General features: G+C 69.7%; 58 protein-coding genes, 1 tRNA gene and 2 pseudogenes (2 of these 61 running past the window's edge). 28 read left to right on the plus strand and 33 right to left on the minus strand.

The window, feature by feature from the left end; genetic code table 11:
• Positions 1-716: the 5' portion of a histone-like nucleoid-structuring protein Lsr2 gene (locus ORV05_RS36430; RefSeq protein ID WP_268757323.1), read on the minus strand. The gene continues 232 nt to the left of window position 1, outside the view; the window shows 716 of its 948 coding nt (coding positions 1-716); its start codon is at positions 714-716; its stop codon lies off the left edge, out of view.
• Between the two features lie 82 nt (positions 717-798).
• Here ORV05_RS36430 and ORV05_RS05245 point away from each other — a divergent pair.
• Positions 799-1984, plus strand: a pseudogene (locus tag ORV05_RS05245) (dihydrolipoyl dehydrogenase family protein).
• Between the two features lie 9 nt (positions 1985-1993).
• Here the strand turns inward: ORV05_RS05245 and ORV05_RS05250 are convergent.
• Positions 1994-3379 (minus strand): hypothetical protein, encoded by a 1386-nt coding sequence (locus ORV05_RS05250; RefSeq protein ID WP_268757324.1) that lies wholly within the window; start codon positions 3377-3379, stop codon positions 1994-1996.
• A gap of 183 nt (positions 3380-3562) precedes the next feature.
• Between ORV05_RS05250 and ORV05_RS05255 the strand changes: the two genes are divergently transcribed.
• From ORV05_RS05255 to ORV05_RS05265, 3 genes are all read left to right on the plus strand, one after another.
• Positions 3563-5032: a S8 family serine peptidase gene (locus ORV05_RS05255; protein ID WP_268757325.1), complete on the plus strand. Its 1470-nt coding sequence runs from the start codon at positions 3563-3565 to the stop codon at positions 5030-5032.
• Between the two features lie 192 nt (positions 5033-5224).
• Positions 5225-5728 (plus strand): DUF3145 domain-containing protein, encoded by a 504-nt coding sequence (locus tag ORV05_RS05260; RefSeq protein ID WP_144593248.1) that lies wholly within the window; start codon positions 5225-5227, stop codon positions 5726-5728.
• 87 nt (positions 5729-5815) lie between these two features.
• Entirely contained in the window at positions 5816-6412 is a 597-nt protein-coding gene (locus ORV05_RS05265; RefSeq protein WP_268757326.1) for a hypothetical protein, read from the plus strand.
• Positions 6413-6543: 131 nt separating this feature from the next.
• Here ORV05_RS05265 and ORV05_RS05270 read toward each other — a convergent pair whose 3' ends face one another.
• From ORV05_RS05270 to ORV05_RS05290, 5 genes are all read right to left on the minus strand, one after another.
• Positions 6544-7791 carry a beta-ketoacyl-[acyl-carrier-protein] synthase family protein gene (locus ORV05_RS05270; protein ID WP_268757327.1) on the minus strand — a complete coding sequence of 416 codons (1248 nt, stop codon included), beginning with the start codon at positions 7789-7791 and terminating at the stop codon, positions 6544-6546.
• A gap of 42 nt (positions 7792-7833) precedes the next feature.
• Positions 7834-8079 (minus strand): acyl carrier protein, encoded by a 246-nt coding sequence (locus ORV05_RS05275; protein ID WP_144592139.1) that lies wholly within the window; start codon positions 8077-8079, stop codon positions 7834-7836.
• 68 nt (positions 8080-8147) lie between these two features.
• Entirely contained in the window at positions 8148-9125 is a 978-nt protein-coding gene (locus ORV05_RS05280; RefSeq protein WP_268757328.1) for a beta-ketoacyl-ACP synthase III, read from the minus strand.
• The gene (locus tag ORV05_RS05285; protein WP_326938119.1) at positions 9122-9994 is read right to left on the minus strand and encodes an ACP S-malonyltransferase; all 873 of its coding nucleotides are present in this window, start codon (positions 9992-9994) and stop codon (positions 9122-9124) included. Before ORV05_RS05285 ends, ORV05_RS05280 begins: the two co-directional genes overlap by 4 nt.
• 215 nt (positions 9995-10209) lie before the next feature.
• Positions 10210-11424, minus strand: coding sequence for a PucR family transcriptional regulator (locus ORV05_RS05290; RefSeq protein ID WP_268757330.1), 1215 nt, complete (start codon positions 11422-11424; stop codon positions 10210-10212).
• 386 nt (positions 11425-11810) lie between these two features.
• Here ORV05_RS05290 and ORV05_RS05295 point away from each other — a divergent pair, with 386 nt between their 5' ends.
• Entirely contained in the window at positions 11811-12446 is a 636-nt protein-coding gene (locus ORV05_RS05295) for a nicotinamide mononucleotide transporter family protein (RefSeq protein WP_268757331.1), read from the plus strand.
• Positions 12447-12495: 49 nt separating this feature from the next.
• Here ORV05_RS05295 and ORV05_RS05300 read toward each other — a convergent pair whose 3' ends face one another.
• Positions 12496-13707 (minus strand): alpha-hydroxy acid oxidase, encoded by a 1212-nt coding sequence (locus tag ORV05_RS05300; protein WP_268759707.1) that lies wholly within the window; start codon positions 13705-13707, stop codon positions 12496-12498.
• Between the two features lie 117 nt (positions 13708-13824).
• Positions 13825-16635, minus strand: a complete 2811-nt coding sequence (gene aceE, locus ORV05_RS05305; protein WP_268757332.1) for a pyruvate dehydrogenase (acetyl-transferring), homodimeric type — start codon at positions 16633-16635, stop codon at positions 13825-13827.
• A gap of 393 nt (positions 16636-17028) precedes the next feature.
• On the opposite strand from aceE, the gene ORV05_RS05310 reads away from it, so the two are divergent.
• The 3 genes from ORV05_RS05310 (at position 17029) to ORV05_RS05320 (ending at position 18091) form a co-directional block, all read left to right on the plus strand.
• Positions 17029-17457, plus strand: a complete 429-nt coding sequence (locus ORV05_RS05310; protein WP_144591124.1) for a DUF3052 domain-containing protein — start codon at positions 17029-17031, stop codon at positions 17455-17457.
• Between the two features lie 61 nt (positions 17458-17518).
• Positions 17519-17983 carry a peroxiredoxin gene (locus ORV05_RS05315; RefSeq protein WP_144591125.1) on the plus strand — a complete coding sequence of 155 codons (465 nt, stop codon included), beginning with the start codon at positions 17519-17521 and terminating at the stop codon, positions 17981-17983.
• A gap of 36 nt (positions 17984-18019) precedes the next feature.
• Positions 18020-18091, plus strand: a tRNA-Val gene (locus tag ORV05_RS05320).
• 120 nt (positions 18092-18211) lie between these two features.
• On the opposite strand, the gene ORV05_RS05325 is transcribed toward ORV05_RS05320, so the two are convergent.
• Together ORV05_RS05325 and ORV05_RS05330 are read right to left on the minus strand one after the other, a co-directional pair.
• Complete coding sequence (locus ORV05_RS05325; protein ID WP_268757333.1) at positions 18212-19375, minus strand: tyrosine-type recombinase/integrase; 1164 nt, start codon at positions 19373-19375, stop codon at positions 18212-18214.
• Positions 19338-19967, minus strand: coding sequence for a helix-turn-helix domain-containing protein (locus ORV05_RS05330; protein ID WP_268757334.1), 630 nt, complete (start codon positions 19965-19967; stop codon positions 19338-19340). The genes ORV05_RS05325 and ORV05_RS05330 overlap by 38 nt, the downstream gene beginning before the upstream one ends.
• A 130-nt stretch (positions 19968-20097) precedes the next feature.
• Here ORV05_RS05330 and ORV05_RS05335 point away from each other — a divergent pair, with 130 nt between their 5' ends.
• From ORV05_RS05335 to ORV05_RS05385, 11 genes are all read left to right on the plus strand, one after another.
• Positions 20098-20319, plus strand: coding sequence for a helix-turn-helix transcriptional regulator (locus tag ORV05_RS05335; RefSeq protein WP_268757335.1), 222 nt, complete (start codon positions 20098-20100; stop codon positions 20317-20319).
• Positions 20320-20381: 62 nt separating this feature from the next.
• Complete coding sequence (locus ORV05_RS05340; RefSeq protein ID WP_268757336.1) at positions 20382-20609, plus strand: hypothetical protein; 228 nt, start codon at positions 20382-20384, stop codon at positions 20607-20609.
• Entirely contained in the window at positions 20606-20950 is a 345-nt protein-coding gene (locus ORV05_RS05345; RefSeq protein WP_268757337.1) for a hypothetical protein, read from the plus strand. The genes ORV05_RS05340 and ORV05_RS05345 overlap by 4 nt, the downstream gene beginning before the upstream one ends.
• Entirely contained in the window at positions 20947-21114 is a 168-nt protein-coding gene (locus ORV05_RS05350; RefSeq protein WP_268757338.1) for a DUF6011 domain-containing protein, read from the plus strand. The genes ORV05_RS05345 and ORV05_RS05350 overlap by 4 nt, the downstream gene beginning before the upstream one ends.
• Positions 21111-22424 (plus strand): hypothetical protein, encoded by a 1314-nt coding sequence (locus ORV05_RS05355; RefSeq protein ID WP_268757339.1) that lies wholly within the window; start codon positions 21111-21113, stop codon positions 22422-22424. Before ORV05_RS05350 ends, ORV05_RS05355 begins: the two co-directional genes overlap by 4 nt.
• A gap of 169 nt (positions 22425-22593) precedes the next feature.
• Positions 22594-23076 carry a hypothetical protein gene (locus ORV05_RS05360; RefSeq protein WP_268757340.1) on the plus strand — a complete coding sequence of 161 codons (483 nt, stop codon included), beginning with the start codon at positions 22594-22596 and terminating at the stop codon, positions 23074-23076.
• Positions 23077-23185: 109 nt separating this feature from the next.
• Positions 23186-23437: a hypothetical protein gene (locus ORV05_RS05365; protein ID WP_268757341.1), complete on the plus strand. Its 252-nt coding sequence runs from the start codon at positions 23186-23188 to the stop codon at positions 23435-23437.
• Complete coding sequence (locus tag ORV05_RS05370; protein ID WP_268757342.1) at positions 23434-23877, plus strand: helix-turn-helix domain-containing protein; 444 nt, start codon at positions 23434-23436, stop codon at positions 23875-23877. The genes ORV05_RS05365 and ORV05_RS05370 overlap by 4 nt, the downstream gene beginning before the upstream one ends.
• A gap of 11 nt (positions 23878-23888) precedes the next feature.
• Entirely contained in the window at positions 23889-24614 is a 726-nt protein-coding gene (locus tag ORV05_RS05375) for a hypothetical protein (RefSeq protein WP_268757343.1), read from the plus strand.
• On the plus strand, positions 24611-25318 hold the full coding sequence (locus ORV05_RS05380) for a hypothetical protein (protein WP_268757344.1): 708 nt from the start codon (positions 24611-24613) through the stop codon (positions 25316-25318). The genes ORV05_RS05375 and ORV05_RS05380 overlap by 4 nt, the downstream gene beginning before the upstream one ends.
• A 13-nt stretch (positions 25319-25331) precedes the next feature.
• Entirely contained in the window at positions 25332-25676 is a 345-nt protein-coding gene (locus ORV05_RS05385) for a hypothetical protein (protein WP_268757345.1), read from the plus strand.
• A 113-nt stretch (positions 25677-25789) separates the two neighbouring features.
• On the opposite strand, the gene ORV05_RS05390 is transcribed toward ORV05_RS05385, so the two are convergent.
• Complete coding sequence (locus tag ORV05_RS05390; protein ID WP_268757346.1) at positions 25790-26029, minus strand: hypothetical protein; 240 nt, start codon at positions 26027-26029, stop codon at positions 25790-25792.
• Between the two features lie 122 nt (positions 26030-26151).
• Here ORV05_RS05390 and ORV05_RS05395 point away from each other — a divergent pair, with 122 nt between their 5' ends.
• A complete protein-coding gene (locus ORV05_RS05395; RefSeq protein WP_268754681.1) occupies positions 26152-26403 on the plus strand; it encodes a GntR family transcriptional regulator in 252 nt (83 codons plus the stop codon).
• A gap of 55 nt (positions 26404-26458) precedes the next feature.
• On the opposite strand, the gene ORV05_RS05400 is transcribed toward ORV05_RS05395, so the two are convergent.
• From ORV05_RS05400 to ORV05_RS05460, 13 genes are all read right to left on the minus strand, one after another.
• Complete coding sequence (locus ORV05_RS05400) at positions 26459-26737, minus strand: hypothetical protein (protein ID WP_268757347.1); 279 nt, start codon at positions 26735-26737, stop codon at positions 26459-26461.
• Positions 26738-26994: 257 nt separating this feature from the next.
• Complete coding sequence (locus ORV05_RS05405) at positions 26995-27183, minus strand: hypothetical protein (protein WP_268757348.1); 189 nt, start codon at positions 27181-27183, stop codon at positions 26995-26997.
• A gap of 373 nt (positions 27184-27556) precedes the next feature.
• A complete protein-coding gene (locus tag ORV05_RS05410; RefSeq protein ID WP_268757349.1) occupies positions 27557-29797 on the minus strand; it encodes an ATP-binding protein in 2241 nt (746 codons plus the stop codon).
• Positions 29794-30642 (minus strand): hypothetical protein, encoded by an 849-nt coding sequence (locus tag ORV05_RS05415; RefSeq protein ID WP_268757350.1) that lies wholly within the window; start codon positions 30640-30642, stop codon positions 29794-29796. The genes ORV05_RS05410 and ORV05_RS05415 overlap by 4 nt, the downstream gene beginning before the upstream one ends.
• The gene (locus ORV05_RS05420) at positions 30639-31016 is read right to left on the minus strand and encodes a hypothetical protein (RefSeq protein ID WP_268757351.1); all 378 of its coding nucleotides are present in this window, start codon (positions 31014-31016) and stop codon (positions 30639-30641) included. Before ORV05_RS05420 ends, ORV05_RS05415 begins: the two co-directional genes overlap by 4 nt.
• The gene (locus ORV05_RS05425) at positions 31013-31282 is read right to left on the minus strand and encodes a hypothetical protein (protein WP_268757352.1); all 270 of its coding nucleotides are present in this window, start codon (positions 31280-31282) and stop codon (positions 31013-31015) included. Before ORV05_RS05425 ends, ORV05_RS05420 begins: the two co-directional genes overlap by 4 nt.
• A complete protein-coding gene (locus ORV05_RS05430) occupies positions 31269-31499 on the minus strand; it encodes a hypothetical protein (protein ID WP_268757353.1) in 231 nt (76 codons plus the stop codon). The genes ORV05_RS05425 and ORV05_RS05430 overlap by 14 nt, the downstream gene beginning before the upstream one ends.
• Positions 31496-31717 carry a hypothetical protein gene (locus ORV05_RS05435; RefSeq protein WP_268757354.1) on the minus strand — a complete coding sequence of 74 codons (222 nt, stop codon included), beginning with the start codon at positions 31715-31717 and terminating at the stop codon, positions 31496-31498. Before ORV05_RS05435 ends, ORV05_RS05430 begins: the two co-directional genes overlap by 4 nt.
• Positions 31714-32121 carry a DUF6907 domain-containing protein gene (locus ORV05_RS05440; protein WP_268757355.1) on the minus strand — a complete coding sequence of 136 codons (408 nt, stop codon included), beginning with the start codon at positions 32119-32121 and terminating at the stop codon, positions 31714-31716. The genes ORV05_RS05435 and ORV05_RS05440 overlap by 4 nt, the downstream gene beginning before the upstream one ends.
• A gap of 709 nt (positions 32122-32830) precedes the next feature.
• A complete protein-coding gene (locus tag ORV05_RS05445; protein ID WP_268757356.1) occupies positions 32831-33238 on the minus strand; it encodes a hypothetical protein in 408 nt (135 codons plus the stop codon).
• Positions 33239-33414: 176 nt separating this feature from the next.
• Positions 33415-34581, minus strand: a complete 1167-nt coding sequence (locus ORV05_RS05450) for an aminotransferase class V-fold PLP-dependent enzyme (protein ID WP_268757357.1) — start codon at positions 34579-34581, stop codon at positions 33415-33417.
• 88 nt (positions 34582-34669) lie between these two features.
• Entirely contained in the window at positions 34670-35434 is a 765-nt protein-coding gene (locus tag ORV05_RS05455; RefSeq protein WP_268757358.1) for an SDR family oxidoreductase, read from the minus strand.
• A gap of 75 nt (positions 35435-35509) precedes the next feature.
• Positions 35510-36082, minus strand: coding sequence for a TetR/AcrR family transcriptional regulator (locus ORV05_RS05460; protein ID WP_268757359.1), 573 nt, complete (start codon positions 36080-36082; stop codon positions 35510-35512).
• Between the two features lie 132 nt (positions 36083-36214).
• Between ORV05_RS05460 and dnaE the strand changes: the two genes are divergently transcribed.
• The 4 genes and pseudogenes from dnaE to ORV05_RS05480 form a co-directional block, all read left to right on the plus strand.
• Entirely contained in the window at positions 36215-39790 is a 3576-nt protein-coding gene (gene dnaE / locus ORV05_RS05465) for a DNA polymerase III subunit alpha (protein ID WP_268757360.1), read from the plus strand.
• Between the two features lie 134 nt (positions 39791-39924).
• On the plus strand, positions 39925-41325 hold the full coding sequence (locus tag ORV05_RS05470) for an MFS transporter (protein ID WP_268759708.1): 1401 nt from the start codon (positions 39925-39927) through the stop codon (positions 41323-41325).
• A 420-nt stretch (positions 41326-41745) separates the two neighbouring features.
• Complete coding sequence (locus tag ORV05_RS05475; protein ID WP_268757361.1) at positions 41746-42294, plus strand: hypothetical protein; 549 nt, start codon at positions 41746-41748, stop codon at positions 42292-42294.
• A gap of 179 nt (positions 42295-42473) precedes the next feature.
• Positions 42474-44111, plus strand: a pseudogene (locus tag ORV05_RS05480) (bifunctional polysaccharide deacetylase/glycosyltransferase family 2 protein); the annotation flags it as partial.
• A gap of 300 nt (positions 44112-44411) precedes the next feature.
• Here ORV05_RS05480 and ORV05_RS05485 read toward each other — a convergent pair.
• From ORV05_RS05485 to ORV05_RS05495, 3 genes are all read right to left on the minus strand, one after another.
• Positions 44412-45155: an SIR2 family NAD-dependent protein deacylase gene (locus tag ORV05_RS05485; protein WP_268757362.1), complete on the minus strand. Its 744-nt coding sequence runs from the start codon at positions 45153-45155 to the stop codon at positions 44412-44414.
• 142 nt (positions 45156-45297) lie between these two features.
• The gene (locus ORV05_RS05490) at positions 45298-46533 is read right to left on the minus strand and encodes a L,D-transpeptidase (RefSeq protein WP_268757363.1); all 1236 of its coding nucleotides are present in this window, start codon (positions 46531-46533) and stop codon (positions 45298-45300) included.
• Between the two features lie 121 nt (positions 46534-46654).
• Positions 46655-47524, minus strand: coding sequence for a patatin-like phospholipase family protein (locus ORV05_RS05495; RefSeq protein ID WP_268757364.1), 870 nt, complete (start codon positions 47522-47524; stop codon positions 46655-46657).
• Positions 47525-47607: 83 nt separating this feature from the next.
• On the opposite strand from ORV05_RS05495, the gene ORV05_RS05500 reads away from it, so the two are divergent.
• Together ORV05_RS05500 and ORV05_RS05505 are read left to right on the plus strand one after the other, a co-directional pair.
• The gene (locus tag ORV05_RS05500; protein WP_268757365.1) at positions 47608-48615 is read left to right on the plus strand and encodes a hypothetical protein; all 1008 of its coding nucleotides are present in this window, start codon (positions 47608-47610) and stop codon (positions 48613-48615) included.
• 98 nt (positions 48616-48713) lie between these two features.
• Positions 48714-50621: an acyl-CoA dehydrogenase family protein gene (locus ORV05_RS05505; protein WP_407652695.1), complete on the plus strand. Its 1908-nt coding sequence runs from the start codon at positions 48714-48716 to the stop codon at positions 50619-50621.
• A 109-nt stretch (positions 50622-50730) separates the two neighbouring features.
• Here the strand turns inward: ORV05_RS05505 and ORV05_RS05510 are convergent, their stop codons facing one another.
• The 4 genes from ORV05_RS05510 to ORV05_RS05525 form a co-directional block, all read right to left on the minus strand.
• Positions 50731-51381: a DedA family protein gene (locus ORV05_RS05510; RefSeq protein WP_268757366.1), complete on the minus strand. Its 651-nt coding sequence runs from the start codon at positions 51379-51381 to the stop codon at positions 50731-50733.
• A gap of 87 nt (positions 51382-51468) precedes the next feature.
• A complete protein-coding gene (lipA, locus tag ORV05_RS05515; RefSeq protein ID WP_268757367.1) occupies positions 51469-52470 on the minus strand; it encodes a lipoyl synthase in 1002 nt (333 codons plus the stop codon).
• Between the two features lie 50 nt (positions 52471-52520).
• On the minus strand, positions 52521-53465 hold the full coding sequence (locus ORV05_RS05520; protein ID WP_268757368.1) for an oxidoreductase: 945 nt from the start codon (positions 53463-53465) through the stop codon (positions 52521-52523).
• 46 nt (positions 53466-53511) lie between these two features.
• Positions 53512-54027 (minus strand): hypothetical protein, encoded by a 516-nt coding sequence (locus tag ORV05_RS05525; protein WP_268757369.1) that lies wholly within the window; start codon positions 54025-54027, stop codon positions 53512-53514.
• A gap of 132 nt (positions 54028-54159) precedes the next feature.
• Between ORV05_RS05525 and ORV05_RS05530 the strand changes: the two genes are divergently transcribed.
• Positions 54160-54765 (plus strand): TetR/AcrR family transcriptional regulator, encoded by a 606-nt coding sequence (locus ORV05_RS05530; protein WP_268757370.1) that lies wholly within the window; start codon positions 54160-54162, stop codon positions 54763-54765.
• Between the two features lie 14 nt (positions 54766-54779).
• A complete protein-coding gene (locus tag ORV05_RS05535) occupies positions 54780-55715 on the plus strand; it encodes an LLM class F420-dependent oxidoreductase (protein WP_268757371.1) in 936 nt (311 codons plus the stop codon).
• Positions 55716-55797: 82 nt separating this feature from the next.
• Here ORV05_RS05535 and lipB read toward each other — a convergent pair whose 3' ends face one another.
• Positions 55798-56345, minus strand: the 3' portion of a protein-coding gene (gene lipB / locus ORV05_RS05540) for a lipoyl(octanoyl) transferase LipB (protein ID WP_268757372.1). Its footprint extends 187 nt past the window's final position; 548 of the gene's 735 nt are visible here — the last part of the coding sequence; its start codon lies off the right edge, out of view; it ends in the stop codon at positions 55798-55800.

Genomic DNA, 56345 nt, shown 5'->3' on the forward strand with positions numbered 1-56345 from the left:
ACGGTGCTCTTGGCCGTGCTCCTGGTCGCCGTGGCCTTCGCCGCCGTCTTGGGCGCGGCAGTCTTGGCCGCAGTCTTGGGCTCCGCCGTCTTGGCCGCCGTCTTGGTGGTGCTCGCCTTGGCGGCGGTCTTCGCGGCGGGCTTCGCCGTGGTCTTGGTGGCGGCCTTGGCGGCCGTCTTGGGCGCGGCCTTCGCGGTGGCGGGCTTGGCCGTGGCGGTCTTCTTCGCCGTGGCGGTGGCCTTCGCCGCTGCCTTCGGTGCTGCCTTGGGAGCTGGCTTCACCGCCGCTGCCTTGGGTGCCGCCTTCGGTGCCGTCTTGGGGGCGGCCTTGGCCGTTTTCGCTTTGCTCGCCGCGGTTTTCGCGGTGGCGGCCGCGGCGGGCTTCGCCGTGGCGGCGGTTTTCGCCGCGGCACGCCTGGTCGTGGTGGCGGACTTCGCCTTCTCGGTGCTCGCGGCGGCGGCCTTGGCGGTGCCCTTCGCGGCCGTACGGGAAGCCGGGCGGCGCTTCGGCGGCGCGAGCCGGCGCGGAGGCCGCTTGCGCCCACCGGTCCGGCGGCCGTGCTGGACGTAGCGGGCAAGGATCTGCCGCAGGCTTTCCGCGTTCTCATCGGAAAGATCGATGTCGTAGTCGACACCGTCCAGGCTGAACCGGACCTGCTCCTGGGCCGGTTCGCCGTTCAGGTCGTCCAGCGAGTGGACTGCGGTGTTCTTGGCCACCGAAACCTCCAGTGCTCGAATGCTGCGGGTGAGAATACCTCGCCGCCTTGCGTCGCGTTCCCTCGTGGTGCGCGCTGTGGGCATGGGTGAACAGACTTACGACGTCGTGGTGATCGGCGCCGGACCGGTGGGGGAGAATGCGGCCGAAAGGACCGCTCGCGGCGGGTTGAAAACGGTGCTGGTGGACCACGAGCGTTTCGGCGGAGAATGCTCCTACTGGGCCTGCATTCCCAGCAAAGCCTTGCTGCGGCCGGGAAACCTGCTCGCCGCGGCCCGGCGCATGCCCGGTGTCCCGGTGTCCGGTGCACTGGTTCCGGAAGAGGTGTTCCGCCGCCGTGACTGGTTCACGAGCAAGGGTGACGACACCGGGCAGGTCGAATGGGCCCGTGGTGCCGGTATCGAAACCGTGCTGGGGCACGCGCGGATCACCGGTGAGCGAAAGGTCACTGTGGACGATGACCGGGTGCTGCTGGCGCGGCACGCGGTCATCGTGTGCACCGGCAGTGTGCCCAGGACACCGGACATTCCGGGACTGACCGGGGCGCCGATCTGGACTTCGCGCGACGCGACGTCCGCGAGTGAGGTGCCCGGTCGCCTTGCCGTGCTGGGCGGCGGAGTCGTCGGCGTCGAGATGGCGCAGGCGTGGGCGAGGCTGGGCGCCCAGGTCGATCTGATCATGACCGGTCCGCGTCCCCTGCCGCGTTATGCCGGATTCGTCGGCGACCTCGTGGCCGACGGGCTTCGGGAGGACGGTGTGCGGATTCACGCCGACAGCGGGCTGTCCGGGATCTCGCAAGTGGACACCGCGGCGCGGTTGCGGCTGAGGGGCGGCGGGGAGCTCACCGTGGACCGGCTGCTGATCGCGACCGGGCGCCGTCCCGCCACCGACGGTCTCGGGCTGGAGGCGGCCGGCGTGACCCCCGGTGGGCCGCTCGTCGTGGACGACACCGGCCAGGTGTCCGATGTAGACGGTGGCTGGCTGTACGCGGCCGGTGACGTGACCGGCCGGGCGTTGCTGACCCACCAGGGCAAGTACGCGGCCCGCGCGACGGGCGAGGCCGTCGCGGCGAAGGCCGCCGGGAACCCGGTGGACCGGCGGCCGTGGAGCGCCCATACCAGCACCGCCGATCACCACGCCGTGCCGCAGGTGGTGTTCACCGACCCCGAGGTCGCCTCGGTCGGCGTTCCCGGTCCGGTGGCATGCCGTGCCCGCCTTCCCGACGATCAGCGAGGTCTGGTTGCGGCTGCTGGAGGCCTACGGTCTCTGAGACCGGGGTTCAGGGGATCCGGAGAGTGGTCGCGGCCCGCGCGGCGCGGACCAGCGCGGGGTCGGTGGTGGTGGACGGCTGGTCGAACCAGCCGGCCAGCACCAGGCGCACGGTGGTGCCGTCGTCGGCGCTGAGGTAAGCGGCACTTTCGAAATGCGGGGTGCGCGGCCACTTCCGGGTTTCCACGGCCAGGTCGGTCACGCTACCTCCCCCGGGGTTGTCCGCGACCTTCTTGAACTCCGTGGCGGCCACGGTGTCGGCGAACGTGATCTCCGCGACGGACACCGCGGCAGGCCTGCCGTCGACGGTCGCTTCGAAGCTGCCGCGCTTCATCGACACGCATCCGGTGCGCTGCAGGCTCGCCTGCACGTCACCGACCGCATGTGCGGCGCAGCGCGGGTCCGAGGCGGAATCACGGGCGAGGAAGGGGATTCCGTCGACGAACTGCGGTGCCGGTGCGGTCGAGGTGGCCGTGCTCTGCTTTCCGGTGCCGCCACCGCTGGTGGTGGCGAGCACGATCGCGGTGACCAGCAGCACCGAGAGCAGGCCGATCGCGGCCCACGGGAGCCAGCGGACGGTGCGGAGGTCGGTCGGGGAGTTGCGGCCGGGGACCCCGGGCCCGTCGACGATCTTGGGCACCGGTGCGGTGACCTCGATCGGGGCGGGCCGAGGCGGCTGGGGCGGCGGAACCGGCGGTTTCGGCGGCGCGGCCGGTGGTTTCGGGGCCGAGGGCGGCCGGGACGCCGGTTTCGGCGGTGGGAGTTTCTCGGTGACCGGGGACAACGGGTCCTCCGCGGCGAACCCTTCGGCGACCAGTTCCTCTTCGGAGAGCGCCGGGGCGTCCGGGGCGAGCATCCGGATGAGCCTGCGCGCCTGGGCGGCCGGACAGGGACGCGGCGCCGAAGCCAGGGAGACCGTGGCGGCGAGCATGCTCGTGGCGCTCGGGTGCAGTACCCGCACGGCACCCGCGAGGTCGGCGGGCGGCTGGTCGACGGTGTCCACGAACGGGCCGATCGCCAGGACGGTGCCCACCGGCATGCCCTCCGGCAGGGCCGGCCGCAGCGCCTTGCCGATCGATTCCGCATGGGCCAGCTTGGCGGCGGCGGGGTTGGGCGCCCGATCCGGGGCAGGCACCGCCCAGCCGTCGGCCTTCCACGGGGCGTCGAGCGGGGCTTCGAGCCGGAGCGCCGGGCCGGGCAGGTCGATGCCGAGCACGAGCAGCACCCCGCGGGGCAGCACGACCGCGGCGTCCACGGGTCTGCCCGATGGCAGCGGGCGGGCGCCGATCAGCGCCACGCCCCCGGAGACGGTCTCGCCGCGGCCGAGTGAGGTCAGCGCCGCCCGGATGTCGTCGGCGACCCGGGACGGCTGTGGCGCCAGACGAACGAGTCGCACCTGTCTCTCCCCGAAGCGGTGGTGTGCTGGGTGCTCACGGTAGCGCGCGGTAGTTGTCCATGCGGCCAACAGTGTGAAAATCACCTGCCCTTCCCGCGAGGCGGAACGATCGGGTGACGGCGATCACTCACCGAAGTGCTACTGGTTAGTAGGTTCGTTCGTCCCCGATCCCCAGGAGAGCCGATGCGACGGCGCGTCCCCAGGCGGCGGAGATCACTCGCGATCACCGCCGCCCTCGTGCTTCCCCTGCTCGTTCCCGTTCCGGCCGCGGTGGCCGACGAGCAGGCCCCGGTGTCCGCGAGCCTGGCCGGACTGCTGGCCGCGGTCGCGGACACGGTGCCGATGACCACCCTGGTCCACGCCACGGACGTGGCCACCGCCGAGCATGCCGTGCGGCAGGCCGGGCTGGCCGAGATCACCCGGTTCACGAGGATCGGCGTGGTCGCCGCCAGCGGCACGGCCGGGCAGGTCCGCGCGCTCCGGCGGCAGCCCGGCGTGACCTACGTGGAGCACGACGATCCGCTGGTCGCCTTCGGCGACACCGGCACCACCGCCACCCGCAGCGCCGAGGCCCGCACCACGCTCACCGGGGCGAACGGTGCGGCGCTGGACGGCAGCGGGGTGTCCGTCGCGATCATCGACACCGGGGTCGACCCGAACCATCCGGCGTTCCGGTCCGGCGGCACCACCCGCGTGGTCCGCAACCTCAAGAGCGCCTGCACCTCGGGCACGGCGGCCTCGTGCATCCTGGACGTGCCCACCACGCTGGACACCGACACCACCTCCCTCGGGGGGCACGGCACCCACGTCACCGGGATCGCCGCAGGCGCCGCGCTGACCCTGCCGGACGGCACCAGGGTCGGCGGCTCCGCGCCGGGGGCCAGGATCGTGGCGATCTCGACCGGGCTGGCCATCCTCCTGCTCGGCACCGACGCGGCACTGAACTGGGTGCTGGAAAACCACGACGCGCCCTGTGGCGCCGGGGTGCCCGCCTCGGTCTGCCCGCCCATCAAGGTGATCAACAACTCCTACGGGCCCAGCGGTGGCGGCGCCTTCGACCCGAATTCGGCGACCGTCCAGCTGCAGCGGGCGCTGGCGGCCGAAGGCGTGGTCACCGTCTGGGCCAACGGCAACGACGGCGGCGACGGCAGCAAGAACCTGTCCAACCCGCCGGGGCAGGACCCGACGCCCGGGATCATCTCGGTGGCCTCCTACAACGACCAGGGCACCGGTACGCGCGACGGTGCGGTGTCGGCGTACTCCTCCCGCGGGCTCGCGAGCGACCCGGCCACCTGGCCCGACGTGTCCGCCCCCGGGGAGAACATCCTGTCCTCCTGCCGTCCCTACCTGATCGTCTGTGCCCAGGGGCTCCAGCCCGAGAACGGTCCCGGGCCGCTCGACCTCGGCACCTACAACGTGATCAGCGGGACCTCCATGGCCGCCCCGCAGATCACCGGAATCGTGGCGCAGCTGTTTCAGGCCGACCCGTCCGCCACTCCGGCCCAGATCGAAAGCGCTCTCAAGGCCACCGCTCACCGGTACTCCGACGGCGCCGCGTACCAGCAGGCGGGACCGTATCCGTCCAGCTACGACAAGGGAACCGGGCTGGCCGACACGGTGGCCGCCGCCCGGTACCTGACCTCCGGCGGCTGAGCACGGCAAGGTCTCCCGCGTACCGCGACCGCGCGGGAGACCTTGCCGTGGAACGAGTTGCGGGCCTCGATGTTCGTGTGGCCAAATGGGTGATCACAGTGCAGAATGTGCTAAGCCGCGTCACGAGTGAAGCAACCGAGACTCGCGAGGTCGTAGGGGAAGACGCCCCTCGTCGAGTAGCGGAGGTCAGCAGTGAGCACCCGTGGCAACACCCGTGGCGTGGTGTACGTCCACTCGTCGCCGTCTGCGGTATGCCCGCACGTCGAGTGGGCGATCTCGGGCACCCTGGGTGCCCGGGTCGATCTACAGTGGACGGCGCAGCCCGCCGCGCCCGGCCAGTTGCGGGCCGAATGCAACTGGAGCGCGCCCGCCGGCACCGGCGGCAAGCTCGCCGCCGGGCTGAAGGCGTGGCCCATGCTGCGCTTCGAGGTCACCGAGGAGCCCAGTGCCGGGGTCGACGGTGAACGGTTCTGCTACGTGCCCGGTCTTGGCCTGTGGCACGGCCGGATCAGTGCCAACGGCGACATCGTGGTCGGTGAGGACCAGCTGCGTGCCCTGGTACGCCAGGCCCGTGCCGGGGAAGCGTTCGCCCACCGCGTCGACGAACTGCTCGCCGCGAACTGGGACGAGGCGCTGGAACCCTTCCGGCATGCCGGCGACGGCGCCCCCGTCACCTGGCTGCACCGCGTGGGGTGACCGGGAGTGCCTTCGGTGAGGGCACGACCGGGTCATGAATGGTGACACGGCGGGCGGGCCGCTAACGCCGACCACTACCCTGCCGATGTGTCAGCTGTGCCAGCGCCTTGGACCCCGCAACGGTGGCTGCTGCCCACCGGGATCGTGGTCGTCTCGTTGATGGTGGGTGGCGGCCTGTTGGCGCGGGAGTTTTACCACCAGCCCGATCCGCAGCCGCAGTCGGTGCTCGCCCCGCCCAGCACCACCGTGCGCCCACCCGGACAGCAGCCGGGCCCGGGCACCGTCGAACTGACCCGGGACGCGGCCCTGCACCCGTACCACGACGAGGTTCGGCGGCTGCTCCAGACCTATTTCGATGCGATCAACGGTCGCGACTACGACCGCTGGAAGCAGACCGTCACCAGCGAGCGCGTCCGGAACAAGCCCCGCGCCACCTGGCTCAAGGACTTCGAGTCGTCCAAGGACGGCAGCATCCTGGTCTACCGGATCGACCTGGCTTCGGAGCACGACCTGCGGGTCCTGGTCGGGTTCACCAGCACGCAGCAGCCGCAGCAGGCGCCCCTGGAACTGCCGGGCGCTACCTGCGTGCAGTGGAAGCTGGTCCTGCCCGTCACCCAGGAGGGCGGCGACTGGAAGGTCGACACGCTCCCCGGCTACGCCAGCATCGACGCCACCGCCTGCTGAGCCGGAGGAGGGGCTGGGGCGAGCCGTAGGGACCCTTCACGGCCAACGCCGAGCCGGTGCCGGAACCCTGGCAAAAAGGGCAGCAAACAGGGCCGTGAGGGGTTCCCTCACGGCCCTATCGGGGTGAAGCGTCAGGCGGCGGTGAACACCAGGGCCGTGTTGTGGCCGCCGAACCCGAACGAGTTGCTGATCGCGGCGGTCAACTCGGCCTTCCGCGGTTCCCCGGCCACCACGTCGAGGTCGACCTTCGGGTCGAGGTTCTCGAGGTTCAGGGTGGCGGGCACGATGCCGTGGTAGACCGAGAGCAACGTCGCGATGCCCTCGACCGCGCCGGCCCCGCCCACGAGGTGGCCGAGCGCGCCCTTCGGCGCGGTCACCAAGGGGTGGCTGCCGATCGCCTTGCGGATCGCGTTGGCCTCGCCGACGTCGCCCACCACCGTGGAGGTGGCGTGCGCGTTGACGTGACCGATGTCGTCCGCGGTCAGCCCGGCCATCCGGATCGCGTTGGTCATCGCCGCGATCTGGCCGACGCCCTCCGGGTGGTTGCCGGTGATGTGGTAGGCGTCGGAGGTGATCCCGTATCCGGCGAGCCTGCCGTAGATCCGCGCGCCGCGGGCCTTGGCCCGGTCGGCGCGCTCCAGGATGACCACGCCCGCGCCCTCGCCGAGCACGAACCCGTCCCGCGCGGCGTCGAACGGCCGGGAGGCGAGTTCGGGCTCGTCGTTGCGGGTGGACACGGTACGGGCCTGGGCGAAACCGGCGATGGTGATCGGGTGGATGCAGGCTTCCGCCCCACCGGCGACCACCACGTCGGCCCGGCCGTTCTGGATCATCTGGTAGGCGTTGGCGATGCCCTCCGCGCCGGAGGCACACGCCGAGGCGGGTGAGTGCACTCCGGCACGGGCCCTCAGGTCGATGCCGACGTGCGCGGCGGGACCGTTGGGCATCAGCATCGGCACGGTCAGCGGCGACACCTTGCGGATGCCGTACTCCTCCAGCAGGTCGTCCTGGTTCAGCAGGGTCACCGGACCCCCGATCCCGGTGCCGATGGACACGCCGAGCCGCTCGGGCTCGACGTCGCTGTGCTCGTCCGTCGGCTCCGAGAAACCGGCATCCGCCCACGCCTGCCGTGCCGCGATCAGGGCGACCTGCTCGCAGCGGTCCAGCCTGCGGGCCTGCACCCGCGGGAGCTTCTCCGTCGGATCCTCGGCGAGCGTGGCGCCGATCTTCACCGGCAGATCGAATTTCTCGACCCAGTCGGCCTCGATGCGGCGGATGCCGCTGCGGCCGGCGAGCAGGCCGTCCCAGGTGGACGCGACGTCCCCGCCGAGCGGCGTGGTGGCGCCCAGCCCGGTGATGACGACGTCGATGTTGCCCATATGAGTCTCCCCGAGGTCTCGTTCAGAGAATGACGTTGTTCGTTACTTGGCGTTCGCCGCGACGTAGTCCACGGCGTCGCCGACGGTCTTCAGGTTGGCCAGCTCGTCGTCGGGGATCTTGACCCCGAACCTGTCCTCGGCCTGCACCGCGATCTCCACCATCGACAGCGAGTCGATGTCCAGGTCGTCCACGAACGACTTCTCGGAGCTCACGTCGTCCTTGGCGACACCGGCGACCTCTTCGACGATTTCCGCGAGGCCGGCGAGGATCTCTTCTTTGTCCGCCACTGTTGGTTCCCTTTCTGGTTACGGGTTTGATCACCCCGGCGGGCCGGTGCCCGCCGGGGTAAGTGGTATCACGGGCAGATGATGACCTGACCGGCGTAGGACAGTCCCGCGCCGAAACCGACCATCAGCACCACGTCCCCACTGTGGACGGTGCCTGCCTTGCGCATGTGGTCGAGCGCCATCGGGATGGACGCGGACGAGGTGTTGCCCGAGTACTTGATGTCGTCGGCGACCACCATGTCCTCGCGGGCGCCCTTGGCGCGCAGGCGCTTGGCGATCGCGTCGACGATCCGCAGGTTCGCCTGGTGCGGGATGAGGACGTCCACATCGGACGGCTGCACCCCGGCCAGCTCCAGCGCGCGCAACGCGACCGGCGCGATCTGGGTGGTCGCCCACCGGAAGACCGACTGGCCCTCCTGGTAGATGTAGCGGTGGTCCCGCATGTAGATCATGTCGACGAGGTCGCCGGCGCTGCCCCAGGCCACCGGCCCGATGCCGGGCTCCTCCGACGGGCCGACCACCATGGCGCCCGCGCCGTCGGCGAAGATGATCGCGTTCGCCCGGTCGTAGGGGTCGACCACGTCGGTGAGCTTCTCGGCGCCGATCACCAGCACCTTGCCCGCGGAACCGGAGCGGATCAGGTCCGAGGCCACGCCCAGCCCATAGCAGAACCCGGCGCAGGCGGCGTTGAGGTCGAAGGCACCGGGCGCCTTGATCCCGATCCGGTCGGCCACCTGGGCCGCGGCGTTCGGGATCGGCGCGGGCAGCGTGCAGTTCGGCACGATCACGGTGTCCACTTCGGAGGGATCGACCCCGGCGTCGGCGAGCGCGTTCGTGCCCGCCTTCACCGCCATGTCGACGAGCAGTTCGTCCTTGTCGGCGAACCGGCGCTCGATGATGCCGACCCGGTCGCGGATCCACTGGTCGTCGGTGTCCATGATCTTGGACAGGTCGTCGTTGGTGACCACGCGGTCGGGCTGGGTGCTGCCCACCCCCAGTACCCGCGTCGCGGCTGGTCCCTGCTTGAGCCGCAGTACCGGCGTCACTCGGCCTCCTTCGTGACGGCGGCCAGCTCGGCCGGGGTCTTCAGTGCGATCGTGGTGGTGACGATGCCCTTCAGCTGGCGCTTGACCAGACCGGTCAGCGTGCCCGCCGGGGGGAGTTCGACGGTGGTGGTGACGCCGAGCGCGACCAGCCCGTCCATGGTCAGGTCCCAGCGCACCGGCCTGGTCACCTGCTCGACCAGGCGGTCCAGGTACTCGGCGCCACTGGTGACGACCTTGCCATCGGCATTGGACAGCAGCGGGCGCACCGGGGCGGCCGGGGTGATGGACGCGGCGTGCCGCCGCAGCGCCTCCTCGGCGGGCGCCATGTACGAGGTGTGGAAGGCGCCCGCGACCTTGAGCCGGCGCACCTTGGTGCCTTCCAGCGGTTCGGCGACGATCCGTTCGATGGCGTCGGTGGCCCCGGAAGCGACGATCTGGCCCGCACCGTTGCGGTTCGCGGCGGTCAGCCCGTGCCCGGCCAGCCAGTCCACGACCTGCTCCGGCTCGCCCAGCATCACCGCGGCCATGCTCGTCGGCTCCAGCGCGCACGCCTTGGCCATCTCCGCCCCGCGCACCGCGGCGAGGGTGACGGCGTCCTCGGCGGACAGCACACCGGCGATCGCGGCGGCGGCCAGCTCCCCGACGGAGTGCCCGGCCACGGGCGCGTCCTGGGGAACGGCCTGGCGCGCCTGGATCTCCTCGTAGGCGAGCAGGGACAGCGCGACGATCAGCGGCTGGGTGATCGCGGTGTCCTGGATGGTCTCGGCGTCGGCTTCGGTGCCGAGCCCGATCAGGTCGAGTCCGGCCCGCTCCGACCAGCGCTCGAGCTTCTCACGGGTGCCGTCGAGCTCGAGCCAGGGAGTGAACATGCCGGGAGCCTGAGAGCCCTGTCCGGGGGCGAGCAGTGCTGTCACGTGTCCAGGGAACACGGCACCTCGTCGTCACCGGGATGTCGCCGCTCACCAAGTCCTTGCGGCGAATTTGTAGCCCCCCTCCAAAAATGGCGGCGGGAACCACAACACCGGCGGTGCACGCTTGTAAGGTTCGGGCAGTCCGCGGCGTGAATCTGCTCACGATCACGGGCTCACCACAGGCCGCGGGCGCGGGCGAGCCTGCCGACCGTCAGCGCGACCCGCAGCACCAGGGCGTCCCGCGAATCGGTGGGATTGCGGCCGGTGAGTTCAGTGGCGCGGCGCAGCCGGTAGCGGACCGTGTTGGGGTGCACGAACAGGGTCTTCGCACAGGTTTCCAGCACCCCGCCGGATTCGAGGTAGGCCTCGACGGTCTGCAGCACCGTCGTCCCGGCGGCTTCGAGCGGCTGGGCGATCTCCTCGATGAGCAGCCGTTCGGCCTCGGCATCGCCGGACAGGGCCCGCTCGGGCAGCAGTTCGACCGACCGCACCGGCCGGGGCGCCGCGGGCCAGCCGACCACCGCGCGCAGCCCTGACAGCGCTTCGGAGGCGCTGCGGTGGGCCTCGGCGAGGCTGGGCACCGTCGGGCCGGCGACCACGGGGCCGTCCCCGAAGGCGACGGCCAGCTTGCCCAGTGCCTGTTCCTCCCGCACGGTGCCCTCGTCGAGCGGGCCGCCCGCGACCACGATCAGGCGGGAGCCCTGCACGCTGAGCAGGACCGGGCGGCTCAGCCGCGCGGCGAGCCGGCGCACCTCGAACACCACGGTCGGCGGGTCGTCGGACGAGGGCGCGCCGACCAGCACCGTCGCCGCGGAGGCCGGATCCCAGCCCAGCGCGGCCGCGCGGGAAAGCACGGCCTCCTCGGCGTCGCCGCGGACGATCCCGTCCACCACGAGCGCTTCCAGGCGGGCGTCCCACGCGCCGCGCGCCTCGGCGGCCGCCGCGTAGGAGTTGGCGGTGGCGAAGGCGATCTCGCGCCCGTATCGCAGGATGCCCTCGATCAGCGCGGCCTGCTCGGCCTCGTTGGCGGCGAAGGCGGGCAGTTCGTGCTCGAACACCTCGATCGCCATCCGCACCAGGCCCACGGCCTGCCGCAGCCCGATCCAGCGGGAGAGGTCCTGCGGTGCGCTGCGGAAGGCCTCGGTGGTCAGCTTGAGGGCCTCGTGCGAGTCCCGGAGCCAGTCCACGAAGCCCGCGGCACCGGTCTGGGTGATCATCAGCACACTGGCCCGCTGGTCGGCGGGCAGGCGGCTGAACCAGGGCAGGCGCCGTTCCATCGCCGCCACACTCGCGGAAGCCAGCCTGCCCGACGCGCGCTCCAACCGCCGCAGCGTCTTGGCGGACAGCCCGTGGTGCTTGGTCGCGGGCCGATGGTTCGTCTGGGTCATGGTGACCCGATCGTAGGCTTGTTCGCTCCCGGCGCCCCCGCGTGCGTCCCACCTTCGGCGGCCCGTGTTCCATGCCCGGCGGCGTGAGCTCCCCGTTCGGCGGGATGAAGTGCCCGTGCGGGCGAAAACCGGCGAGCGGTGTGAGTAATTTTCACATCTTGGCGGGCATGAGATGCGAGGCCGCCCAGCGCGTTGCGGTTCTCGCTGCGCTGGGCGGCCTCATCTCCCCGGTCCCCACCGGTAGGTCCACTATGGACCTTGTGGATCTTTTTCCGCTACCCGTCCTACCGTGTCTCACCCAATCGTGCGGTGGGTTGCGGTGGGGTGGCCCCCCGGCGCACCGAGGGTGAGGGAATCACCGGGCGTCCCGGCCGGTTGATCACGACGTGGATTACTTGCTGCACCACGGGCTGACGGTATTCGGCCAGCACATCTCCTTCGCGGAGCTGGCCGGGCAGTTGTTCGCGCTCGCGGTGGTGTTCCTCGCCGAACGCCGGACGCTGTGGACCTGGCCCGTGCAGGTCGGGGCGACCGTGCTGCTGTTCGCGGTGTACGTCTCGGCACACCTGGGCGGGCTGGCGGCACGCCAGATCGCGATCCTGGTGATCTCCCTGTACGGCTGGTGGGCTTGGATGCGGCGCAAGGACCCGGTGTACGGCGTGGTCGTGCGGCGCGGCAGCCTCACCGAACGCCTGGTGATGACCGGGGCGTTCGCGGTCGGCACCGTCGCCATGGCGCTGCTGCTCGCCGCGCTCGACGCCTCGTGGGCGCCGTGGCCGGACGCCGCGATCTTCGTCGGCACCCTGGTCGCCTTCGCCGCACAGGGGCTCGGCCTGGTCGAGTTCTGGCTGGTCTGGCTCGTGGTGGACGCGATCGGCGTGCCGCTGCAGATCGCCTCGGGCCTGTACTTCTCCGCCACGGTCTACCTGGTGTTCGCCGCGCTGGTCATCCACGGGTGGTGGAGCTGGAACCGCTCCGCCCAGCGCACCCGCGTGACCGCCCCCGCCGTCCCCGCGGACTGACCGGCCCCCGGCCGGGCCCCGGTTGGTCCGCGCCGGTGCGGGGCCGGGGTCAGCGCAGGGTGGCGTGGGTGGGCCGCAGGGCCGAGATCGTGCGGACCCCCAGCAGCTGCATGGTCCGGACGATTTCCGCGCGCAGGATGTCCACACACCGCTGGACGCCCCGCTCACCGCCCGCCATCAGTCCGTACAGGTAGGCCCGGCCGATCAGGCAGGTGGTCGCGCCCTGCGCGATCGCGGCCACGATGTCGCCACCGGAGAGGATGCCGGTGTCGAGCCACACCTCCGCCGCGCCGTCCACCGCGTCGAGCGTGGGTCGCAGCAGTTCCAGCGGGGTCGGGGCGCGGTCGAGCTGCCGTCCCCCGTGGTTGGACAGGACCACCGCGTCGGCGCCGTACTTGACGACGTCGCGGGCGTCGTCGGGGTTCTGGATGCCCTTGACCACGAGCTTGCCCGGCCAGCTTTCCCGCACCCAGGCCAGATCGTCGAAGCTCAGCGTCGGATCGAACAGCGTGTTGATCAGTTCGGCGACCGTTCCGGGCCAGCCGTCCAGCGAGGCGAACGCCAGCGGCTCGGTGGTGAGCAGGTTGAACCACCACGACGGGTGCATCGCGCCGTCGACGAAGGTCCGCAGCGTCAGCGTGGGCGGAATGGTCAGGCCATTGCGCACGTCACGCAGGCGGGCCCCGCCCACCGGGGTGTCCACGGTGAGCAGCAGCGTGTCGTAGCCGGCCTCGATGGCCCGCGCCATGAGCTCCTCGCCTGCCCCGTGGTCGCGCCACACGTAGAGCTGGAACCACTTCCTGGCCTCGGGTGCCGCCTTGGCCACCTCCTCGATGGAGGTGGTGCCCATGGTGGAAAGTGCGTAGGGGATGTTCTCTCGCTGCGCCACGCGGGCGACCGCGCGCTCGCCTTCGTGATGCATCATCCGGGTGAACCCGGTGGGCGCGAACGCGAACGGCAGTGCCGAGCGCCGCCCCAGCACGGACACGCCGGTGTCCACGTCGGCCACGCCGCGCAGCACGTTCGGCCGGAACTCCACGGACCGGAACGCCTGCCGGGCGCGGCGGAGGCTGTCTTCGAGTTCGGCGGCGCCGTCGGTGTAGTCGAACACCGCGCGCGGCGCACGACGGCGCGCGAGCATGCGCAGGTCCGCGATGGTGTGGGCGTTGGCGAGCCGCCGCTCGACCGGGTTCAGCCGGACGGGCTTGGGGCGCAGGATCTGCCGGAGTTCGGCGGGCCGGGGCAGCCGCCTCTGGGACAACGGGAGCAAGGGGCACTTCCTCTGGGGACGGGGCCGGCCGCGCTGGAGCAAGGGATGTTTACTACGGCTGAGCCGTAGTAAACATCCCTTGCTCCGGGCCGGGTCGGCGGGTGATCGTCAGGCGTTGCCCGAGTCGGACAGCTGCGGTCCGGCCGCCGACACGTCGTTGATGCGGTACTTCCGCGCCGCCTCCACCACCTTCGCCTGCTCGACCTCGCCGCGGCCGGCCAGCGCCGCCAGCGTGGCCACCGTGATCGACTCGGCGTCGACCAGGAAGTGCCGCCGCGCGGCCGGGCGGGTGTCGGAGAAACCGAACCCGTCGGTGCCGAGGGTGACCATCTCGGTGGGGACCCACGGACGGATCAGGTCGGGCACCGCCCGCATCCAGTCCGAGGCCGCCACGACCGGGCCGGGAACGCCGCTCAGCGCCTGCGTCACGTACGGCACGCGCGGCGGATCGGCCGGGTGCAGCAGGTTGTCCCGGTCCACCTCGACCGCTTCGCGGCGCAGCTCGGACCACGACGTGGCCGACCACACCGCGGCCCGCACGCCCCAGTCCTCGGCCAGCATCCGCTGGGCCTTGAGCGCGTCGGGCATGGTCACGCCGGAGACCAGGATCTGCGCCTGCGGACCGTCCCCGGCGGGCGCCTCGGCGTAGCGGTACAGGCCGCGCAGCAGCCCGTCCACGTCGAGGTTCTCCGGCTCGGCCGGCTGCTGGTACGGCTCGTTGTACACGGTGAGGTAGTAGAAGACGTCGTCACCGTTGCCGTCCGGGCCGCCCTCGCCGTACATGCGCCGCAGGCCGTCCCGCACGATGTGGGCGATCTCGAACGACCACGCCGGGTCGTAGGCGACCGCCGCCGGGTTGGTGTGCGCGAGCAGCAGCGAGTGCCCGTCGGCGTGCTGGAGCCCTTCACCGGTCAGCGTGGTGCGGCCCGCGGTGGCGCCGAGCACGAACCCGCGCGCCATCTGGTCGGCCGCCGCGTACAGCCCGTCGCCGGTGCGCTGGAACCCGAACATCGAGTAGAAGATGTAGATCGGGATCATCGGCTCGCCATGCGTGGCGTAGGACGTGCCGACGGCGGTGAACGAGGCGGTGGACCCGGCCTCGTTGATGCCCTCGTGCAGCAGCTGGCCGTGCTCGGACTCCTTGTACGCCAGCATCAGGTTCGCGTCGACCGAGGTGTAGGTCTGCCCGTGCGGGTTGTAGATCTTGGCCGTGGGGAACATCGAGTCGAGGCCGAAGGTGCGCGCCTCGTCCGGGATGATCGGCACGATCCGCTGCCCGATCTCGGCGTCCTTGGCCAGCTCGCGGACCAGCCGGACGAACGCCATGGTGGTGGCGACCTCCTGCTTGCCCGAGCCCTTGCGGACCGCCTCGTAGACCTTGTCACCGGGCAGCACCAGTGGCTTGGCCCGGCTCGCGCGGCGCTCCGGCAGGAACCCGCCCAGCGCCCGGCGGCGGCCGATCATGTACTCGATCTCGGGCGAGTTCCGGCCCGGGTGGTAGTACGGCGGCACCTTCGGGTTGCGCTCGAGCTCGGCATCGCTGATCGGGATGCGCTGGACGTCCCGGAACAGTTTCAGATCGTCGAGGGTGAGCTTCTTCATCTGGTGCGTGGCGTTGCGGCCCTCGAACGCCGGGCCGAGGCCGTAGCCCTTGATGGTGTGGGCCAGGATCACGGTCGGCTGGCCGTGGTGCTCCATCGCCGCCTTGTACGCCGCGTACACCTTGCGGTAGTCGTGGCCACCGCGCTTGAGGTTCCAGATCTCGGCGTCGCTGAGGTCCTTGACCAGGGCCTTCGTGCGCGGGTCACGGCCGAAGAAGTGCTCGCGGACGTAGGCGCCGTCGTTGGCCTTGTAGGTCTGGTAGTCGCCGTCCGGCGTCTGGTTCATCAGGTTGACCAGCGCGCCGTCGCGGTCGCCGTGGAGCAGCGCGTCCCACTCGCGGCCCCAGATGACCTTGATGACGTTCCAGCCCGCGCCGCGGAAGTACGCCTCCAGCTCCTGGATGATCTTACCGTTGCCGCGGACCGGCCCGTCCAGCCGCTGCAGGTTGCAGTTGATCACAAAGGTCAGGTTGTCCAGGCCTTCGCCCGCGGCGACGTGGATCAGGCCGCGCGACTCGGGCTCGTCCATCTCGCCGTCGCCGAGGAACGCCCAGACGTGCTGGTCGCTGGTGTCCTTGATGCCCCGGTCGTGCAGGTAGCGGTTGAACCGGGCCTGGTAGATGGCGTTCATCGGGCCGAGGCCCATGGAGACCGTGGGGTACTCCCAGAAGTCCGCCATCAGCCGCGGGTGCGGGTACGAGGGCAGCCCGCCGCCCGCGCCGGCGTGCGAGAGCTCCTGCCGGAACCCGTCGAGCTGGGACTCGGTGAGCCTGCCCTCCAGGAAGGCGCGGGCGTAGATACCCGGGGAGGCGTGCCCCTGGATGTACAGCTGGTCGCCGCCGCCGGAGTGGTCCTTGCCGCGGAAGAAGTGGTTGAACCCCACCTCGTAGAGCGCGGCCGAAGACGCGTAGGTCGAGATGTGCCCGCCCACGCCGACGCCGGGCCGCTGGGCGCGGTGCACCATGATCGCCGCGTTCCAGCGGATGTAGGCCCGGTAGCGGCGTTCGATCTCTTCGTCACCGGGGAACCAGGGTTCGTTCTCGGTGGGGATGGTGTTGACGTAGTCCGTCGCGGTCAGCGGCGGGACGCCGATGTTGCGTTCACGAGCACGTTCCAGGATCCGCAGCATCAGGTAGCGCGCCCGCTGCTGTCCGCCGCGGGCGAGCGCCTCGTCGAAGGAGTCGAGCCACTCGGCGGTCTCCTCCGGGTCGATGTCGGGCAGGTACGCAGCCATCCCGTCTCGGATGACGCGAACCCGCGCCGGCGCCTGCCGGGCAGCGGTGCCCGGACGTGCGGCCTGGTCGTTCTGGGGGGCCAAGGGATCTCCTCGCCGTTGTCACTTCGCAGTGTCGAATACCCGCCCGCCGGGTGGGTACTCCGCTGCCATCGTCGTCCTTTTCAGCACTTTCGTCATCGCTACTCGGCGGTAACGTTTGTCCACGTCACAGCCGCAATCCGCGACCGCTTCGCGCGCGTGCGCGCGCGAGGCAAGCACCACACTAAGCCAGATGCCCTCGCGTGGGCTCGGGCGCGGGGTGATTTCGGTCGCGTTGAGCCCCCCGGGAGGCTCCTGCGCCGCGAAACGACTTGGTACACATCCGGTGTGGACGGTTGCGCGGTTTGCCTCGGGCGTGTTCGCTAGCCCCATCCGTGTACTAACGTGGCCGGGGACAGCCCCCGGCCATCGGTCTTAGTTGGAGGAGTGACAGCAGTGGTCGCCGCTGGAGACGCTGATTACGGCAGCGTCGCCGAAAGGCTTGGGATCAAGCCCGACATGGTGGTTCAGGAGATCGGCTGGGACGAGGACGTCGACGACGACCTGCGCGCGGCGATCGAAGAACATATCGGTGGCGAGCTCCTCGACGAGGACGCCGACGAGGTCATCGACGTCGTGCTGCTCTGGTGGCGGGAGGACGACGGCGACCTGGTCGACGCGATCATGGACGCGCGGGGCCCGCTGGACGAGAACGGGGTCATCTGGGTGCTCACACCCAAGACCGGCCAGCCCGGGCACGTCGAACCCAGCGAGATCGCCGAGGCGGTGCCGACCGTCGGGCTCGCGCAGACCTCCAACATCAGCGTGGGGACCAACTGGTCCGGTACGAAACTGGTTTCACCCAAGTCGAAGTCCAAGCGCTGATCGTCCGCACGCTAAGGTGAGACGGCAGACGTAACGCGCGACGCGGGAGAGGTGCGCAAGTATGGCGGTCGAGGTCGGTTCCCAGGCCCCGGACTTCACGCTCAACGACTACAACAAGCAGCCGGTGACGCTGTCCTCGTTCCGGGGCGACAAGCCGGTCCTGCTGGTGTTCTACCCGTTCGCCTTCAGTGGCATCTGCACCGGTGAGCTGTGCCAGCTGCGGGACGAGTTCGCCGAGTACGACGGCAAGGGCGTGCAGGTGCTCGGGGTGTCGGTCGACACGCCGTTCTCGCTCAAGGCCTGGTCCGAGCAGCAGGGCTACCAGTTCCCGCTGCTGTCGGACTTCTGGCCGCACGGTGAGGTCGCCAAGACCTATGGTGTGTTCAACGAGGCCGCCGGCCTCGCCGTCCGCGGTACCTTCCTGATCGACAAGGAAGGTATCGTCCGGTTCGCCGAGGTGAACCAGCCCGGCGAGGCGCGCGACCAGGAGGCGTGGAAGAAGGCCGTGGCGGAACTGGCCGCCTGATCCGCCACCGCCGGTGCCCTCCGGGCCCGGCGGTGCGGGCGCATAGCTCAGCGGAAGAGCACTTGCCTTACAAGCAAGGGGTCGCAGGTTCGAACCCTGCTGCGCCCACCGAAGAAAGTCCAGGTCAGCACCTGGATTGCATCTCGTGAGAGCCCGTGAGAAGCTGCGCCGACAGGCCCAGATCTCACAAAATCTCACGTAGCACGCTATGTAGTTGTTCGGTTACCGCTATCCGAGAAGCTTCGCCAGGACGTCCCGGCCCTGCTGCAAGTCCTCGGTGTTCGGGTGCACGTACACCCGGTCGGCCATGCTCAAGTCCGCGTGACCGGCCCACGCCGACACGATCGGCCCCGGCACCCCCGACATCCTCAGGTAGGTCAGGCAGGCGTGCCGGGCGTCGTACAGCCGCACCCGCCGCACCTTCGCCGCGTCCATCAGCTTGTACGCCCGACGCCGCAGCCAGTCCGTACGGCATGGCCGCCCCAGCTCGTCGACGAGCACGTACCCGCTCTCGGTGTACGCCTCCTCGGCCGCTTGCTTCTCGTCGGCCTGCAAGGTCTGGAACGCCAGCAGGGCCGCAGAGACAGGCGCAGGGAGAGGAAGCTTCCGCTTCCCGGCCTCGGTCTTCGCGCCCTTCTCCTCGACCTTGCCGCCACCCTCGCCCCACACGATGGTTCGGGTGTTGTCGCCAACCGCGATCGTCCCGGCCGCCAGGTCGATGTCCGACCAGCGCAGCCCGCACACCTCGGCAGGCCGCAGACCGATCAGTGACAGCAGCAAGACCGCCTGCAAGCGGTGCCCCGCCAGCGAAGCGAGGAACGACTTCACCTCCTCCGGCGTCCACGGCTCGCGCTTCGTCTTCGCCTGCGTCGGACACTTCACCGGGGCCGCGACGTTGAACTCCACCAACCGCCGATGCACCGCACTGTCCAAGGCGGACTTGAGCCGAGACAGCGTGAGCTGTACCGACCGCGGGGAGAGGCCCGTGCCGGGCTGCCCGCCACGCTTGCGGCCGCTCGTCAGCATCCAATCCACCAGGTCCTCGACGTGCACCGTGGTGAGCTTCTGCAACGGCAGATGCCCGAACCGCTCGCGCGCCGGCTTGAGGGCGTTGGTGCAGTTGGCGACCGTGTTCGCCGCCTTGCCGCGGGTCGCCGACCGCACCCAGGTGTCCAGGAACTCGTTCACGGTCGTCTTGGTGGGTGCCGCGAACGCGCCTCGGCCGACGTCGTGCAACGTCTTCGCCAGGTCGGCCTCGGCATCCTTGCGCCGGTCGAACGTGCGCGTGATCTGCTTCCGCTTCCCGGTCTTCGGGTCCGTGCCGATGTCGCACACCCATCTGTAGCGGGTGCGGTCACCGACCCTGATCGGCTTGATCTTCGGCTGCGCCACCTTCTTCTCCTTCCTGCTGATTGAGCATTTCGCGGACCGCTGCCTCAGCCGCGCGCTTCGTCATCTCTTCAAGACGCCGTTCATGCTGGTCAAACGCGCGGTCGAGCACTTGGCGAAGGGCCGCGTTGTCGTCATCGCCTACCGCTTCAGCGGCCTCCTGCGTCTTCACCTGCAAGCGAATCCATGCGGGGAAAGCGGCGTTGTACGCGCTGATCCTCTTGAGGTCGAAGTTTTCCAGGTTTCCCCCGGATAGCTCCGTGTCCGGTCGTCCGATGATCCACTGCACAACGTCGCTCGCCTGCGCGGACGTGCCTGCCGTTAGGTCAAACCGTGCGTCGAATTGATCCGGCAAGAGCAGCACCAGCGGCGACACGTTCAAGGCGAGTGCAAGTGCGAGCCACTCGTCAACGGTGACCATCCGCCGGCGGCGCCCCGTCTCCCTCTCCCGCCTGCCGCTTTCGATCACGTACAGGGCCGGAACGGTCAATTGCGGCGCGCCCACCTGCTCGCACCGCTCGGCCAGTTCTTCGACGGACAACCGCCGCAACTTGCGAACCTGCCGCACGCGATCGCCCACTACGTCGCTGGGCACTGGGGAGTTCTTCACATCGCTGAAATCTACTGTGCGGATTGCGTGGACGTCAACCCATGGGGTACAACTAGCTGGACAGTGCAGATTGCGGAGAAAATCTAAGCGATCTGAAGAATCCCGAGGAGTCCCCATGCCGAAGATCGTCACGCTAGACGAGATCCGGAGCTGGCCCGCGACGGTCGACCTGCCGACTGCTGCGGCCGCCATCGGCGTCTCTCGCTCCCACGCCTACGAGCTGGCGAACCGCGACGAGTTCCCGTGCCGCGTGCTCAAGGTCGGCGGCCGGTACCGCGTCGTCACCAGCTCGCTCGTCGCCCTTCTCGACGACGCCCCGGCACGTGAGATCGCGTGAGAAACCCCCGCAAACGCGCAGATCAGCGCGTGCGCCCTTGCCAGTGGAAGAAGTGAAATCCGATGAAAGTGCCCCGCAACGGGAAGGACCGGAGCGCGCGCCGCGCTGCTCCGGCCTCCAAGACCAGCCGCCGCCAAGCTGCCAGTGCCGCCGATCGTACCGCTCGCGCCCGCCGGGTGAGCACCTTCCGGGCCTGCGCGCAGGCGTACGCCCACCTCAAGGCGCACCGTCTCGTATCCGAGACCGTCGTCGACACCCTCCAGCAGATCATCCGGGAGGCCGAGTCATGAGCGACGACACCGTGACCATCCCGCGCGCCGAGTACCAGCTCCTCGTCCTGGACGCCGAAGCGTGGCGGTTGCTCAACGAGAGCCCGCACGTCGCCGAGATCTTGGCCGAGTGGGTGGAGTGGTCCTACCTGCGCGACCTGTCCGAGTCCACCGCGGCGATGTCCGCCATGTACGACTGGCGCCACGAGGCCAGCGTGCCCAGCTACGCCGAGCTCGCGCGGAGGCGCAGCTCCTACGACACACCGGCCCGGACGCCGGAGCAGATCAAGGCGGGTGCCGACTACAGCTGGCGCCGGGTGGAGCGCGAGATCGCCGAGCAGCATCGGGGAGCGGCTGCGTGACCGTCCTGTCCATCCACCCGCGCCTCGTCACCGGCCCCGACCTCGACGTCCGGTGCGAGCGGTGCCGTCGACCGTTGTCGGCCCGGGTCTCCGTCGCGTTGGGCCTCGGCCCGGCCTGCCGACGCCACATCGAAACCACCGAACCGACCAGGAGGGCATCGTGAGCATCGCCTACGGCCACGAGCAGCCCGACGCCGACCAGTGGGCCGACCAGTTCGGCCCCGTCGTCGACGACGTCCACGACGACCCGATCAGTGTTGCCGCGTTCCCGGTGCTGCCCGCCGATGCGCTGCAAGGTGCGGCCGGCGCGATCGTCGGCGCCGTGATGCCCCACACGGAAGCACACGAGGCCGCGGTGCTGGCGACGTTGCTCGCCCGCTTCGGTGCCACGATCGGCGACCTGCCACACCTCCGGGCCGACAACCGGAAGCACGCCGCGAGGGTGTGGCCGCTGATTGTCGGCAAGACCAGCACCGGGGCCAAGGGCACGTCATCGGGCGTCGTGGACGCTCTCTTCGACGTAGCGGGAAACCCGGAGTGGTCGTTGCCGAAGATCGGCGGCCTGTCGTCAGGGGAAGGGCTGATCGAGCTCGTTCGCGACGGCACCGGCGATGACCCGAACGCGAAGAACTTCGACGAAGGTGTGACCGACAAGCGGCTCTACCTCGAAGAGTCCGAGTTCGGCGGCACGCTGTCGGTCATGGAGCGCAACGGCAGCATCCTGCCCCGGGTGCTCCGAGAAGCGTGGGACGGGGGAGTGCTGCGGACCCTGACCCGCGCCTCGCCGCTGGCCGCGACCGGTGCGCACATCGTGATCGTCGGGCACGTCACCCCCGGTGAGTTGAAGGTGAAGCTCACCGAAGCGCAGATGTCGGGCGGCACGATGAACCGCTTCCTGCCGATCGCTTCTCGCCGCACCAAGTTGTGCCCGGACGGCGGGAACATCCCGGAGCAGATCATCAACGCCAGTGGCGAGATCCTGGCCGATCGGGTCAAGCAGGCCCGCAAGGTTCAGGAGGTCAAGCGCACCGTGTCCGCAGGTGAACTGTGGCACGCGCGGTACGGCCACCTCCGACGGGAGATGCCAGACGGGCAGGTCGCGAAGATTCTCGCCCGCGCCGTCCCGCAGGTGCTCCGCCTGTCCCTGGTCTATGCCCTTCTCGATGGCCACCACGAGATCGACGAGCCGCACCTCCGGGCCGCCCTGGCGTTGTGGGACTACGCCAGCGCCACCGCCGCATGGATGTTCGGAATCGAGCCGGACAGCGGCGAGCAGGACAAGCTCGTCGACTTCATCGCGGCAGCGGGCAAGGCAGGCCGCACCAAGACCGAGATCACCGTCGACCACTACGGCAAGAACCGGAAGGCGCACGAGATCGACGCCGTACTGACGCCGCTCCTGCGAGACGGCCGCATCCGACAGGAGACGAGCAAGGGCCGCGGCCGCCCGGTGACGAGGTACTTCGCATGTTGATCCCTACGAACGAAACGAAGTTACGAACTAGTCCTCTGACCTGCGGAAACGCTGACGGCTTTGTTCGTTCGTTCGTAGTTCCCGAAATTAAGTCTCCGACGTTTCCGCAGGTCAGGGCCATCTTTCGTAACTTCGTTTCGTTCGTAGGTGCCGAGGAGGTGCACACCCCATGATCCAGCCGAAGACCACCCTCGTCGTGGCAACCACGGTCCGCGAATGGCTTCACGACTTCCTCGCTCACACTGGTGGCGTCGCGACTTCTGACGACGTGATGAAGGCCGGGCAAAAGGCCGGCTACTCGCCGGACCAGCTCAAGCGCGCGAAGAAGCCGAAGGACGGCTACCCGAAGGTGCACAGCCACAAGACGGGCATGGGAAGCGGCTGGGTCTGGTCCCTTGCGGCCGACACCGAAGGGAGCACGAAGAGCGCGAAGAGAGCAGAGGTCGAGAACCCGCGCTCTTCGCCGGAGCACACCGAAGGGAGCACGACGGGGGCAACACTTGGGAACGTGCTCCCTTCGCTCCCTTCGGACGCTGGCCCCGTCGCCCAGCGGCCCCCGTACCCGTGCGACGAGTGCGGCGAGCCCGTGTTCAGCCCCGTCGGCGGGCGCCTGCACACGGCGTGTGAGAAGAAGCGGAAGGCGGCGTCATGAGCGAGGACCGCATGGGAGGCCGGCGGCGCCCGGTGACCTCATGGGCCGTCCGGGCAGTCGATCACCCGCGACCCATCGAAGCCCGTGACCCATCGACCGGGGTTCCACGGTGACCCCGGAGGAGATCGCCCGTGGTGATGCCCTGGCGGCGCGGGTGCTCGTGGCCGCCATCCTCGGCGATCAGACGGCCCAGCTCACCGCGTTGCACGAGCTTCGCGACGGAGTGGAGATCTGGGACCAGATCGACGCCTTGGCGGCCCTGGCGCGGGATCTCCTGGCCGAGCTGGGCAAGTCGGAGGCTGCCGTGGCGTCGTTGCGTCGGCGGTTGCTGCTGGCGGCGTTGCGGGAGGTCGAGCGGTGAGCGTGTTCAACGTCGGGGCCGAGTGCTCGGTGACGTTCACTGGCGAGGACGCGCTGAGGGTCGCGGAGATGCTCCGGGATTGGGTGCGGCAGCGTGAGCGCAGCCGTGGGCAGGTGCATCCCGCTCGCCGGGCGCTGGCTGATGCTGCGCAGCGCGCCGCCGAGGGTTACGCCGCGGAGCGCCGCCGGGTGTTGGCGGATTTCGGCATGTCCGGACCGAAGCGGGTCCGCAATGGACAGTCCGCGCCATGCTCGGCCACGTCAGAGGAAACCTGGCTACCCACCGAGGTTGTGGCCCAGCGGCTTGGGATCACCGAACGGCATGCCCGGAGGCTTGCGTGCACGGGGGCTCTACGAGCACAGCGCGCAGGCAGTGGCACGAGGCCGTGGCGGTTCGATCCAGCAGCGGTCGCGACGTGGGTGCCGAAGAAGATCGCCTGAAAGGAGGCGACATGGTCAACGTGTATGCGTTGCCTGAGCAGTTCCGGGCGAAGGCTGAGCGGATCCCGTCGCAGGTGTTGCGCGAGTTGTCGGCGGTGGAGGCTACGGCGCGGGTGATCGCGGCCGAGCGGTGGACGCGCGAGTTCACCTCGAACCCTGACCCCGTGACGGCGCGCGGTGCGGCCGAGTTGGCGCACAAGGTGCTCACCGCCCCGGCCGGGGACGTGGCCGGGGACTTCCGGGCGAAGGCTGCCGCGTGCGGTGATCCGGTGTTGCGGTCGGGCTACTTCGCCGCGGCCGAGGAGCACGACGGGGAGCATCCCGCGCCGACTGCCGCGGACATCGAGGCCGCGAAGGCTGCGGTAAGCGCCTTCAGTGCGTCGCTGAGCGCCCGGAAGGCCGCACCCCGCCGGATGGTCCGCAAGACCACCAGTAGCGCGGGAAACAGCGACCTGGAGCGGATCGTGGCCCGTGAGGTGGCTGCGGCGACGGCGCACATCGATCGGCGCACCCGAGAGCTTCAGGCAGATCTGGCGGCGGCCCGCGCCCAGGTTGCGGCCGACCGTGCCGCGAACCCTTCGGCGCAGGTCATGACCAAGGAGTCAAGCGGCATGCTGCTCAAGTCCGCGCCCGCCGAGGCCGGCCGGTACCGGCGCCTGGCCGACGAGGTGACCGACCCCGCGGCCCGTCGCGGATACCTCGCCCTGGCCGAGCAGGCCGAAGGGGGTGTCCAGTGACGACCACTGAAGCCACCCCGGAGGCCCGGATCGAGCAGCGGTCGGCGCAGTTGGCCCGCATTGACGCGCGCTGTGAGGAGATCTCGCAGGCGTTGGGCGCCCTGGAGGAGCACTTCACCGCGGCGATCGCGGCGGGGGAGAGCACCACCGACCTGTCGGGACAGCGGCGGGAACTGCTCGACGAGGCGGCCGATCTGGACCGGGCCACTGTCGAGGTGCGCCGCCACCTCGACGCCGCGCAGGCCGAGATCACCGAGCGGGAGACCCGCGCCCGCCTGGCCGAGGTCCGCGCCCAGCTCGACGAGCACACCGCCCAAGCGCACACCCGGGCCGAGACCCTCGGCGAACGGCTGGAAGGGTTCGTAGCGGCCCTGGTCGACGCGGCCCGTGCCGCGGTCGAGGCGGTGGCCGAGGTCGACGACGACGAACGGGAGGTTGCCCGCCTGCTGGGCCTGGAACAGTCCCTCGCCGAGCAGGTGGGGGAGCAGCCCCGGCAGCGTCTCCCAGAGCCGCGCGTCACCGGCTACTCGTTCGGTCAGCCGATCCTCGAACAGGACGGCTACCGCACCGGCATCCCGGAACGGGTCGTCGCCGAGCCCCGGGTGCTCGCGTTGTCCCGGAAGGGACCGACCGAAGCGCTGCGGGCGCTCGCCGAGGCCGCTGAACGGCACCTGCCCACCATCCACCACCTGTACTTCAGCTGAGGAGCAACCCACTATGAGCAGCATTCACCACACCGCCCACACCCTCGGCCGCGGTTTCCGCATCGAGTCTCTGCCCGGCCGCCTGGTTCTCGACCGTGATCCCCGTACCGGGCAGTCACACACCCTCACCAGCGCCGGGCAGCTCGCCGTCCTCGACGCGGTGAACGGCTACATCGACAGCCTCGACGCCGAGCAGCTCGCCCGGATCGAACTGCTCGCCCACCATCCCGACAGCGCCTTGGTGCACGTCGACGCCCACGGCGCGAAGGTCGCGACCGTGCCGCACGATGAGGAACGGCTCGCCGCCGCCCTGGCCGAGGTGGTGAAGGCACGCGGCATGACCGAGGACGCGCCGTAACCGACAGACGACGAAGGCCCCGCACCAGCACGGTGCGGGGCCTTTTCGCATGTGATCGCTGATCAAGTGACCGTGTTTTCTGTCCTCTTGACCAGCGGCGTTACGAGTCCATCTCACGTGATCTCACGGGATCGAGGCTGCGCAGGCGCGATCACGGGTCGGTCGAGCCGGTCGGCGGCGGCCGTGAGCTGGGTGGCGAGTTCGGCGAGGATCGATCCGAGTTCGCGGAGCTCGTCGGCGGGGAGCTGCCCGTGGTCCTGCTGGTGTTGGAGGATGCGTTGCACCGCTCGCCCGAGGCCGGTGTTGACCGTGGCCAGGTGGCCGAGCAGTTCGTACTCTTCGCGCGTCGTCATCGTTGGGTGCTCCGGCATGGCCGTCATAGCTGGTCAGGATACGGAGCACTGCGGTGCACTGCATAGCACTGCGACGCTTTCGTATGGTTTGCGCAGGTCAGGGGCTGGTTACGTTCCCCGCCGTGACCAAGGTGGCAGCGTTCGAGCCGGACCCGGACAGCCCGGTCTACGTCTATGCCCAGGTTGCGGAGCATGTGGCCGCGAGGATCGCCGCGGGCGAGCTGCCGCCCGGTGCGCGCCTGCCGAACGAGCGGGACATGGCCGCCGAGTACGGGGTATCGGTGGCGACGGTGCGCCGTGCCGTCGCCGAGTTGCGTGATCGGGGCGTGGTGCAGACGGTGCCGGTCAAGGGCACGTTCGTCACCAAGCGCTAGCGGACAGCGAAAGGCCCCCGACCTGTGAGAGGTCGAGGGCCTTCGGTTCACGCGGTCAGCGACACACCCATTCGCTGCTGCCGCCATCCGCCCGGTTGGCTGCGTCCCACAGCGCGTCCGGGTCGTAGGGCGTGTTACTGGGCTTGATGGTGTCGTCGAGGGACTTGGAGAGCTTCTTGGCCGCGACAGGGCCGTGCTTGGCGACGAACGCCTCCGCGTCCCGCCGCTGCTTCGCAATCGCCCGGTCGTTCGCGGCCTTCTGCCGCGTCCGGTTCTGCTCCTGCTCCTGCGCCCACACCTGCGCCGGGTCCGGCTTCTTGCTGAACCAACCCATGATCTCGTTCCCTTCTCTCGGTGTTTGGTGTTCGTTGCTCGTTGTCGGTATTCCGCTACTTCTTCTCGATCCAGCCAGCGCGGAGAAGCTCCTCGGCCTCCTCGTCGCTGTCCACGGTCACCACCACGTCGTCACCGTCGATCTCCATACCCATCCCGATCACTTCCTTCCTGTCGTCAGTTCGTCGTCGCGCAGGCACAGTCCCCGCGCTTGCAATCACACCCCGGCACGCCCGCCGAGGCCGAGTGCCCACACGATCAGCCCCGCCCCTGCCGCCGGAACTCGGCGTCACGGGCAGCTTCCTCAGCCGCCCACCGCTGACGCTTCGCAGCCTCGGCCCGCTCACGCTCCAGCCGCACCCTCTCCGACCGCGCCTTCGCAGCCTCCGCAGCCTCCGCCGCCCGCTGGCGCTCCTCCACGGCCTGACGGCGACTCTCCTGGCTCACAGCCACCATCTCAGCCGACGGCCGCGTCACCCGAGCCTCCAACTTGCGCATCAAGAAACCCATCCCAGTCACTCCTCTCCGTCGATGTCGCCGGTCCAGCAGTCGTCACACGGGCCGCTCGCACCGCACTCCGTGCATCCGGCCATCAGTTGCCGCCTTCCTTTCGTCACTCTCGGTCGCTGTCTTGGTTGACCGCCTCCGGTCTGGGGAGGGACCGGCCTTCACCGTCCCGAACCCCTGTTTTCCGGGCCTCCCAGCGGGTGGCCCACCGTGACTCCCTCACCTCCCTCCGTCACCGTTTTCCCTGATCAAGCCGGGGAGGGACCCCCAGGGAGCCTGGGAGGGAGTTCTCCCTCCCATCTCGGCGACTCCCTCAGTCCTCGAACTTGTCCCCGTCGCCCTCAGCAGCCGCGTTTTCGTCACGATCCGTAAGCGCTTCCTGCACCCGGGCCGCCGACACCTTCATGTGCCCGCCGGTCTTGTACGGGGCCGCGGAGTACGGCGTCAGGAACTCCGTCAGCCGCTCGAACGTCCACCCGCGGTACTCCCGCTCGTCCAACTCGGCCAGCCGCTGCAACACCTCCTGCGTCCGCACCCGCGGCTGGCCGGCCTGCCGAAGCACCTGCTCGATGTCGGCCAGGTGATCCCGCGGCGCCCGGTCCTCGCCGTCGACAGTGGCGACCTGACCGCCCCGCAACTCCGCGCCCCGCTCGGCGATCGCGCCCAGCTCATCCGCAGTCAGGAAGTGGGTGCGCAGTGCGCCCGGCTGATCCATGAACCCGATCGTGATCAGCGTGCCCGCGTCGTTCAGCGCGGTAGTCGTCTTCGGCTTCAACCCCAACGCCGAAATGCCGTTCTCGTGCGCCTTCTCCCCGAGCACCACGTTGTTGCGGTGCTTGTCGCTGATCGCGCCACAGGCCCTGTTCGAAGTCACGGCAACCAGATCCCGCGGCAACGACTGATCCGACGGCAATGGGGTGACGAACACGAGGACGATGCCGTACTTCCGGGCCGCCGAGTAGAACCGCACCATCATGTTCACCACCGCGCGCCGGTCCTCCGCCTTGTCCTGCCGGAAGAACGCCTGGCACTCGTCGATGACCACGATCCGGGGCCGCAACCCAGGCTCTTTCGCCGCAAGTTCCCTGGTCACATACCTGGCGCCGTGCTTCGCGAGCAGCCGCCCACGGTTGGTGAGATCAGCGTGCAGCCCCTGGATGTGCTCCATGCACGCCGCGACATTGCCCTCCGTGTCGCCCTTGACCAGCATGTTCAGGCACGGAAGGAGCGGGTCGTAGTCGAAGTTCTCGGCGAACACGAACACGTCGATGTCGACCAGCGGGTCCAGCACGGCCCCGGCCAGCAGGTCCAGGACCAGCGTGGTCTTGCCCGAGCCCATCCTCCCGGCGACGGCGAGGTTGCGTTCGAACACCTCGCAGATCACCGGGTTACCGCGGGGGTCGATACCGACCGGGAACCCGGTCCAGAAGTCCGTGGTGGCCTCGGCGAGGTTCTTGAGCAGCGGATACGGCGGCACGGGCGCCCGCAGCATGCCGGGCTCCAGGCGGAACAGGCTCAACACCGTGGAGTCCTCGGTGTCCGCCTCGATGAACAACTCCTCCGGGCGGCACCCGAGGTTGTGCGCGAGCAGCTCCCTCGCCTTGCCAACAGCCGCGACCGACGCGCCCTGGGGGAGCCGCAGCTTGGCGCTGTAGCCGTTGCCGTCGATGGCGGGCACCTGCACCCACGCGCTGTCGGTGTCGCGGTTGGGCCACCCTTCCTTGATCGCCGCGTTCAGCTTCGCGATACCGATGTTCGACAGGGCCGTGACCAGCGCGTTCTGGGTGAATTCGACGTAGGCGGTGCGCTTACCGGTGCGGCGCAGGGCCTCGGGCAGCACCTGCTCGCCCAGGCGCACGCCTTCCTTCCAGCGCCGGAACCCCCACACACCGAGCCCGGCCAGCAGGAACACCCACCAGTGCAGGACACTCCAGCCCACCACGTCGCCGGTGGTGGTGATGATCGCCCCGAGAGTGTGCAGCACGTCGGTCGCGTTCCAGTGCCCGAGCCAGTGCCCGAACCCGTTCAGCACGCCCGCGACCAGCGCCACGCCGAGCGCGATGACCAGCGCTATCGCAACTTTCTTGGCCGTCTTCCAGCCCAGATCCACCCACTTGTGCAAGGTGTCCACACGCAGGTGTCGGGCGTCCAGGATCTGCTTGTTCAGCTCCGCGACCCGGTCAAGGTCGCCGGCCTCCAGGGCGCGGGCGCGGGCGGCGCGGGCGTCGACCTGGTTGCGTTCGGCCTTCTTCCGCTGCCGTTCCGCCTCGACTCCTTTGAGGATGAAGGTGGCGTGGCGGCGGGCGAAGTGCATGGTCGCTTTGGTGTGGTCGTGGGTGACGACAGTGCGGACACTGCGCACCACCACCTCGCCGGTCTCCCGATACGCAGCGCGACGGGCGGCGGCTTTCTGGCGTTGGATCGCGGCGTACTGCTCGGCGGTCAGGACTTCGCCCTCCAGCGCTGGTGATGTCGTCTCCAGCTCGCCACCAGCGCGCCGCACCGGAAGCTGGCTCACCTTCGCGAGCCCGCCGCCGCGCGTCTCCTCACTCACGACTGGACCTCCTCGCTGGTGCTGCTGGAGATCCGCTGGCGATCCGCGGTCACCAGCTTCGCCAGCGCCGACGCCAGCCCCAGCACAGCGACCGGGACGCAGGCGACGAGCATCGTGATCTGCCACGGCGCCGCAGCCATGTTCGCGGCGGCCATCAGGTGGTAGGCGACCTGCGCGCCAGCGCCGATCGCCAGGCTGGAGACGCTGGAGATCTTCGCGAATCGGACAGTGCGGGGGGAGAGGGTGGCGGAGCCGAGCCAGCAGCGCAACGCGTACGCGCCGTACGCCTCGACCGACAGCGGCAGCACGATCGACGTGTTGAGCTGGAATTTGTCCACGATCCCCGGCAGGGGCGTGATCATGCCGAAACCGCACAGGCGGCCCAAACCGACCCAACCGGACCACACAGCGACCGCGGCGGCCAAACCGATGATCAACAGCGGCCACGGACGCGGCTGGCGACCGCTGGAGACCGGCTGGAGAACTGGATCACCAGCCGGGCCGGGCTGGATCTCCAGCACCTCCAGCCCATCACCAGCCGCCTCCACCGGCATCGGCACCGGCTCGGCAAACACGGGCATCTCGTCGGTGTCCGGAACGTTGTCCGACTCGGCTGGAGACCCGCTGGAGACCGCTGGAGGCTCGCTGGCGACGGCTGGAGATTCGTCGTCCTCCAGCCCCTTAGACAGCACCTCCTGCGCGCGGCGCACCTGATACTCGGACAGGCCCGTCAGGCGCATCAGCGTTGGGCGGCCGGGTGGCTGCTCTCCAGCGGCCTCCGCTTCCTTGATCACTGCGTGTACACGCTCGATGATGTCGTCGAGCTCCAGCATCGGGGTGCTCATGAGGCACCACCACGCCGCCGCCGCCGCAGACGCCGGGACCGAGCGGCCTCCTCAGCAAGGAACCGGACCGTGTCCTCCCGAACCGCGCGCAGCTCGGCCGCCGTCTGCTCCGCCGCAACCGCAGCCCGCTCCGCCGCCTCGGCCTGCCGCTCAGCGACGAGCAGTTCGGCGAGCCGCACATGCACCTCGGCGGCGGCGAGGCAGGCCTTGGTGTCCGACTGGTGGTAGTCGGCCAGCTTCAACAGGTTGATGACCTGCTCGCGGTGCTCCTGGACCGTCGCAGGGGCCGGTTGCCTGTCGAACACGTCGTCGATGGCGTTGACGTACGGGCTGGGCTGGGTCTCCCAGTACTTCGGGGCCCGGTAGTCAGTCATGACCTGATCTCCTTCTCGTTGTGGTTGGTGCGGTACTCGTGTGCGGCCCACAGCAGCGCCACCAGCCCGGCCGCGAGCAGCCACCACGGCGACACCAGCCACGCCAACACCACCGGCACCGCCACCCCCGCCAGCTCCAGCCAGTGCCAGCCCATCCACGCCGCGGTGCGCGCCGGCCACGGCGGCACGGGACGGGCCACGGGCACGAGCTCGGCGCCGGTCTGCGGCGGGGTGGTGTCGGTGGGGGTGCGGTCAGGCATAGACACGCTGCTCCTCCTCCGTGTAGCGGTGGACCGGCGCGGGGGGCGCCGCGGCTTGGCGGGTGGCGTATCGGTCGAGGCCACGGAGTGCGGCTTCGAGGCCGAGGACGAGTAGGAGCACGGGCAGGCGCACCAGGTGCAACACCAGGAACGCCAGCAACGCCAGGACGAAGCGCAGGAGCGCGGGCGCACCGTAGGCGCGCAACACCTCGAACAGGCTCACCGGGCACCCCCGGGCTGCTCGGCGAGGGCCTGCCCGTACCGCCCGCCGCTCCAGGCGTCGAGGGCCTGAATCGCGAGCCGGTAAGCGCGGGCCTCGGCCATCCAGTGATCGGCGGTCGCGGGGTACCGCTTCGCGGCCTCGATCGCGTCGTCCCGGAGCTCAAAGAGGCGAGCCTCGAACCCCACCAGTTCCTCGTGGGACATGCGTGCGGCGTTCACCGGGCCACCTCCGGGGTGGCGAGCTTCGCGGCGATGGTCAGCGCCCGCGCCAGCTCCAGCGCCTCGGCCGGGGTGAGGGTGAACTCCCGGGTGCCCTGGTCGCCGACGATCACCCGCGGCTCGATCTCCCGGTGGTGCTGCACGAGGTACACCTCGACCACGGCAGCCTCGGCCGTCACGGCCCCGGCGGCACCGTGCGAGATCTCCGGCGCCTCCAGCGTCAGCGGCATCTCGGCCGACCAAGTCGAGAAGTGGTTACGGTCCACGGGGGCCGCGTCGTCGGTGTGCTCCGCGGAGCACCAGACCGGGCAGGGCGCCGCCTGCCAGTACGGCCGGCGCTTCGGGGCGATCTCCAGGACCGCGGGCGACTGCGCAGCCGCAGCGGTGCCGATAGTGTTCGTCACGGGTCAGACCTCCAGTGTCTGATCAAGGCCCCGGCCGGTGTTCGGATCACCGCGTCCGGGGCCGTCCCGTCTCACGCACGTCTCACGGAATGCGCGAGAGGGGACGGAATTGGAGTGTCTGACCTGGACTTTCGTCGGACCGTTCGGACCCGCAACCGCACGTGCGGAACGGGTGGACGGTGATCATTCCCCTTACAAGCAAGGGGTCGCAGGTTCGAACCCTGCTGCGCCCACCGTGTTCGGTGGCCCTGGGGGCCACCTTCCCGGTGTCTCGTTTCGTTGTGGGGGCCGAGCCCCCACACCCCCACGGTGCGTGCTCGTCGCCTGGGCGGGCGCTGGGGGCGTCGGGCTTCGACCAGCATCGGTTTTGGCGTGCGGTAGCCCCTGGGGGCCACCTCGCCGGGGTTTTGTGAGGACCCATTCCTCCTTGTGGTCGAATCTTCGACCTTGACTTCCTGGTACAGCCGCCCGGAGATCACAACCGTTTCCGGCGTCATGGAACTGTTCAGGTTACCTTCGCTCACCCGATTCAGCTTCATTTCGGAAACAATCGCGCTCGTTTCCGGAAAAAATGTGGAGGGGCCGTTGCCCGAGGATGGCGACGTGTCGTCACGGCACCGTTGCGGTGCGCTGAAAAGCGAAACCCGGTCCCGGCACCGGGAAAAGGCGACGGGACCGGGTTTGCCGTCCCTGAACGGGAGGCGCCGGTTCAGCGCACGAAGAAGGTGACCGTGTCGCTGGCGTGGCGGCAGATGCCCCGCTCACTGTCGAAGTCGGCTCGCACCGTGTGCCTGCCGGGGGTGAAGATCCTGGTTCCGATGTTCGCGTGGCGGTTCCGGTCGACGCGGTCCCTGCCGAGCAGTCGGCGATCGCGCAGGTCGTAGAAGGTCACCGTGCCGCGGAAGTCGCCGCGATCGCAACGGACCCGCGCGTCGAATCGGACGAACTGTCCGCGGTGTACGTCTCTGGGGGAGTAGTTGAGGTTGATCCCGGACCCGTGCTGGACCAGGCGGCCCTCCGCGGCCACGGCCTGCGAGCCGAAGGCCAGAAGGGCGCCGAAGGTGGCCAGCAGCAGGACCAGGATTCGACGAACCTTCCGCTTTGGTGATCCTTTCATGCGGATCTCCTCCTTGTGTTTCGCGGTTTCCGGACAACTTCACTTCCTAGGGATCCGGAATCGCGACCACAAGGATTATCCGGCCGTTTCACGTGGAGTGGGCTATTTTTCTGCTCATTTTCTCCGGCGGTCGGCGAATAAACGTCTTCATCTGCCCCGGGTGAATACGGCCGGCCTCAGCGCAACCGGTCGACCTCTTCGACCAGTGTGCGGATCTCGTCGTCGGTGTTGTAGTAGTGCACCGACGCGCGCACTGGTTCCGGAAGAGAACGGGAGCTGAAGTCGTACTGCGCGGACGTGCGGCTGGTGACCGAGGTGTTGATCCTGGCCTCGCCCAGCCGTTGCTTCACCTGGGCCGAAGGCACTCCCGCGACGGTGAAGGCCACGATGCCGCACCGGCGCTTGCCGCGGTCGTGCACCGTGACCCCGGGCACCTGCCCGAGGTCGGCACGCAGCCGTTCCGCCAGTGTGGTCACCCGTTCCTCGATCGCGGGCAGCCCGATCGCCAGTGCGTAGTCGACAGCCGCGCCGAGCCCCAGGAGCAGCGCCTGGTTGCGCTCCCAGGTCTCGAACCGCTTGGCGGACGCCTCGACCTGGTAGGTCGACGGCGAGGTCCAGGTGGCCGAGTGCAGGTCGAGCATCGCCGGTTCCAGCCGCTCCCGCAGCCGTGGATGCACGTACAACAGGCCGGTGCCGCGGGGACCGCGCAGGTACTTGCGGCCGGTGCCGGTCAGCGCGTCACATCGCAGCCGCGTCACGTCGAGATCGAGCTGGCCGATCGCCTGGCAGGCATCCAGCAGGAACGGGATGCCCGCCTCCTCGGCGATCGCGCCCACCTCCTCGGCCGGGTTGACCAGGCCGCCGTGCGTGGGCACGTAGTTCATCGAGATCAGTTTCACGCGGTCGTCGATGCGGCGGGCCAGGTCGGCGACGTCGAGTTGACCGCTCTCGTCGTCGTCGACGACCTCGACGTCGGCGCCGCTCTGCAGGTAGGCGATGGCATTGCTGGCGTACTCGGACCGGCAGGTAAGGATCCGGTCGCCGGGACCGAGGCGCAGCGCGTAGAAGACGGCCTGCCAGGACCGGGTGGCGCTGTCGGTGAAGGCGATGTCGTCCTCGGCGGCACCGAGCAGGCGCGCGGTGGACGTGTACGCGGCGGAGATCCGGTCGGCGGCCGCGTCGGCCGCTTCGTACCCGCCGTGCCGGGCCTCGTCCCGCAGGTAGTCGAGCACGGTGTCTGTCACCGGGGCCGGTGGCAGCGACGAACCCGCGTTGTTGAAGTGGATCACCTCGGCGCAGCCCGGGGTTTCGTCCCGGAACCGGCGTACGTCGTCAGCTCGCATGCACCCGACACTATGGGCGCCTCCGGCCTGTCCGCCAGGGGTTTCCGGCCGCGCCCACGCGCCGGTGCCGCCACCGGGCGCCCTCCGGTCACACGGTCTTGATCACACCCCCGTCGGCCAGGTAGTCGGCTCCGGTGAGGTTGCCCGACAGCGGCGAGGCGAGGAAGGCGACCAGTGCCGCGGTCTCCTCCGGTTCCGTGAGCCGTCCCGTGGTGATCCCCATGCGGGCGGGGACGTGCGCGAGGAACTCGTCGAGGCCCATGCCCGCTTCCTCGGCGAGTTGCCCGGCGTACCCGCCGGGGTCGCCCCAGTTCTGGGTACGGGTGGGGCCGGGGCTCACGGTGAGCGCCCGCAGACCCCGGTCGCCGAACTCCTCGGCCAGCGCCTTGGTGAGGTTGTTGAGGGCGGCCTTGGCGGTGCCGTAGTCGACCGGTTTGAACGCGGCCCTGGCGCCGATCGAGGAGATGTTGATGACGACTCCGCGGCGCCGCAGCAGGCCGGGCAGCAGCGCGCGGGTGATCCGGACGGTGCTGAACAGGTTCATCTCGTAGGTGCGCTGCCAGTCGTCGTCGGTGAGTTCGAGAAAACCGCCCGCCGCCATGCTGCCGCCGGGCACCCCGCCGAAGTTGTTGACCAGGATGTCGGCGTCGCCCACGTGCCCGGCCAGCAGCGTGCCCGCGCCGGGGCCGGTGAGGTCGACCGGTACCGACGTCACACCGGGTACCGGGCAGGTACCGCGGGCGGCCGCGAACACGGTGGCGCCCTCCGCCGCCAGAGCCCGTGCGACGGCCAGTCCGATGCCCTTGCTCGCGCCGGTCACCACGGCGGTCCTCCCCGTCAGCTGAAGATCCACTTCTGGTTCTTTCTTGAACTGTAGTTACAAAATAGGGGCGTGTGAACGGTGGATTCCGGCTCGCGGAGGGTGTGGTTACAGTGCGCGCAGTGCCGTCTCGGTGAGCGCGGCGAGCCGCCGCGGATCGGGATCGGCCTTGGCCAGCACGCGGACGCCGTTGATCGTGGTCAGGAAGAACGCGGCGAGTGCGCCCGCGTCGGCGTCCGCGTCGATCTCGCCGGACCGCTGACCCTCTTCGATCGCGCCTCGGAACGCCGCCTCCTGGCGCTCGAAGGTCCGCCGCACCAGGTGGTTGATCACCTCGTCGTGCTCGGCGAATTCGATGGCTGTGTTGGTCATCAGGCAGCCGCGGCGGTCTTCCCTCGCCGCCGTGACGACGAGATCGAGTGCGGCCCGCAGCCGCTCGCGTGCCGGGCCCGGCCCGTCCAGCAGCTCGATCAGGCGGACGGTGACCTGCTCGTGGTACCGGCGCAGCGCGAGTTCGAACAGCTCGTGCTTGCTGTGGAACGCGTTGTAGAGGCTGCCCCGCCCGATACCGAGCGCGTCGACCAGTTGCTGGGGGGTGGTGCCCGCGTAGCCGTGGGCCCAGAACACCTCCATCGCGCCGGCGACGGCCTGGTCGGGGTCGAAGGACTTGCCGCGTGCCATGCCCGAACCCTAGCTAATTCTGTAACCAGAGGTCAAATAAAGCCGGTGCGGCACGCCTGCGCGAAACCGCGAGTGAGGGAAGCTAGGCTGGCTCCTCAGCCGGTAGGTACCGCTCAGGGGAGGTTTTCGCTGGTGTCGAACGATTCCTTCGTCCACCTACATGTGCACACCGAGTACTCGATGCTCGACGGTGCGGCGAAGATCGCCCCGCTGTTCGCCGAGGCGAAGCGGCTGGAGATGCCCGCGGTGGGGATGACCGACCACGGCAACATGTACGGCGCGGACGAGTTCTACCAGCAGGCGAAGAAGGCGGGGCTGAAGCCGATCATCGGCATCGAGGCCTACCTCGCGCCGGAGAGCCGGTTCCACAAGAAGCCGGTGTTCTGGGGGCAGACCAACCAGCGCGGCGCCGACGAGTTCGGCGAGGGCGGCGACGTCTCCGGCGGCGGTGCCTACACCCACATGACGATGCTCGCCGAAAACGCAACCGGTCTGCGCAACCTGTTCAGGCTTTCCTCCCTGGCCAGCACCCAGGGCTACTACCGCAAGCCCCGCATGGACCGCGAGCTGGTCTCGGAGTTCCACGAGGGCATCATCGCCACCACCGGCTGCCCCTCCGGCGAGGTGCAGACCCGGTTGCGGCTGGGGCAGAAGGGCGAGGCGCTGCAGGCCGCCTCCGACTACAAGGACATCTTCGGCGCGGACAACTTCTTCCTCGAGCTGATGGACCACGGGCTGCCGATCGAGCGCTCGGTCCGCGAGGGGCTGCTCGAAATCGGCCGCCAGCTGAACCTGAAGCCGTTGGCCACCAACGACTCCCACTACGTCACCCAGGGCCAGGCCGATTCGCACGCGGCGCTGCTGTGCGTGCAGTCGGGCAAGACGCTCAACGACCCCAACCGGTTCAAGTTCGACGGCGACGGCTACTACCTCAAGTCCGCGCAGGAGATGCGCGCCTACTGGGACCTCGAGGTCCCCGGCGCGGCGGATTCGACGCTGCTGATCGCCGAGCGGGTGCAGCCCTACGACGACGTCTACACCCACAAGGACCGGATGCCGGTCTTCCAGGTCCCCGAGGGGTACGACGAAGCCAGCTGGCTGCGGGCCGAGGTCGCCCGCGGCATGAAGTGGCGGTTCCCGCAGGGCGCGCCCGAGGGCTACGACGAGCGCATCGAGAAGGAACTCGAAGTCATCATCGGGAAGGGGTTCCCCGCCTACTTCCTCGTCGTCGCCGACCTGATCAACCACGCGCGCAGCGTGGGCATCCGGGTGGGGCCCGGGCGTGGTTCGGCCGCCGGTTCGCTGGTGGCCTACGTGCTGGGCATCACGAACCTGGACCCGATCCCGCAGAAGCTGCTGTTCGAGCGGTTCCTCAACCCCGAGCGCGTGTCGATGCCCGACATCGACATCGACTTCGACGACCGCAGGCGCGGCGAAATGGTGCGCTACGCCACCGAGAAGTACGGCGCCGACCGCGTCGCCCAGGTGATCACCTTCGGCACCATCAAGACCAAGGCCGCGATCAAGGACTCCGCGCGGGTCCACTTCGGCCAGCCCGGGTACGCCATCGCCGACAAGATCTCGAAGGCGCTGCCGCCGCCGATCATGGCCAAGGACATCCCGCTGTCCGGCATCGTCGACCCGCAGCACGAGCGCTACGGCGAAGCCGCCGAGGTGCGCACGCTGGTCGAGACCGACGAAGAGGTCAAGACGATCTTCGAGACGGCGCGCGGGCTCGAAGGGCTGATCCGCAACGCCGGTGTGCACGCCTGTGCGGTGATCATGTCCAGCGAGCCGCTGATGGACGCGATCCCGCTGTGGATGCGCGACGACGGCTCGATCATCACCGGCTGGGACTACCCGTCGTGCGAAGCCATCGGCCTGTTGAAGATGGACTTCCTCGGCCTGCGCAACCTCACCGTCATCGGCGACGCGATCGACAACATCAAGTCCAACCGGGGCGAGGAGGTCGATCTCGACACCCTCGGCGTCGACGACCCCGAGACCTACAAGCTGCTCAGCCGCGGTGACACGCTCGGCGTGTTCCAGCTGGACGGCGGGCCGATGCGCGACCTGCTGCGCCGCATGCAGCCGACCCTGTTCGACGACATCGTCGCGGTCGGCGCGCTGTACCGCCCCGGCCCGATGGGCATGAACGCCCACAACGACTACGCCGACCGCAAGAACGGGCGGCAGCAGGTCAAGCCGATCCACCCGGAACTGGAAGAACCCCTGAAGGAGATCCTGGCCGACACCTACGGCCTGATCGTCTATCAGGAACAGATCATGCACATCGCCCAGAAGGTCGCCGGCTACACCATGGGCCGAGCGGATGTGCTGCGCCGGGCGATGGGCAAGAAGAAGAAGGAGGTCCTCGACAAGGAGTTCGAGGGCTTCCACGCCGGGATGCGGGCCAACGGCTTCTCCGACGAGGCGATCAAGGCCCTGTGGGACACGATCCTCCCGTTCGCCGGGTACGCGTTCAACAAGAGCCACGCGGCCGCCTACGGCCTGGTCTCGTACTGGACGGCCTACCTCAAGGCGAACTACCCCGCCGAGTACATGGCGGCCCTGCTCACCTCGGTCGGTGACAACAAGGACAAGTCCGCGGTCTACCTGTCCGAATGCCGCAGGCTCGGCATCAAGGTGCTGCCGCCGGACGTCAACGAGTCCGGCCAGCGCTTCGCCGCCGTCGGCGACGCCATCCGTTTCGGTCTCGGCGCGGTGCGCAACGTCGGTGCCAACGTGGTCGAGTCGATCATCAAGACGCGGGGGGAGAAGGGCAAGTACTCCTCCTTCACCGATTTCCTCGACAAGTCCGAACTCGTCGTCTGCAACAAGCGGGTCATCGAATCGCTGATCAAGGCGGGCGCGTTCGACTCGCTCGGCAACACACGGCTGTCCATGATCGGGGTCCACGAGGACGCGGTCGAAGCGGTGGTGCCGCTCAAGCGCCAGGAGGCGATGGGCCAGTTCGACCTGTTCGGCTCGGCGGGTGACGAAGAAGGCGATGCCGCGTCCTCGTCGTCCTCGTCCCCGCTGGCGCACCTGAAGTTCAACGACGAGGAATGGCCCCGCAAGCAGCTGCTGTCCTACGAGCGGGAAATGCTGGGCCTCTACGTGTCGGCCCATCCGCTCGACGGTGCCGAACGGATCCTGCGCAAACACGCTCCCCGCCCCATCGCCGCGATTCTCGACAACCCGCCCAAGGAAGGCGAACTGATCGTCTCCGGCCTGATCACCTCGCTGGAACGACGGGTGAACAAGAAGGGCGAGCCGTGGGCCATCTGCACGGTGGAGGACATGGACGCCGCGCTGGAGGTGCTGTTCTTCCCCAAGTCCTACGCGATGTTCTCCGCGGACCTCGTCGAGGACAACGCCGTCCTGGTGAAGGGCAGGGTCAACTGGCGTGAGGACAAGATGTCCGTCTTCGGTGGCGGACTGGTACCCCTCGACCTGTCCGAAGCGGGCAACGGTGACGAGGAACCGCCGCTGGTCCTGCACTGCACGGCCGAGAAGCTCGACAAGAGCGTGGTCGGCGAGCTCAAACAGACCCTGCTCGCGCACCGCGGGGACACCCCGGTCCGGTTGAAGCTGATCGGCAGGCGGCGGGAAACCGTGTTCGCGCTCTACGACTACCCGGTCAAGGTGACTTCGATGCTGATGGGCGAGCTGAAGGGGATCCCGGGGATCACCGCGGGCACCTGAGCAATGCTTGCGGACGCTAAGCGAGTCACCATGGAGTGGTGACAGCGTTCCAAGGGAAGTCCCCTGGCCGATCCCGCGGCGAAGAGGATCCCCGGCGGTGGAAGGCGCTGGCGGTCACGCTGGCCGCCGGTTTCATGAGCCTGCTCGATGTCAGCATCGTCAACGTCGCGCTGCCTTCGATCCAGCGTGGTATCGGCGCCGACGCCGGAGCCGCGCAATGGGTGGTTTCCGGCTACGCGCTGACCTTCGGGCTGGTGCTGGTGGCAGGCGGACGGCTGGGTGACGCACTGGGGCGGCGCAAGATGTTCCTCATCGCGCTCGCCGCGTTCGTGGTCACCAGCGCGCTGGCGGGCGCCGCGCCGAGCGCGACGCTGCTGGTGTGCGCACGGCTGCTGCAGGGCGCCGCGGGCGGATTGCTGACCCCGCAGAACTCCGGGCTCATCCAGGACCTGTTCCGCGGTGCCGAACGAGGCCGTGCGTTCGGCATCTTCGGTGCCGTGGTGGGCATTTCCACCGCGGTCGGGCCGGTGCTGGGCGGGCTGATCCTGGCCGTGTTCGGGGAGGCCGAAGGCTGGCGCTGGGTGTTCTACGTCAACGTGCCGATCGGGGTGGTCACCTTCCTGCTGGCGATGCGGCTGGTGCCGGCCGGGGCGGGCCGTCGTGCCAACCTCCGGTCGGAGATCGACTTTCTCGGCATGGTGCTGCTCGGGCTCGCGGTACTGGCCGTCCTGCTGCCGCTGGTGGAGTCGGAGCAGGACGGGATGCGCCGGTTGTGGTGGCTGTTCCCGGTCGCCCTCGCGCTCGGCGGCGCCTTCGTCTGGTGGGAGCGGCACACGGTCCGCCGGGCCCGGGCACCGCTGATGGACGTCCGGTTGTTCACCTCGACCCCGGGGTACGCGTCGGGCACCGCGCTGGGGGCCACCTACTTCTGCGGGTTCGCCGGGATCTGGCTGGTGTTCGCGATCTTCTTCCAGCAGGGGCTCGGTTACTCACCGTTGCAGTCCGGTCTGTCCGTGACCCCGTTCGCGATCGGTTCGGCGGTGTCCGCGGCGCTCGGGGGGCGGCTCGTCGGCCGCCTCGGCCGGAAACTGACGGTGATCGGGCTGGTCCTGGTGATCATCGGGCTGGGCGTGATCGTGGCGCTCATCCGGCTGGTGCCGCCCGCCGATCTCGGGCCGGCCCTGATCGCGCCGCTTCTGGTGGCCGGGGTCGGGGGCGGGATGGTCATCGCGCCGAACACGACGCTGACGCTGGAGTGTGTGCCGATCAGCATGGCCGGGGTCGCCGGTGGTGCGCTGCAGACCGGGCAGCGGATCGGCACCGCGATCGGCACCGCCGTGCTGGCGGGGGTGCTGCGCGCGGTCGTCGCCTCGCCCCACGGTGACTACCCGTCGGGCCTTGCGATCGCGATGCTCTGCGCGGAGGGATTCATCCTGGTCGCGCTCGTGCTGGGCATCTGGGAACTGTTTGTGCGGCGAGTACGGGGCTCGACCAATCGGCCACCTAGCGTAATATTTGCTGCTCCATCTGAGTGATGGTGACGGTGAGGTGCTAGCCCAACTGGCCGCTACCCGGTAAACCTTGTTTCGCCTTCACCAGGAGGAATTCGCTACACATCGTGGCGGTCCGGCTGGCGGTCCGGGGATGGGGCCACCAGCGGGCGAAGCGGCCCCCGTGCCCGATCCGTCCGGTTCGGCGAGGCCCGCTCATTTCCCATGCGACCGTCGGCGTCCGCGGGGGACCGTGCGGCGGCGCGGCGAAGGCATCCGCCTGGGTGGGCCCGGACGAGGGGGAGCCGGGCTCACTCGGGTGTTCTCTCCGGAAAACCGCAGGCCGCCCCACTGGTGGGAATTTGTTTCCCCTTCGTTTTCTTTGTTAAGCCGTTTCAGTCGCGACCGATTTCCTTGATCGTTTTTCCGTCGTTTAGGCTGCTGCTCCCAGGATTGGGAGTGATCATGACGAGTGTGACCGGTCTTGCCGAAGGCAAAAGGAAAAACCCGGACGACGACGACGTTTCCGTCACGTCGGACACGATCGAAATCGTCCCGCCGCCCCCCGTGTTCGTCGACCCCTCCGGACGTCGCCGCCGCCTGTTCCGCCGCGCTGCGATGATCGGAATCGCACTGGTCGCCGGCTACGTGGTGGTCCTCGTCGCGGCCCTGCTCGGCGCTCCGGTGCCTTCGTCGGTCCTGCTGCCCATCCCCGGCGCGCAGGCCCCGGCCACCACGACCACGGAGCCCGAAACGACCACCTCCTCCGTGCCGCCAGCGCCGGACCAGCAGGCCCCGGCGGTGTCCGATACCGCGCACCCCGGCGGAAGCACGGCCGCCGCCGGGATCGCGACCGGCTCCGCCGCGGGTCTCACCGCTGGCCCCACCGCCGCCGGTCAGCCCGCCCCGGTCGTCACCACCACCGCCGGCACCACGGTCACTCGTAACACCCACGCGCCGTCCGTGCCGCCCGGAAAGGTGAGCACCACCAGCATGTCCGGACGCCACCCGTGACGCGACACCGGCAGTCCGGCCCGCTCCGGGCGCACTGGCTGCTGCTGGGCACGACCATGTTCTTCGCGGCCCTGCTGCTCGGCCTCAACGCGCTCCTGCTCGGGGAGTTCCACACCGACGAGACCGCCGCCGCCGGGCCCTCCGGCACGGTGCCCGCCGCCGTTTCCTCTGGCGGCGCGATGATCGACGCGCGCGGCAGCACGCCCGTCGCGCTGCGGCCGCCCGCGAAGACGATCTCCCTCACCTTCGACGACGGACCCGACCCCGAGTGGACCCCGGCCGTACTGGCGGTGCTCGCCCGCTACCAGGTGCACGCGACGTTCTTCGAGACCGGTGCGCAGGTGGCCCAGCACCCCGACCTGGTGCGCCAGGTACTCGCGGCCGGCCACGAGATCGGCAACCACACCACCAGCCACGCCGACCTCGGCCAGGTCGGCACGCTGCGGCAGAACCTCGAACTCAAGGCCACCGACCTCGCCTTCGCCGATGCGGTGGGGCTCGTACCGTCCCTGGTCCGCCCGCCGTATTCGGCCACTCCCGAATCCCTCGACGACCGCTCGTGGGCCGCCATCCAGCACGCCGCCGCAGGCGGCAAACTGATCGTCCTCTCCGACCTGGACTCCGAGGACTGGCGCCGCCCCGGCGTGGACGGCATCGTCGCCAACGCCACTCCGCGCGACGATCGCGGTGCCGTCGTGCTGATGCACGACGCCGGCGGCGACCGCTCCCAGACCGTCGCCGCGCTGGACCGGCTGATCCCCCGCCTGCAGGCTCAGGGCTGGCGGTTCGACACGGTCGGCCACGCGCTGGCGCTCAACGGCGCGGAGGCTCCCGCCGACCTGCGCTCCCGCGTGGCGGGCTGGTTGTTCACCTTCGCCGCCCACCTCGCCGTGTTCGCCGCGAAGGCACTCGGCGTGCTGATGGTCGCCTCCGCGGTGCTCGCGGTCGGCCGCACGATCCTGGTCCTGGTCACCACCGCGATGCACCTGCGGCGGCGCCCGCCCCGCCGCCGTCCCAGCCGCGACCCGGTGACCGTGATCGTGCCCGCCTACAACGAGGAAGCGGGAATCGCGAGCACGATCGAGTCCGTGCTGGCGTCGCGGCATCCCGTCGAGGTGCTCGTCATCGACGACGGATCCACCGACCGCACCGCAGAGATCGCCGAACAGTACGTCTCGTCACGAGTACGGCTGATCCGGCAGGTCAACGCGGGCAAGTCCGCCGCGCTCAACACCGGCCTGCACGCCGCCCGCACCGAACTGGTGGTCATGGTGGACGGCGACACGGTGCTCGAACCGCAGGCCGTGGGCGCCATCGTCGGTCCCTTCGCCGACCCCGGGGTGGGCGCGGTGTCCGGCAACGCCAAGGTCGCCAACCGGGACGGCATTCTCGGGAAGTGGCAGCACATCGAGTACGTCATCGGGTTCAACCTGGACCGCCGGATGTACGACGTGCTCGAATGCATGCCCACCGTGCCCGGGGCGATCGGCGCCTTCCGCCGGTCCGCCGTGCTGCGCTGCGGCGGTGTTCCGCTGGACACCCTCGCCGAGGACACCGACCTGACCATGGCGATGGAACGCGACGGCTGGCGAGTGGTGTACGAGCCGCGGGCCGTGGCGTGGACGGAGGCGCCGTCGACACTGGGGCAGCTGTGGAAACAGCGGTACCGCTGGTGCTACGGCACGTTGCAGGCGGTGTGGAAGCACCGCCGCGCCATGCTGGAACGGGGCCAGGGCGGGCGGCTGGGCCGCCGCGGCCTGCCGTACCTGCTGCTGTTCCAGGTGCTGCTGCCGGTGCTCGCCCCCTTCGTCGACGTGGCCGCGGTGTTCGGCGCGTTCACCGAGCAGTGGCCGGTCATGCTGGGTTACTGGCTGGTGTTCCTGCTGATGCAGGCCATCCCCGGGGTGATCGCCTTCCGGCTCGACGGGGAATCGGTGCGGCCGCTGTGGCTGCTGGCGCTCCAGCAGTTCGTCTACCGGCAGCTGATGTACCTGGTGGTGGTGCAGTCGGTGGTCACGGCGGTGGCCGGGGCGCGGCTGCCGTGGCAGAAACTGCACCGGCGCGGCATCGGGACCGTCACCGGCGGTCCGGGCGGTCCGGGCGGTCCGGGTGCGCCGTCAGAGCAGGGCCGGGAGGAGCTTTCCGAGCGGACCGTGGAGCACCGCTTCGGCGACGCCGTCGTAGGGGGTTTCCGAGGCGTTGCACATGATGATCCGCGCTCCCGCCGAGGCGGCGATCCCCACCAGCCCGGCCGCCGGTTGTACCGTCAGTGAACTGCCAGCCGCGAGCAGGACGTCGCAGGTCAGGGCGGCGACCCTGGCGCGGTAGAGCACCCGGTCGTCCAGCGGCTGGCCGAAGGAGATGGTCGCGGACTTGAGGATGCCCCCGCAGCGCTGGCACGGCGGATCGCTTTCCCCGTTGCGGACCCGGTCCAGCGTCTCCTGCATGGGGCGCCGGTCACCGCAGGTCAGGCACACGCTCTCGTAGAGCGTGCCGTGCAGTTCGATCACCCGGTCCGGGGCCGAGCCCGCCTTCTGGTGCAGTCCGTCGATGTTCTGCGTGACGATCGCGCCCAGCCGCCCGGCTCGTTCGAGCGCGACCAGCGCGAGGTGGGCGGGATTCGGCTGGGCGTGCCAGGCGGGATGCTCGAGGCGGCCGAGCCAGGACTGCTCGCGCACCAGCTTGTCGGTGATGTAGTGGCGGATGTCCGCGAGCTTCTCCGCGGCCGGGTTCTTCGTCCATACCCCCTCGGGGCCGCGGAAATCGGGGATGCCGGAGTCGGTGGAGATGCCCGCTCCGGTCAGCGCCACCATCCGCTCGGCGCCGTGGACCAGTTCCCTGGCGCGCTGCAGGACGTCCATACCTCCATCATGCGCGCGGCGGAGCCGTGTCGGGTGCCGTGAAGGGTCTTCACGGTCGATTCGACTGTGAAGCCCCTTCACGGCTCGCCCCAGCCCTAATCGCCGGAGTCCGTCACGGCAGGCAGGGCCAGTGCTCCGGGCGTCAGTGCAGGGCGCTGCCCTTCTGCCACTGGTCCCAGCTCAGCGACCAGTCGCCGTAGAGGTCCCACACGGGCAGTGCCGGGCCGCCGGAGTTGGTCACCTCGACCACGTCGCCGAGACCGAGGTTGTTGAAGAACCACTGGGCGTTGGCGTCGTTGAGGTTGACGCAGCCGTGCGAGACGTTGCTGTTGCCCTGCGCGCTGACGCTGTTCGGATTCTCGTGCACGAACTCACCGTCGTTGGAGATCCGTTCCGACCACTTCTCCTCCGAGCGGTACGCGCCAGGCTGCCCCGGGCAGAGGCCGTAGGTGCACGAATCCATGATGTAGCTCTCGGCCTTGAACGAGATGACGTGCGGTCCCACGTGGGTCGGGGTGGCGTCCTTACCCAGTGAAATGAGCATCGACTTCACCATCTGGCCGTTGTGGAAAATCTGCATCTGGTCGGTGTTGCCATCGGCCTTGGCGATCCAGGAATCGTGCACGTGATAGGTCTCGGTGCGATCCTCGGCGCCGTAGACACCGTTTCCGAAATCGACGCCGTAAATCTTCGCGGACACCGTGAGCGTGGTTCCGGCCTGCCAGTACACCTTAGGCCGGTAATGCACGTTCTTGTCGTCGATCCAGTACCAGCCGCCTTCCTGCGGCGGGTTCGACGTGACCGACAACTGCTTTTCCACGTCGGCCTTGTTCTTGACCGGGTAGCTGAACTGGAACACGATCGGCTGCCCGACGCCCACCCCGGTCTGCGCCACGCTCGAGGGCGCCGGGATCAGGTTGGGGTTGGCCTGCTTGGCCGGGCTGAGCGTGGTGATCTTGCCCTGTTGTTCGACGGTCTTGCCCGAGCCGTCCGCGGCGTGCGCGTCGACGGTGTAGGTCGCGCCGTAACCCAGGACGTCCTTGGAGGTCCAGGTGGTCTTGTCCGCCGAGAGCGTGCCCTGCACCTTGGTGCCCTTGGCGGCGTTGGTCACGGTCACGTCGGTGAGCGTGCCGTTGGCGGCCTTGACCACGATCGGCGTGACGGGGCTGATGTTGCTCGCGTCGGCGGCCGGGGTGATCGACACGCTCACCGGGGCGGCCGCGGCCGACGGGCCCCCGCCACCGTTCGTGCCGTTGGCGGAGTTGCCGCCGGAATCGCCCGAACTGCAGGCGGAGAGCGCGAGCGCGGTCGCCAGCAACCCGGCGAGGGCGCCGGAACGCGCTCTACCGGAAGAAAGTAAAGACTTCTTGAACAACATGTCGTCTCTTCGGGGGTCTGGAAGGAGGAGGCCTGAGGGTCAAAGCTACCGCTATCAGACAGACGCCCTCTGACCCGGTTTGTTGCACGGCAGTGGGCCGCGTCACTTGGCCCGGGCGGCTTCAGGAAATCTTTACACCGGGCGCGCCGTAAAGTCCCGGGCCGTCCACGACGAGCGTTTCCAGATAGCGCCGCGCCGCCTCGTGGGCGCCGTTCGCCAGTTCGTCCGTGTGACGGAAATCCAGCGGGCTCATCGGCAGTGCCGCGGGGCCGGGCAGGTAGACCACCGGCACCTCCGCGGCGGCGATCGGGGCCTCCAGTACCGCCTGGTTCCGCATGCTGATCATCACCGTGTACATCAGGACTTCGGCGAAGGTGCGCGGGGGAGCCGGATTCTGCCCGGGGAACGCGCAGTCGAGCACGACCAGGGACCGGGCGCCCATGGCCAGTGCCTGGCGCATCGGCACGTTGGCGACGAGTCCGCCGTCGTAGTGCAGATCGCCGTCTCGCGCCACGGCCGGGTAGATGCCCGGGATGGCGGCGCTGGCGAGCAGTGTGGGCAGCAGCGGGCCGGAGCGGGTGAGCCGGGGTTCGGCGGTGTCGATGTCCGTGGTGACCACACCCAGGGGCAGGGCCAGGTCCTCGAAGGTGGTGGTGGCGCCGAGGTGGGCGGCGATCACCGTGGCGAGGCCCGTGTTGGGGAACAGGTGTGTCTTGCCGCGCTGCAGTGTGCGGATCTGGCTGAGCAGACCGCCGGGGAACACGGTTTGCCGGGTCAGTTGTGCCCAGGTAGCCCGCAGGGTTTCGGGCGCGCCTTCCGGGTCGCGGGCCAGTAGCGCGCCGTTGAGCGAGCCGACGGAGGTGCCTGCCACCAGGTCCGGCCGGATACCGGTTTCGCGGAGCGCGCGCAGCATGCCCACCTGCATGGCGCCGAGGCTGCCGCCGCCTCCGAGCACGAACCCGACCGGCCGGGGAAGCGTGAGCTCGGGCATGGACCTGCCTTTCGGGAACGGGAGAGGTGTGCGTGAAAAGGGCTCGAATGTCCGGTCTCGGCGCCGTAGGGTTCCCGATCATCATGACACCCGCGATCTCGCTTCCCGCTCTCGAGAGCGACAGCACCGCGCTTCACCTGGCGCGCCTTCGCGCCCGGGGCCGTTTCCGGAAAGGCTGGCTCGTCTGGCTGCCGGTGTTCGGGTTCCGTCTGCTGGTTCTCGACCCGGCCCTGGTGGACTACGTCGTGGCGAGCGGCGGGCTCGCGCTGGGCGTGGTGTGGGTGCTCCAGCGCTGGTGGCGGTACACCCGCTGGGCCGTGCGGATCGAGCCGTGGCTGGCCGCCGGTCCGTGGCGCGAGGTGCCCGCCACCCTGGCCGGTCGGCGGGTGGTCGCCGGTGGCACGGTGTACGCGCTGCGCGGCGCCCCGGCGGAGGTGCGCCGGGTGATCGGCAGGACCGGCCGGGTCTGGCTGGCGGGCGACGCGACCGTGGCGGCCGTCCGGATCGACGGGTCGGGTCGTCCGTGGCCCGCCGTCCGGCGGAGCCGGGCGGGTGTGCCGGTGTCGCCGCCGGACATCGACCACCTCTGGCGGGAGCGGCGGGGATACCGGGTGCTGACCGGGTTGTCCCTGGTGCTGGCCGCGGCGTTCCTGGCGCTCGTCGTGGGCACGGTGATCGAGCCTCCGGAGTCCGGTGAGCTCGGGGATGCCCTGTTCCTGTACGCGCTGGTGCTGGTGCCCTGGACGGTCGTGGGGTACCGGAGGCGGCGGTTCCGGCGCCGGATCCGGCGGTACGCGGGTGAGTGGCGGACGATCACGGCCGCGGTGGCCGACGTCGACTTCACCGGGGGTGGACCGCGATTCGTGCCGGGGTGGGCGGTGCTGCCCGGCGGGCTCCCGGTCCGTTTCGTCATCAGGAAGTGTCCGCTGGACCTTTACGCCCACATCTGGTTTCACCGGAAGCTCGCGGTTCAGGGCGGGCCCCGGGACGACGAGGTGCTCGTGGGGATACCCGGGTTTCCCGTCGCCGCCGCCGCGTTCTTGTTCCCGCGAAAGGGCACCCGGCCTCTAGCGGTCGAGCAGGACGCGTGAGCGCAAATTGCCGCTTCCGCCTGCCGGGGACTTTTGTCTTCGCTACCGATGGGTAACACTCGTCACAAAGCCTTGACGGCGAGTGGAGGAGGTGCCTGGTGGCTGTTCCAACCAAGGTGACGGAGAAGGAGGCCCGTGCCCTGGCCGAGGAGTCCAGGGAAACGGACTGGCACAAGCCGTCGTTCGCGAAGGAGCTCTACCTGGGCCGGTTCCGGCTGGACCTGATCCATCCGTACCCCAGTCCCACCCCGGAGGCCGCCGCGAAGGCGGAGAAGTTCCTCGCCGCGCTGCGGGAGTACTGCGCCACGCTGGACGGCGCCGTCATCGAGCGTGACGCGCGGATCCCCGACGAGTACGTGAAAGGGCTCGCCGGGCTCGGCTGCTTCGGCATCAAGATCCCCGAGGAGTACGGCGGGCTGGGGCTCACCCAGGTCGCCTACAACCGCGCGCTGATGCTGGTCGGCTCGGTCCACCCGACGCTGGGCGTGCTGTTGTCGGCCCACCAGTCGATCGGCGTGCCGGAACCGCTGAAGCTGGCCGGTACCCCCGAGCAGAAGGCCAGGTTCCTGCCCCGGTGCGCGAAGGGCGCGGTCACCGCGTTCCTGCTCACCGAACCGGATGTGGGCTCCGACCCGGCGCGACTGGCCACCGCGGCCGTGCCGACCGAGGACGGCGAAGCCTACGAACTCGACGGTGTGAAGCTGTGGACCACCAACGGCGTGGTCGCCGAACTGGTGGTCGTGATGGCCAGGGTGCCGAAGTCGGAGGGCCATCGCGGTGGGGTGACCGCGTTCATCGTGGAGATGGACAGCCCGGGGATCACCGTCGAGCGGCGGAACCGGTTCATGGGGCTGCGGGGCATCGAGAACGGGGTCACCCGGTTCCACCGGGTGCGGGTGCCCAAGGAGAACGTGGTCGGCGGCGAGGGCAAGGGACTCAAGATCGCGCTGGCCACCCTGAACACGGGGCGCCTGTCGATCCCGTCGATGTGTGCCGGTGCGGGCAAGTGGAGCCTGAAGATCGCGCGCGAGTGGTCGGCCGAGCGGGTGCAGTGGGGCAAGCCGATCGCCCAGCACGCCGCGGTGGCGAACAAGATCTCGTTCATCGCCGCGACCACCTTCGCCATGGAGAGCGTGCAGGAACTGTCCGGACACATGAGCGACGAAGGCTGCAACGACATCCGCATCGAGGCCGCGCTGGCGAAACTGTGGGCGAGCGAGATGGCGGGCAAGGTCGCCGACGAGCTGATGCAGATCCGCGGCGGCCGCGGGTACGAGACAGCGGAGTCACTGGCCGCCCGGGGCGAACGCGCCGTCGGGGTCGAGCAACTGGTGCGGGACCTGCGCATCAACCGGATCTTCGAAGGCTCCACCGAGATCATGCACCTGCTCATCGCCAGGGAGGCGGTCGACGCGCACCTGTCCGTGGCCGGGGCGCTGGCCGATGCGGAGGCGGACCTGCCGTCGAAGGCGAGGGCTGCGGCGAAGGCGAGCGGGTTCTACGCGAAGTGGCTGCCGCAGCTGGCTGCGGGGAAGGGGCAGGTGCCGACCTCGTTCCGTGAGTTCGGGGTGCTCGCGCCGCACTTGCGCTACGTCGAGCGGACCGCTCGCAAACTGGCCCGGTCGACGTTCTACGGGATGGCTCGGTGGCAGGCCGGGCTGGAGAAGCGCCAGGGTTTCCTGGGGCGGATCGTGGACATCGGGGCCGAGCTGTGGGCGATGTCGGCCAGTTGCGTGCGTGCCGAAAGGGAGGACACCGGCAGCGCCCGCCAGTTGGCCGACGTGTTCTGCCGCCAGTCCCGGCTCCGCATCGAGGCGCTGTTCGAGGCGTTGTGGGACAACACCGACGACGTCGACTTCGCGCTCGCGCAGAGCGTGCTCGCCGGGCACCACACCTGGCTCGAAGAAGGAGTGTTCGACCCGAGTGAGGGCACGGGCCCGTGGATCGCGGACTGGCGGACCGGTGCCTCCACCGAAACCAGCGTGGCGCGGCGGATCGTGACCTGACCGGCAGCCCCGGAAGTTCGGGCGAGCCGTGAAGGGCCCCTTTACAGTCGAATCGACCATGAAGGGGCCCTTTCACGGCCAACCCCCGGCCACGGCACCGGCCCGGGGGTCAGTGAGTGGAGTCCCGGACGGATTCCTCGGCCAGGGCGAGCGCCTTCTTCCGCTTCCACAGGAGCAGGAGGAACACCCCCGCCGCGGCCAGCACGCCGACCACGATCAGCCCGCCCGTGCTCAGCACGCTCTCGATCTTCTTGGCGGCCTCGCCGAGGGCGACGCCGAGGCTGATGTGCAGCGCCGACCAGCACAGCGCGCCGGCGGCCGCGGCGGGCAGGAACCGGCGGAACGGCAGGCCCGAGGTGCCCGCCGCGGCCGGCATCAGGGTGCGGATCACCGGCAGGAACCGGGCGAAGAACACCGCGAAGGCCCCCCGGCGTTGCAGCACGCCGGTCGTCTTGTCCCAGGCGTCGACGCCGTGTTTGCGGATCAGCTTGGTCTCGCGCAGCCGCGGTCCCCAGCGGTTCCCGATGGCGTAGCCGATCGAGTCACCTAGTGTCGCGCACACCGTGACCACGGTCCACAGGATGAGGAACCGGGGCACGGTGTGCGCGGTGGTGGCCGCGATGAGCAGGCCGGACTCGCCGGGGGCCAGGAAGCCGAGACCGATGGTGCATTCGAAGAACACCAGCGCGCCGGTCGCGCCGACCAGGGCGGGCTGCGGCAGGTTCTGCAGCCAGTCGAGTACGTCGGTTACCAGCGCCACGTCGTTCCCCTGTCCGTTTTGCCGTCTTCGGTCATTTCCAACGTAGCGTGACCGGACGGTGCCGGGCTCGGGGACGATCCCGGATCCCTACCGGGTGAGCAGGCTGGTGGCCTCCTGTGCGGCGGGCCCGGCGGCGGCCAGGTGTGCGAGGTTCTCGGGCAGCGGCTCGCCACGGTGGCGCTTGGTCTGCGCGTAGAGCCGCCCCGCCCGGTACGAGGAGCGGACCAGCGGACCGGCCATCACACCGGGGAAGCCCAGCGCCTCGGCGACCCGGGCGTGCTCGACGAACTCTTCGGGCTTGACCCAGCGGTCGATCGGGTGGTGCCGCAGCGAGGGACGCAGGTACTGGGTGATGGTGAGGATCTCGCAGCCCGCGTTCAGCAGGTCGCGCATCGCGGGCTCGACCTCCTCGGGGGTTTCCCCCATGCCGAGGATCAGGTTGGACTTGGTGACGAGCCCGGCCTCGCGGGCCTTCGTGATCACTTCCAGCGACCGGGAGTAGCGGAAGCCGGGGCGGATCCGCTTGAAGATCCTCGGCACCGTCTCGACGTTGTGGGCCAGCACCTCCGGCCGTGACGAGAACACCTCGGCCAACTGGCCGGGGTCGGCGTTGAAGTCGGGGATGAGCAGTTCGACGCCGGTGCCCGGGTTGAGCTCGTGGATCTGGCGCACCGTTTCCGCGTAGAGCCAGGCACCGCCGTCGGGCAGGTCGTCGCGGGCGACGCCGGTGACGGTCGAGTAGCGCAGCCCCATGGCCTGGACGCTTTCGGCCACCCGCCGCGGTTCCTCGCGATCCAGTTCGGCGGGCTTGCCGGTGTCGATCTGGCAGAAGTCGCAGCGGCGGGTGCACTGGTCGCCGCCGATCAGGAAGGTCGCTTCACGGTCTTCCCAGCATTCGTAGATGTTGGGGCAGCCTGCCTCTTCGCAGACCGTGTGCAGCCCTTCGCGGCGCACCAGCCCCTTCAGCTCGGTGAATTCCGGGCCCATCTTGGCCCGGGTCTTGATCCACGACGGCTTCTTCTCGATCGGGGTTTCACTGTTGCGGACCTCAAGCCGCAGCAGCTTCCGACCCTCAGGCGCAACAGTCACGCGCCCAGCCTACGCCGACGGCCGCGCCCGGCGGCCGGGGCGACGCGACGCTACGCCGGGTCGGGGGTGATGCCGGTGAGCTTGGCGGTCAGCTCCCACAACGCAGTACCGGTGGCGCGGTCGAGCGCGGGGCGAAGCGGCTGGACGATGGCGGGGTGGCCCCGCATCCCGCCGAAGCGGTCCGGGCCGACGTAGTCGCCGCCGTTGACTCCGGGCGCGGTCGCCGCGTACAGCTGCGGGAGCGCGCCGGTTCGGACGTTCTGCGCGAGCAGCACGTCCCCGAGGTGGGAAGCTCCCTGGATCAGGTTCCGCAGCAGGGGATTGCGGTAGGACCGCGCCATCGCGCTGTTGAGACCGGTGGCCGTGTAGCCGGGGTGGGCCGCGGCGCTGACGATGTCGAGGCCGACCTCGCGCAGCCGCCGGTCGAGTTCGAGCGCGAACACCTGGTTGGCGAACTTGGCCTGGCTGTAGGCGGTGGCGCCGTTGTAGCGGCGGTGCTCGAAGTTCGGGTCGCCGAAGTCGATCCGGCCGCCGCGCGCGGCGAGGCTGGACAGGGTGACGACCCGGGCGGCGCTGCCGCCGCGCAGTGCGGGCATGAGCAGCCAGGTGAGCGCCGCATGGCCGAGGTGGTTGGTGCCGAACTGCAACTCGAACCCGTCGGCGGTGCGCCGGTACGGGGTGGCCATCACACCGGCGTTGTTCATCAGCAGGTCGAGCGCGTCGCCGGTGGTGGCGCGGATCTCGGCGGCGGCCTCGCGCACGGAGGCCAGGTCCGCCAGGTCGAGGCGGATCAGCTTCGGCGCGGTGTGGGCAAGGGCCGAGACCCGCCGAAGCGCCTGCTCGCCGCGCTCGGCGGAGCGGCAGGCGAGCAGGACGCGGGCGCCCTTGCGGGCCAGCGCCGCGGCGCTGTAGAGCCCCAAACCGGAGTTCGCGCCCGTGATCACCGCCGTGCGACCGGACTGGTCGGGCATGTCCGCTTCGGTCCACCTGCGCATGGCACGCATGCTAACGCGGACGGCGGTGCTTTGGGGCACCTGAAGATCAGGCGCTGGGGACGAGCATCCTCAGCAGGGCACTGACCCGGTTGCGGGGCTTGGCCGGTTCGAGCGCGGGCGCGTGCCGCAGCAGGGCGGCGAACGCGGCACCGATCTTGGTCACCTCGTCGGCCGGTTCTGCCGGACCGGCCAGACCGGCGGCCACGGCGAGCATGCGCAACTCGGCTTCGTGGCGTGCGCGGAGCGCCGGGTGGCGTGCCAGGTTCGCGTCGAGCACCTCGCGCAAGGTGGTGTGCCGCGCGACGGCCTTGCGCCAGGCGCGGGTGGCCGCGTCGACGCGGTCGGTGTCCCCGCCGAGTTCGGTGAGTTCGGTGCGGAGGTGACCGCTCAGGACCTGCGCCCACCGGTAGTGCAGTGCGAGCAGCAGTTCCTCTTCGTCGCGGAAGTACTCCCGGGCACCGGGGATCTCCGCGAACGGCAGCCGTGCCCGGGGATCACGGGCGGCTTGGCGGATTACTTCGTCGCAGATCTCGCGACGGCGGTGGAAGTCGGTCCAGCTCATGGGTCGTCCCCTCTGTCCGTGACCCTGGCCATACTCTCGGTTTGCCCCATACTGTCGGTATGGTGCCGACGGGGACAACATACCACGGGTATGTGAACGGTTGTCCGGCGTAAGCTTGTGAGCGTGGCGACAATGCGGTCCAGGCGACTCGACTATTCGGAATCCACCCGGGCGGCGCTCGTGGACAGCGCCGTGGAGCTGTTCACCAAGCGCGGTTACGCCGGAACCTCGCTGGACGAGGTCGCCAAGCGGGCAAGGGTCACGAAGGGGGCGCTGTACCACCATTTCAGTGGCAAACAAGCGCTCTTCGAAGCGGCCTTCGAAAAGCTGGAAAGCGCTGTCTTCGGCCGTCTGGAAGAAATCATGCGCGGCCCCGAGCCGCCCTGGCAGCGTGCCCTCAACGGATTGCGGGAATTCATTTCCAGTTGTCTCGATCCGTCGTACCAGCGCATCGCTCTCCACGAGGCGCCCGTGGCGATGGGCTGGGAACGCTGGCGAGAAGCCGAGGACAGGGCCAGCTTCGGGCTGATCCGCTCAAGCCTGGAAGACCTCATCGAGGCCGGTGACGTGGACCAGGTGCCGGTGGAGATCACCTCGCGGATGCTGTTCGGCGCACTGTTCGCCGCCGCCACCGAGATCGCCAGTTCCACCGATCCGAAGAAGGTCGGCGAACAAGTCGAAGGGGTGATCGTGCAACTGCTCAACCGGCTGCGCCGGACCGGCGGCGGGAACGACTGACTACTGTGGGGGCGGTGGACTTGAGGATCTTCACCGAGCCCCAGCAGGGCGCCAGTTACGACGATTTGCTCCGCGTCGCGAAAACCACTGAGGAAGCGGGTTTCGACGCGTTCTTCCGTTCCGACCACTTCCTGAAGATGGGCGGGGTCAGCGGTCTGCCCGGCCCCACCGACGCGTGGATCACTCTCGCGGCACTCGCCCGCGAGACCTCCCGGATCCGCCTGGGCACGCTGGTCACCGCCGCCACCTTCCGGCACCCGTCGGTGCTGGCGATCAGCGTGGCGCAGGTGGACCAGATGTCCGGCGGCCGGATCGACTTCGGCTTCGGCGCGGGCTGGTACGCCGACGAGCACAGCGCCTACGGCATCCCGCTGCCCGAACTGAAGGAACGCTTCGACCGCTACAGCGAGCAGCTGGAGATCATCACCGGCCTGTGGGAGACCCCCGAAGGCCGGACCTTCAGCCACGAGGGCGAGTACTACCGGCTGGAGAACGCCCCGGCGCTGCCGAAGCCGGCGCAGTCCCCCCGGCCCCCGGTGATCATCGGTGGCGGCGGCAAGAAGCGCACCCCGGCGCTGGCGGCCCGCTTCGCCGACGAGTTCAACGCGGCCTTCGCCGACGCCGCCACTGCGACCGAGCAGTTCCAGCGGGTCGCGGCCGCGGCGCAGGCGATCGGGCGGAATCCGGAGGAGATCGTCCGCTCCGCCGCCCAGGTGGTCTGCGTGGGGCGCGACGATGCCGAGGTCGCCCGGCGTGCCGAGGCGATCGGCCGTGAGGTGGACGAGCTCAAGCTCAACGGTCTCGCCGGAACTCCGGCCGAAGTGGTCGACAAGATCGGGCGCTACCGGGAGGAGTCCGGGGCCACCCGCTTCTACCTGCAGGTCCTCGATCTGAGCGACCTCGACCACCTGACGCTCATCGCCTCGGAGATCGCCCCGCAACTGGACTGACACCGGCGGCCAGCCAGCGGAGAAGTGCGGAGCGGGGGACGTTTGCTTCGAATCATTCGAAGCAAACGTCCCCCGCTCCCGGCTACTGGAGGGCGAAGGTCACGCCGGGGGCGGACGGTGCCTCGGGGCGCGGCAGCCAGCGGTCGTCGCTGACCGGGAGATCCCCGTCGAGCGCGGCGAGGACGGCATCCCGCGCCGGGGCGAGCGCCTCGGCGACGGTGACCGTGCGGCCCAGCTCGAAGGACAGCGACGTGACCCCGGCGTCCCGGATGCCGCAGGGCACGATCTTGTCGAAGGCCGACAGGTCCGCGTCGCAGTTCAGCTCGAACCCGTGCATCGTCACGCCCCGCTGGACGCGGATGCCGATCGCGGCGATCTTGCGCTCGGGGCCGCGGTCGTCGGCGGGTACCCAGACACCGCTGCGGCCCTCGACGCGACCGGTGCGCACGCCGAACTGCTCGCACACCGAGATCAACGCCTCTTCCAGCCTGCGCACGTAGTGGACCACGTCGATCGGGTCGCCCAGCTTCACGATCGGATAGCCGACCAGCTGCCCCGGCCCGTGCCAGGTGATCTTGCCGCCCCGGTCCACGTCGATCACCGGGGTGCCGTCGGCGGGCCGGTCCCCGG

Source organism: Amycolatopsis cynarae, assembly GCF_026802195.1.
GTDB lineage: Bacteria > Actinomycetota > Actinomycetes > Mycobacteriales > Pseudonocardiaceae > Amycolatopsis_E > Amycolatopsis_E rhizosphaerae.

Excerpts from the sequence above, each read along its gene's own strand:
- ORV05_RS05255 (WP_268757325.1), top strand. The coding sequence starts at position 3,563 with ATGCGACGGCGCGTCCCCAGGCGGCGGAGATCACTCGCGATCACCGCC.
- ORV05_RS05270 (WP_268757327.1), bottom strand. The coding sequence starts at position 7,791 with ATGGGCAACATCGACGTCGTCATCACCGGGCTGGGCGCCACCACGCCG.
- ORV05_RS05285 (WP_326938119.1), bottom strand. The coding sequence starts at position 9,994 with ATGTTCACTCCCTGGCTCGAGCTCGACGGCACCCGTGAGAAGCTCGAG.
- ORV05_RS05290 (WP_268757330.1), bottom strand. The coding sequence starts at position 11,424 with ATGACCCAGACGAACCATCGGCCCGCGACCAAGCACCACGGGCTGTCC.
- ORV05_RS05315 (WP_144591125.1), top strand. The coding sequence starts at position 17,519 with ATGGCGGTCGAGGTCGGTTCCCAGGCCCCGGACTTCACGCTCAACGAC.
- ORV05_RS05335 (WP_268757335.1), top strand. The coding sequence starts at position 20,098 with ATGCCGAAGATCGTCACGCTAGACGAGATCCGGAGCTGGCCCGCGACG.
- ORV05_RS05340 (WP_268757336.1), top strand. The coding sequence starts at position 20,382 with ATGAAAGTGCCCCGCAACGGGAAGGACCGGAGCGCGCGCCGCGCTGCT.
- ORV05_RS05345 (WP_268757337.1), top strand. The coding sequence starts at position 20,606 with ATGAGCGACGACACCGTGACCATCCCGCGCGCCGAGTACCAGCTCCTC.
- ORV05_RS05360 (WP_268757340.1), top strand. The coding sequence starts at position 22,594 with ATGATCCAGCCGAAGACCACCCTCGTCGTGGCAACCACGGTCCGCGAA.
- ORV05_RS05375 (WP_268757343.1), top strand. The coding sequence starts at position 23,889 with ATGGTCAACGTGTATGCGTTGCCTGAGCAGTTCCGGGCGAAGGCTGAG.
- ORV05_RS05385 (WP_268757345.1), top strand. The coding sequence starts at position 25,332 with ATGAGCAGCATTCACCACACCGCCCACACCCTCGGCCGCGGTTTCCGC.
- ORV05_RS05390 (WP_268757346.1), bottom strand. The coding sequence starts at position 26,029 with ATGACGACGCGCGAAGAGTACGAACTGCTCGGCCACCTGGCCACGGTC.
- ORV05_RS05400 (WP_268757347.1), bottom strand. The coding sequence starts at position 26,737 with ATGGGTTGGTTCAGCAAGAAGCCGGACCCGGCGCAGGTGTGGGCGCAG.
- ORV05_RS05415 (WP_268757350.1), bottom strand. The coding sequence starts at position 30,642 with ATGAGCACCCCGATGCTGGAGCTCGACGACATCATCGAGCGTGTACAC.
- ORV05_RS05420 (WP_268757351.1), bottom strand. The coding sequence starts at position 31,016 with ATGACTGACTACCGGGCCCCGAAGTACTGGGAGACCCAGCCCAGCCCG.
- ORV05_RS05445 (WP_268757356.1), bottom strand. The coding sequence starts at position 33,238 with ATGAAAGGATCACCAAAGCGGAAGGTTCGTCGAATCCTGGTCCTGCTG.
- ORV05_RS05450 (WP_268757357.1), bottom strand. The coding sequence starts at position 34,581 with ATGCGAGCTGACGACGTACGCCGGTTCCGGGACGAAACCCCGGGCTGC.
- ORV05_RS05460 (WP_268757359.1), bottom strand. The coding sequence starts at position 36,082 with ATGGCACGCGGCAAGTCCTTCGACCCCGACCAGGCCGTCGCCGGCGCG.
- ORV05_RS05470 (WP_268759708.1), top strand. The coding sequence starts at position 39,925 with ATGAGCCTGCTCGATGTCAGCATCGTCAACGTCGCGCTGCCTTCGATC.
- ORV05_RS05475 (WP_268757361.1), top strand. The coding sequence starts at position 41,746 with ATGACGAGTGTGACCGGTCTTGCCGAAGGCAAAAGGAAAAACCCGGAC.
- ORV05_RS05485 (WP_268757362.1), bottom strand. The coding sequence starts at position 45,155 with ATGGACGTCCTGCAGCGCGCCAGGGAACTGGTCCACGGCGCCGAGCGG.
- ORV05_RS05490 (WP_268757363.1), bottom strand. The coding sequence starts at position 46,533 with ATGTTGTTCAAGAAGTCTTTACTTTCTTCCGGTAGAGCGCGTTCCGGC.
- ORV05_RS05495 (WP_268757364.1), bottom strand. The coding sequence starts at position 47,524 with ATGCCCGAGCTCACGCTTCCCCGGCCGGTCGGGTTCGTGCTCGGAGGC.
- ORV05_RS05500 (WP_268757365.1), top strand. The coding sequence starts at position 47,608 with ATGACACCCGCGATCTCGCTTCCCGCTCTCGAGAGCGACAGCACCGCG.
- ORV05_RS05520 (WP_268757368.1), bottom strand. The coding sequence starts at position 53,465 with ATGCGCAGGTGGACCGAAGCGGACATGCCCGACCAGTCCGGTCGCACG.
- ORV05_RS05525 (WP_268757369.1), bottom strand. The coding sequence starts at position 54,027 with ATGAGCTGGACCGACTTCCACCGCCGTCGCGAGATCTGCGACGAAGTA.
- ORV05_RS05530 (WP_268757370.1), top strand. The coding sequence starts at position 54,160 with ATGCGGTCCAGGCGACTCGACTATTCGGAATCCACCCGGGCGGCGCTC.